Source organism: Andreprevotia sp. IGB-42 (assembly GCF_009848685.1).
Lineage (GTDB): Bacteria > Pseudomonadota > Gammaproteobacteria > Burkholderiales > Chitinibacteraceae > Andreprevotia.
Genome location: NZ_WXTX01000018.1, coordinates 1 through 56,239, shown reverse-complemented (window position 1 = coordinate 56,239; position 56,239 = coordinate 1). Strand labels below are relative to the sequence as shown.

Sequence of the window (56,239 nt, the reverse complement as noted above, 5' to 3'; positions counted from 1 at the left end):
TCAACAAAGTGCCCTTGGGGACGCCGGTAGAGCCTGATGTGTAAATGACGTAGGCAAGATGGTGCGGCTGGACCGGTATTGCCGGGCAAGATACTGCGCAGTTTTCGAACTGCGCCGCGTCCTCATCCAGATTGACCAGGGCAATGCCGTGACCGTGCAGTGCAGCGCGGCAGGTGGAGCGGGTAAGTACCAGCGCAGGCCGTGCATCAGCCAGCATATAAGCCAGCCGCTCGGGCGGGTAATCCGGGTCCAGCGGCAGGTAGGCACCGCCGGCCTTCAGCACCGCCAGGATGGCGACGATCAGCTCGAAAGAGCGTTCCAGCGAAATACCCACCAGCACATCCGGCCCCACGCCTTGCCCGCGCAGGTAATGCGCCAAGCGGTTGGCACGTGCATTCAGCTCGCCATAGCCGAGTTGCCGGTCTTCAAGCATCAGCGCGATCTGTGCCGGGGCATTGATGGCCTGCGCTTCAAAAGCCTGGTGGATGCTCGGGTGCGGCAAGCCCGTGGTCTGGGTGTTGTTCCACGTCACCAACATACGCTGCCGCGTGGTTTGATCAAACATGGGCAAGGTGGAAAGCGGCCGGGCACTGTCTTCGGTCAACGCGCCCAACATCACTTGCCATTGCTCGGCCATAGCCTGCACCTGCACGGGGTCAAGCACAGCCGCATCGTAACACCAGCGGCAGCAACTGCCATCCTGGGCAATCTGCATCAGTAGTGTGCCGTTCAATCTGACCAGCGACACGGCGCTGTCCTCGAACGCGCCAGCCTTGACGATTTCCACCAGCAATGGCCAGCGCTGGCCAATACTGGCGCGTAGCTCGGGGTAGCGCTGGACAATATCGCATACAGGTGTGCCGCGCTGCATGCGCTGTGCGAAACGACCGGCTACATCCGGCAGTACGCTGTCAAAGTGTTGCTGCAGATCCAAGTCGAAACGCAATGGCAGCACGGCGGCGAAAAAATCGCCGATGCGGCCCTTTTCAGGCTCACGCTGCGGCAAATAAGCAATATCGTATGCGGATAGCTGGCAAATACGTGCCAGATAGACGCCGTAGGCGGCCAGCAAGGTCATCGCCGTGTGCTCGCCGTGTTGCCAAGCAGCAGGCACAGTGAGATTCATGTGTTGCACATCAATCTGCTTGCCAGCAGATTGATGTGCATAGGGCAGGTGCGCGGGTGCCATTGCTTGCAGCTGCGCTACCCAGAACGCTTCATGCGGTACGGATTGTGTGTGCAGCTGTGTCAGGCGCCCGGCTTCATCCAGAGGGAGCGAAGGCAAGCACTGGCCGGCCATGCAACCGAGTGCACTGCTTGCGACCGGGATCCCCGTCAGCGTGGAGAACCCGCTGAGTCGAAGGTCGTTCGTGGCGGTTGCAACCGTGATGGACGTTTCAGATACGCTCACTACCGTGCCCGGCAATACTCCCGAACATGCGTCCAGTACATCGGCAGCAGCAACGGTGATCAGGCGATCAGCCAGCGCGATTTTTGCGGTGCACAAAGGGTTGCGGTAAGGGCCAAAATACAGGGCGCGAACCAGTGCCGATAAACCGGCGGCAGGTTGCATCCAGTTCAGGCATCCGCCGGCGGCGGGTCGACGGCCATTGGAGAAAAAGGTACGCGCGCCCGAGTCTTGCGGCCGGGGTGCGAGCGTGCCGTGAGCCAGACGGCTGATCAGTATTTCAAACGACTGTAGTGCAGCGGCATAGCATTTGGCATTCAGTGACAATGCGGTATCGTTCGGCGCGATATCGAACCAGGTTTGTTGCAACACATCGCCGGCATCGACCCGCTCGTGCATCAGATGCCAGGTGACGGCGTGGCGCACTTCACCATTGATCAGCGCCCAGGATGTGGCATGTGTGCCCGCGTAACGGGGTAGTGGCGCATCGTGATAATTGATTGCAAAGCCTTGGGGCGCCGCAATCAGCGAGGCCGGCAATATGGCCGGATTGACGATGCTGAAAAGATGATCGAACGGCTCCCCCGCCAGCAAGACAGGCAGGTCAGCCAGGGTGGTCGCAACGGGTAGCTGCCTTTCGGCCCCCCACGATCTCAATCGCTCCTCGCCTGAAACCAACGCAACAATGATATGACCATTTACCAACAGTTGCGCCGCACATGCTTCAAGCAGCGTGGTTTCGCCTATCAGCACGCAGCGTAGTGCGTTTTTCTTCGTTGTCATGTGGGCTTCCAGCATGGTTATAACCTGAGCGCAGGCAACCGTGCCGTGCATGCAGGGTTCGGCACGGCACGACAATCCGGTTTGGGCGATGCCTGTATGGCACGGCTGTCTTTGTAAAAGGAGGAATACGAGGGCAGCAAGAAACGCCCCGCCAGCACCGTTTCAGCGATGCGCTGCAGCGTAGCGACTATTGCACCGTTGAGCTCATGTCGCAGTATCGCGTCATTGCAAATTCATGAATGACAAAGCTTTGTGTAATTTTCTTTTTTGTTTCATGGGCTTGTAGGCAGGCATCGCCGCTACGACGTTCACAAACGACACGTCGGGAAAGGCTCCGAATCCGCGCGACAGGTGCCGACCACCGGTTTCGGCTTGGGCCGGGCGAAGGATTTTTGAGCGCTAGCCGAAGGAAGGGACCGCATCCGCGCTCTCCGCAGCCAGCCCTGCCGGGGCTATATTCCGCTCCTTGATATCTGCAGTTTCTGCGGATGACCCTGATAGCCAGAGAAATACCAGCTGCGGGCTTGCCCATAAAAGTGACTAGTCACATAATTTATCAGTACCAGCATCCAATGCCCGTTTAGGCCAACAATCCCATGAAGCACATTGCCGACAATCAGACAGTCGAGTTGCCAGGTATCCCGGCCATACCGGTAAAGCGTGGTCGCAAGGCGATCACTGGCGTGCCCATGACCGCAGCGCAGCGCAAGCGCCGCAGCCGGTTCAGGCAGATGCAAGCCGCACTCAAAACCGATGGTATTGCAAACAAAATACCGGTACAGCTCGGGTGCACGGTGGACGAATCCACCCGGCGCTGGCTCAAGGCACAGGCCCGACAGATGGGCTGCTCCGTGGGAGACATGGTCGACGTATTGGTCAGAGCCGCGCGGGACAAAACAGCCAGCAACGCTTGATCCATTACATATGGCGGTTACCCGGATGCCGGCTGGCCAGATGTCGGGCTAGCAGGTTGCATCGTTTCATCCAGCATGGCTTCAATATGCGGCCACCAGATGGCAATGCCCTGCTCATCAAGAACCAGCCCGTGCGCATCCCCGCTGAAATGGCCCGTGTTTACAAATTGAGCGCATTTACCGGCAGCGGAGTAAACCCGGTGCAGTTCCCTGGCAAAGTCGATACTCCAGAAGTGGTCGTTTTCCCCATAAAACCACAACGACGGCAGACAAGCGTAACGCCCCAGGTGGCGGAATGCGTGCAGCAGCGGATGCTGCCAGCCATCGCCATGCTCAGCACGCAGGCCGCCGGCGAAGTTGACCAGTGCACGTACGCCCTTGCGGGGTTTCATGCCATAGGCGAGGGTGCCTAACGCACCATAGGAATAGCCGGCTACAAAAATTTGCCCGCCATCAATCTGCGGGTGACGTACCAGGCCGCGAATGGCGGCATCGATATCCCGCGCGCAGAACAGTGCTGCGGAGAGCGGATTGCGCCAGTGGCCCAGATGCAACCCGCCCGAATCCGCAAAGCCCCGGCGGTTGGGTGCTGCAACGGCATAGCCTGCACGCACCAGTGTGCGGGCAAAGGCCAGTGGCTCGCAGCGCGGCTGCGATGCAGGCGCCCCGTAACCCTTGCCATGGTTGAAGACCCATAATGGAAAAGGCCCGCGGCCGCGTGGCAGATACAGCGTGGTGACGAGCTGCACCGGCGGCATGCCGGGTGCCGGCAACATCAGCACTTCACGGCGCCACGGCGATGGCGGCAGCACTGCGTGGGCAATGCCCCGCACGGAGCGGTTCAGCAGGCCCGGCTTGCCATATGCCGGCTGGTACATCAGGGTGCCAGCAGCAGCACGGCGGTCTGGCTCGGTTCGATACGCATGCCCGGCACATTGTTGTTGTTCTGCAGTGTCATGCTGGTGAGCCGCGTAGCCGGCTTGCCCTTGAGCAGTATCGTGAAGGCCCCGGTAACGTAACGCGATTGCGCCATGAAACGCTGCGAGATGATGCCGCCCAATGCGCCTTGCGTATCGCCGGTGGTAATAAAGGTGGTCGTGCCCATATTGTGCGCCGGCATGCCCTTTACCAGGACATGGTACGAGCCGGGGCGGGACATCTTTGCATCGGCCTGGTTCAGGTAGGGGATAGGCAGCATTTGTGGCGGTGTCTTGCAGATATCGGGAAACGCCAGGCATTTGCCTTTCTTCTGGGTATTCATGAACATGGTTTGCTCCCGGGGTCAGCCTATATGTACTTGCCTGGCCTTGGCCTTGATCAGCTTGCTGGCCGTCACTGCCGTGTACTTGCTGCGGATACGTACTCGCGCAGTGCCTTCGTAATCCAGCTGACCGGCACGCACCTGATCAATCTGCTCGATGCGCCGCAGGCTGACCTTGGCCAGCAAACTCAGGCGATCAACCATGGTTTCACATGCTTGCCCGATCAGCCGCAGCGTGCCGATAGCGCCCTGCAGCAGTACGCCGGTGTACCGCAATGTCTCCACGGTCACTTCGCCCTCGTCGGCCCGCAATGCAAAGATGCGACCATCAAGCGACAGCTTTTGCGCCGCCTGCAAGTGCAACGCACCGGTGCTGCCGATGATGGCATCACCATCCAGCTGCAGCCGGGCAGGGGTATTGCCTGCGCGCTCCAGTACGGCCAGCAGATATATGCCCGCACTGCCGGCGGCTGCCAGCAACACCTGGTCACCGGTTTCGGGCAAGAGCAGGCAACTGGCGGCACGGCGACAAGTCAGGCCTCGCCCGGCCTGTTCGACCAGAAAAGTGCCGTCACCCAGATCGGCGATCACGCTGGCCGGGCTGCTCTGCAGTGCGGCTTGAGTCACTATTGCCATGAAATACTCCTGTTGAATCATGAAAGTTGAGAGGCCAGTGCGGCAGCTTCTGCCCGCCACAGGGCATCGTCGCGCTCAACCACGCCGCTACGCGTGCTCCAACGCGCATCCAGCGTCAGGCTGCGATGCATGCGCGTGTTGTCAAACAGCGCATCGCGAAAATCAACGCCTGTGCAGTCGGCATAGGACAGTTCGGCGTGCTGCATGCGGGCCTGGTTGAAGCGCGCGCCATTGGCACGCGTGCGCATCAACACCGCCATTTCCAGCCCCGCTCCGGAAAAATCGGTTTCGGTCAGCAATGCGCCCTCCCAGATGCTGCAGGCAAACTCGCCCTGGCGGCAGTCGGCCTGGCTCAGATCGGCTTGCGGGAAGAGCACATGTCTGGCATCGACACCGATCAGGCTGGCCCCGATCAGGGTGGCGCCTTCGAATACCGTTTGCGTCAGTACTGCGCCACTCAGATCTGCCTGGTCCAGCCGGGCTTGCGCAAACTGGCATCCGGCCAGATGCAGGCCTGCGAGCCGTTGGCCGGATAGATCGGAACCGCTGAAAACCACCTGCTCGAACGATGCACCACTGAAATCGACCTGACGCAGGTCCAGCTCGAACAATGATGACTCCGTCACGTGGGCACTGCTCAGGTCGCAGTCGTTCAGATCGCATTCATTCACGGTCACTTCCTGCAGTAGCGCCCTTTGCATGGAAGTCTGGTGCAATACGCTTTCCAGCAGATCTACCTGTTGCAAAGCAGCCTCATCGAAAATCGCCCCGATCAGCTCGCAATGAATCAGTGCCACCTGGCTCAAAGCGGCAGCGCCGAAGTTGCATTGCGCCAGCGTGCACTGCAGCCATTGCACATCGTCGATGGCGGCCGAGGAAAAGTTGCAATTCGTGAGCGTGCAATCATTGAAAATGCAGCCATGCAGGCTGGCATTTGCCAGGTCGACATCCGTCAGCACGCACCGCAGGAATATGCCGCCCGCAATGACCTGGTCTGCCAGATGCAGGCCATGCAGTGTGCGTGCTTCAACGGGCTCACCGTTCCCGATCGCGGCAAGCAGCTCTTCTGCCGTCATCGTGCCTCCTCAATGCTGGCCCGCGGGTAGAGATTGACCCGTTCCGCGTGGATCTGATCCAGTACCGTTGCTGCATCCAGCAGTACCAATGCCAGGTCGGCTTCGAACAGGTGTGCACCACTCAGGTCTGCGCCACGCAGATCAGCACTGCGCAGCATGGCCTGCATCAGGTTGGCACCGGCAACGCGTGCACCGATCAAGTTGGCGCCGATCAACAGGCAACCTGGCGCCTGTACCCCGCCAAGATCCGCTCCATGCAGTTGCGCACCGGACAAGTCGCAGTCGTCCAGCGATGCACCGGTCATGCGTGCCTGTCCCAACATGGTGTCGCGCAAATTGCAGGATTTCAGTTTGGCATTGCGGAAGTCGGCAGCGCCCAGATTGCAGTCGAGCGCAGCGTAGCAGTCACTGAGTGAGGCATTGATGAAGGAAACGCCGATCGCATCAGTCTCTGCCATGCTGCAGCCATCAAGGATCGCCGAGTCGAATCCGGTTTTTTCCAGCCGGCACTCCAGCCAGTTGCAGCCGGCGAGAACGGCATCGTCAAACTGCACGTCAACAAGCGTGCAGGCGTGGAAATCGGCATCTTCCAGCTCCGCTCCGCCAAACTGGCAACGGTTGAATTCACTTTGCTGCAGACTCAATGCCGATATGCGGGCCTCGCTGAAATTGCAATCGTCAAATTGCGCCTCGCGCCAATCTGCCGAGCCGATCAATGCGCCGGCAAAGCTTGCTTGTCTTGCCACCACGTGCGAAAGATTGGCCGATGCCAGGTTGGCAGCGGTCAGTGAGCAATGGCTTAGCCGCGCGCGGGCGAGAATGGCCTCGCTCAGGTCTGCACCATCCAGCTTGCACCCTTCGAGATTGGCACTTTCCAGCAAGGCGCCAGCCAGCCGCGCTCCGGTCAGATCCATCCCGGACAAATCTGCACCCGTCAGGTCCACGTCAGCCAGATCCCGGTCTAATGCATAACGCTGCTGCACCTGCTCACGCATCCGCGCCGATGCCGCTGGCGCGAGCACTGGCGCCGCGCTGCAAAACGCGACCGAATGCAGATAGAGCTGGCGCAATTGTCGGGCCGCGTCTGCCATGCCAAGTCCGGTTGGCGGCATGGCCGAGGGTGATGCGGTCATCTCGCGCAATTGCGCCTGACGCCCGGCAAAGTCGAATGTCGTTGCGTGCCCGGGGTGTTCCAGTTGGGCCAGGAGTGTCTGCGCGGCCGTATCAGCGCCACGCTCGCGCAACGCCTCACGCAGCTTTTCCTGTTCGGCCTGCATCCTCGCGGTCATCTCTGCCTCGCGCAAGCGGAGCGCGGCGTCGAATTGCGGCAGTTCGGACAGCCGTTGCAGCCTGGGCATATCCTGGATGATATCGTCTGCGGGCAGCGAGATGCCTGCGGCCTTCATTTGCTCATCGCCTTGCTGCTGCGCCCGTTGCATGCGTGCATCCAGTCGCTGTTCCAACGGGCCAACAGGGGAATCGGCCAATAACTCGGTGTCGAACGCCTGCCCGATCAGCGCTGCGCTGATCAGCGCTGCCTCATCGAACACGTACAGGTCTCCATCGTCCGGATCGAGTCGCTGTGCGAGTGCCGCTTCATAGTGATCGAGAGACCTGGGTGCAGCCAGCTCTTCAAACGCTGGCATCAGATGCACCACATTGCTCGCCTCATCGTCGTCAACGGCCATGCTGCCGTGATAAAGCAGGATCGCGCACTCCTCATGCGGCACGAACCATGCTGTGGTCAGGCGCAACGGAAGTTCTTCGAAGGTCAGGGCGTCTCCATCGCCTTCCGGATTTCCGTCGTCTGCCTCTGTGGTGCCCTGATCAATGTGCTCACCACGCAGTGTCACGAAACAACGCGCGCGTGCCCGAGGAAGCTGACCGGCAAACACCGCAAATTCCGGGTGCATGTTCACAAAGCGGTAGTTCAACCCCGCAGGCAGGCGATCCTGCCCGCGCCACTGCTGATCGGGCGGCGCGAGGTTGAAGTAATGCCAATCAAACGAAGGGGGAAAACCGGGCGCATGATTTTGCAGCCATTGCTCATCGTATTGCCCCATCAGGGCCATGTGCGACGGCGCGCTGATGTCCACCCGGCCCAAGCCCGCCGGGGCTGTGCGCTGGCTGGGTGAGGTGAGTAGCTGATGCGCATGCTCTACATTGGGAATGCGCTGCACGTGCCGGCCTTCCAGCCATTCCACCGCATGACCCATGCCGGCGGGATTTTCCGCATATCCGATGCCGCCATAGGCGTGGCTGCGATCAAGCGGCATGACATCGAACGGTTGTGGCGTGCTCGCTGACCCGGCCAACCAGAACCGGTCGCCGAATACAGTCAGCCGCTTTTGCTTGTCGCCCACGCATGCCTCGATTGCGCATGCGGTTTTTTCCTGCTGGTGCCGCGTGGTGGCAATGCCGGAAACAAGATATTCAGCAGATGGTTTGGGCATGGCCAGATCGATCAAGCCGTCTTCACCCTGTTCTTCCTCAATCAGTTCCCATAACTCTTGCTCCGGCAGCAAGGCAGGATGCTCGCCACCAAGTGCAACCAGTGCCAGTACGACAACACAAAGATGCGGTTGTTGCTGATGGCGGAAAGGGCGGTGCAATACGCCCAACCGTAGTGGCTTGATGATTTCCATATTGCGTCAGCCTTCCGGATGTTGAAGCCGAACAAGGTCGATCATGACCGCCCCAGCCGGGGTGTCATCAACCCGCAGCGGTACCGGCAGGCCCGGCTGCACGCGCGGCAACGCTGTCAATGGCATGATCTGATCAAAAGATGCCTCGCGCTGTTCGCCGCTTTGTTGATAACGCACCGATATGCGTGCTACCGGCTTGTTATTGACCACCGTATCGGTTTGCTCGATGGCAATGACCTGGCCCTTGATGATTTTCCCCTGCTGTTGCAAACGCTCGTTGGTATCCTGCATGGTCTTTATGGGCGCCATGGTCTGCCAGACAGAGTAAGCGGCAAATGCAATGACGCTGCCAATGACCAGTGCCAGAACACCACCCCAGAATCGCGAACTGGTCAAATTGGCCTCCTGCTTCGAATTTGAAAGCGATGGCATTCCCGATGGCCTTCATTGGTTAAACTTGCGTTGCAAACCTTTGTGCCGTCCATTACGGTGCACCGCCACCGCCACCGCCACCGCCACCGCCACCGCCACCGCCACCGCCACCGCCACCGCCACCGCCACCGCCACCGCCACCGCCACTACGCCCCCGCGGTATCTTGGAGGGCAGGCTTTTGATCGAAGTCCAGGTATTGCTGGCCATCTTCTTCGCGCCTTTCGCGCCATCCTTCGCCAGCTGTCCGCCTGATCTGAATTCATTCCCCGCTTTATTGAGCGGCTTTTGGGGTTTCGGGTCTTGAGACTTTTTATCGAATGCCCCGCTGATGCCACCACCCATGAAATTGACGAGCTTGTATTTGTTGATATGGACTTTGCCTTGATCCTTGAAAGCACCGGAGTTCTTGTTTTCGATGATGGTATTTTCGGATTTGTAGAAGTTGAATTCCTTCTTGCCAATTTCATTGCGCTTCATTTCGAATACGTTGTAACCCATGCTCAAACCGGTGACGCCAGCCTTGAATACATCGGCACCCACGTTCAAGACCGTGCCCGCGGTCTTCATTCCGGTAAAATCAAAGGAAAACAGCGATGTAAACGTGAGCTTCGAGGTGCTGACCGAGAAGCCGCCACCCCCGGAAGAAGATCCGCCCGAGCCGGTACCACCGCCGCCGCCTCCGGTAGTCGAAATATCCACATCGCCAGCCACCAGCGTGTGTACGCCACCAGTCTGGTAACTTGCATCCTGAAACACGGTCACGGTGTGGCCTGATTCCACAGTGGTGGTACGGCTACCCACCACGGTTGTATCGTGATCCTCACCGATCGTGACGACATGCGAGCCGGTCACGTCATGGGTGTGATCTGCATTGACGGTATGCGCCAGCAGCTTGTGATTGGTACGGGTTTCTTCCGATTCGTAGGTCTTGTCGGCCACGCCCTTGACGAGGTGGCTGTAGGTGCTTTCATAGGTTTGATCGTGTGCGTCCTTGCGCAGCACCGTCGAGGCGCCGATCGACGTATGCGCCCAGGTATCGTGGTAGGTTTCGTCGGCTTTCTTGATCACCTTGCGGGTGCTTTCGCCGTCCACGCTGTGATCGTAGTTCTGCTCGATGCTGGTGAACTTGTTGCCTTTCACGGTTTGCGTGGAATGGCGGCCGATGGTTTCGGTGCGATCCTGGCCGATGTCGTGCAGCTTGTCCCGCTCTACCGTGGTGCGATGATCCAGCTCGGCATGGAACCATAACTCTTCGGCACCGGGTTTATCTTCAAAGCGGATGGCATTGGCATTGGCTGGCGAGCCCTTGAGCGAACGGCTCACGAAACCGCTTTGCGTGGCACTGGCCGGCAGGCCGAAGGGCGGCATCTGGTCGGCGTTATAGGTGCAGCCGATCACGATGGGGCGGTCCGGTTCACCCGCAATGAAATCGATGATCACTTCCTGGCCGACACGGGGAATGTAAATGCCACCAAAGGTAGAACCTGCCCAGCTGGACGACACCCGCACCCAGCACGAGCTGTTCTCGTCCATGGTGCCGTAACGGTCCCAGCGGAACTGCACCTTGATGCGGCCATACTGGTCAGTCCAGATTTCCTCGCCAGCCGGGCCAACCACCACCGCCGTCTGCGGGCCGTTGGTGCGCGGCTTGGGGGTTTTGCGGCCAGGGCGGAAGGGCAGGCTGGTGGGCTGGGTGACGAAATCGAATTCGTAATACGCCAGCTCTTCGCTGCTGGCATAGCCGGGCTCTTTCAAGCGGTAGGTCACGCTCACCAGCAGGTAATCGCGGTTGGCTTCCATGCGCGGGCAATTGCGCAAGGTGAAGGTATAGCCGGGTGCCAGCCCGCGGGCGGTGGCATGGCCATCATCACGCTCACGTGCGGCTTGCAGTTCTTCCAAGCGGATGCGGCTGTAATGATCGGATTCACCCTGATCGCTATAGCCACCCAGCCAGTCGTAGATCTCATACTGGCCATGCGGATGCTCGGCCGGGTTGCTGCGCTGGTTCTGCAGCTTGGTGCGTGGCTTGGTGAAGTTGTAGTCATCGGTCACATAGCTGCCGGGGGCAATTTCCTCCGCCACCTGGTAGGTATCGATGCATTCTTCCTGCGCCGCGACCACGCGGTCTGCGGTGAAGAAGGGCACGCTGGCATAACCGGGAAAGGGCTCGTGGGTGCCGATATCATCGGTCAGCACCAGCGTATGGCTACCCAGTTCATGCTTGAAGAAGTAATAGATGCCTTCGTGTTCCATCAAGCGGCTGACGAAATCGAAATCCGTTTCCTGGTACTGCACGCAATACACCCACTGCCGGTAACTGCCGGTGAGGCGCTGTTCGATGGCAAAGCCGTACTCACCCAGCACCGCCTGCAGGATGTCCGGTACGCTCTGGTTCTGGAAGATCTTGCAATCCTGCGTTTGCGTCAGCAGCCACAGCCACGGGCGTACTGTGGCGCGGTAACGGTATTGCCGGTCTACCGCATCTTCCCGCCCCAGCAGGATGCAGCGCGACACGATGCCATCCAGGTAGCGTGAACCGCCGTCGCCGGTTTCGATTTCCAGCGTCAGGGGCTGGCCCAGCAGTGCCTTGAGGTCCAGCGAGTGGCTGTCTGAAAGCAGTTCCACTTCGAACTCGAACAGTTGCGACAGTGCCTCGGTGCCGTGCATGGCCCTGAAGCGCAGTGCCTCTTCACCCAGCGGGGTGTGCGCTTTGACGACGCGTTTCATGCTTCATTCTCTTTATGTGGGGGAGCAGTTGTCGGGATGGACGTAGCGCGCGTCACACTTGCACCGCTTCTGCCTGAGCGGATTCCGTTGACGTTGCGCGCGTGCTGGCGGCGCCCTGATGGGTGTAGCGGTAGATGAATTCGCCCTCTGCTGCATCCAGCACCACGCTGCTCAGCGGTGCGCCTGCGGCACTCAGCAACAGTTCGCGGCTGATTTGCGGCAGCACGGTATGGGTCAGGATGGCGTCGACCATGCGCCCGCCCGATTCCACCTCGGTGCAGCGGGTGCTGACGAGTTGCACCGCAGCGGGCTCATAACCGAATTCGATGCCGTGGTTGTCATGCAGGCGTTTGGCGATACGGCTCAGCTGCAGGCCGACGATGCGCGCCAGCATGCTGTCCGACAGCGGGTAATACGGTACTACCGACAAGCGGCCCAGCAGCGCGGCGGGGAATACCTGGCGCAGTGGCTCGCGCAGTGCCAGCGCCAGCGCTTCCGGCGTGGGCAGCAGGTCCGGGTCCTGGCAAAGTTGCATCATGCGGTCACTGCCGACATTGGACGTGAGGATGATCACGGTGTTCTTGAAGTCGATATAGCGGCCTTCACCGTCTTCCATCCAGCCCTTGTCGAACACCTGGAAGAAAATCTCGTGCACGTCCGGGTGGGCTTTCTCGATTTCATCCAGCAACACCACGCTGTACGGGCGGCGGCGCACGGCCTCGGTCAGCACACCGCCTTCGCCGTAGCCCACATAGCCCGGTGGCGCGCCCTTGAGCGTGGAGACGGTATGCGCCTCCTGGAATTCGCTCATGTTGATGACGATCAGGTTCTGCTCGCCGCCGTACAGTGTTTCAGCCAGTGCCAGCGCAGTTTCGGTCTTGCCCACGCCGGATGGGCCGGCCAGCAGGAATACGCCAACCGGCTTGTTCGGGTCATCCAGCCGCGCGCGGGAGGTCTGCACCCGGCGCGCAATGGCTTCCAGCCCATGGCGCTGCCCGATCACGCGGGCATTGAGCGTATCGGCAAGGCCGAGGATCGCTTCGGCTTCGTCCTTCACCATGCGTCCGACGGGAATGCCGGTCCAATCGGCTACTACGGCGGCGATGGCGTGCGCATCCACGGCAGCGAGGATCAGCGGCGCTTCCTGTTGCTGCGCGGCCAGTTGCACCAGCACTTCATCCAGCTCGGCCAGGCATGCCTGCCGGTCAAACGGCTGGCTGTCGCCGGCGTCATCTTCGGTGGCGGGCACGCCCTTGCCCAGCAATTGCGCGCGCAATGCAATCACGCGGTTGGCCAGTGCCTGTTCGGCCTGCCAGCGTTCGTGCAGCAGCGCGTGGTTGGCGGTTTCCTCCAGCAGGCGGGTCGCCAGCACATCCAGCCGCGCCGGCTCGCCGGCATTCACCGCGCATTCACGCGTCACGATCTGCTGTTCCACCTGCAACGCTTCGATGCGGCGCTGGCAGTCTTCCAGCACCGGCGGCATCGCATGCTGGCTGACCGCCACGCGGGCGCAAGCGGTATCGAGCAGGCTGACTGCCTTGTCCGGCAACTGGCGTGCCGGAATATAGCGGTGCGACAGGCTGACCGCCGCGCGGATCGCATCGTCCAGCAGCAACACCTGGTGGTGGATCGACAGCTTGTCCGCGATGCCGCGCAGCATGGTCAGCGCACGCGCTTCGTCCGGTTCGTGGATCTGCACGACCTGGAAGCGCCGGGTCAGTGCCGGATCTTTCTCGATGTATTTCTTGTATTCCGCCCAGGTGGTTGCGCCGATGGTGCGCAGTTCGCCGCGCGCCAGCATGGGCTTGAGCAGGTTGGCGGCATCACCGGTACCCGCTGCACCGCCAGCACCGATCAGCGTATGGATTTCATCGATGAACAGCACGATGGGGCGCGGGCTTGCCTGTACTTCGTCGATCAGTTGGCGCAGGCGGCGCTCGAATTCGCCTTTCACGCTGGCACCAGCCTGCAGCAGGCCGATATCCAGCAGGTGCAGTGCCACATCGCGCAGCGGCGGCGGTACTTCGCCTGCGGCAATGCGCAGCGCCAGGCCTTCCACTACCGCGGTCTTGCCCACGCCGGCTTCGCCCGCCAATAGCGGGTTGTTCTGGCGGCGGCGCAGCAACACGTCGACGATCTGGCGGATTTCTTCATCGCGGCCTGTTACCGGGTCCAGCTCGCCAGCCTGCGCGCGTGCAGTCAGGTCAACGGCGTACTGCTGCAATGCGGTGCCACCGGCGGCATCGGGATTGCTGTTGCCAGCCGCCAGCGGCGGCGCGCTGGCTTCTTCGCTTGAATCCGCCACGATGATCGCCAGTTGGCCTTGCAGCACATCCGGCAGGATGCGCTCGAACTCGCGCGAGATGCCCAGCAGCACATGGCGCAGTGACACCGTTTTCAACAGGCCGATCAGCAAATGGGCGCCACGGATATGGCCGGCACCGAACTGCAGGCTGCCATATACCCATGCGCGCTCGACTGCTTCGTCGATATGGCCGGAAAGATCACTGACGGCACTGGCGCCGCGCGGCAATTTATCCAGCGAGGCCACCAGATCATGCTGCAGCCGTTCCGGGTTCAGCTTGAAGTGGCGCACCACATATTGCAGGTCACCATCCGGCCCTTGCCAGAGCTGGTGCAGCCAGTGGGCAAGTTCCACATACGGGTTGCCACGCAGCCGGCAATACGCGGTGGCGCTTTCCAGCGCTGCAAACAGCAACGGGTCCAGTTTGCCAAACAGGGCGGAACGGCTGATTTCAGACATGTGTTTTCCTTGAAGCGGGCTGCGTGCCTGCACGCAGCGTGTAATCGATGACAAGATCGCCGGCGTCCCGATCGGGTGCGCGCCGGCCCAGCCATGCGCCCAGGCCCAGCGGCTGCGGTGCGCTGAGCGCGCCGGCGGGCACCTCCGGGCCGGAGAGCAGCAGCTGCACGTCCCAGGCGAGCTCCAGACCCACGTAGTCGCGTACCCAGCGGTTGAGCGCCGCCACGTGATCGCCGCCGGGCAGAAAGCGGCGATACGTGCGCCAGGGCATCGGGCCCAGCACCAGCCGGAAGCGCGATTGCGCATCGCGCACGGCGATACCCAGCGTGCTGCCGGTGCCCAGCGCGGCCTGATCATGGTTGCCCAGCGCCAGGCATTCCTGCGGCGCCAGCATCACCCAGTGCGACACATGCTCGACCACCTGCACCCGCACGTCGAAATAGCGCTGCAAGATCTGCTGCAGCCCTTCCGGATTGCGGGTTTGCCGCGCCAGATGGCCCGCCTGGTAATAGCGTGCGTGCGTGCCGATGTCGTCTTCCGGCTGCGCACCCAGTGCCAGCAGGCTGCCGATATAGCGGTCAAAGCGCCCTTGGCCGGGGCGATCAAGGCTGGCGGTGGATTGCGCATCGGCCCAGGCACGATAGAACAGCAGGATCAGCCGGTGGTGGAACAGGTCGGCAAACGCGGCCAGCGTGGGGTCGTCCGCGATGCGTTCGCGTTCGCGTACGTATTCGGTCAGGTGCAATGGCAGCGGGCCATTGGGGCCGAACAGGCCGAAGCCGTAGATTGATAACCGTGGTGTTTGCGCGGCCGTTTCATCCAGCCCGGCCACCATCGACGGCGCGAAAGACATCGATGCGCGCTGCCCCAGCCGGATCGGCTCTTCCTGCGGGCGCGCGCCGCGCCCCAGCGGTTCTGGTGCACCGGCGCGGGCATCCAGCCAGCGCAGCACCTGGAACAGATCATGCGCGTATGGCGCATCGCGTAGCGCCTGCCAGGCCGGGTCTTGCAACCATGTCGCGGCAGCGGGGGCAGCCGTTATCGGGCTTGCCATCGGCGCGGCAGTCAATGGCGCGTTCATATCACCGGCCTTGCGCCCAGCCGCGGCGGCCATGCGGCAACCTGGCCGCGATGGGTAGTGTGCAGCGCCATTTCGGTGAACAGGTTGATTGCCACGTGCCGGGCAAAGAATTGCTCCAGTACCGCGCCAAACAGGTAGGGGCTGTCGCCGGAAAACGCCTGTTCATCCACGGTCAACGCCACGCGCACGCCGCGGCCATGCATGATGGGGCCTGCTTGCGGCAGGCGGCGGAATACCGGCGTGAACGCCACGCCGCGCACGCTTTCTATCTGCCGCTGCAGCCCGGCATCGGCAGCGCCCACATACAGGTTGAGCAAGTGGCGCAGCACTTCTGCACCCTTGTCCTCATCCAGCTCGGTCCAGCCCTGGTAATTGAGGCCCAGGTGGCTGATCAGATGCCAGCTCAACGCATCCTCTGCCAGTGGTGGATGGGGCCGGGTAGGGCCACGCAATACCTTGATGGTACCGACCGGAGCAGAAACGCCCAGCGTAAAGTCGGTTTCACCACCGAGCGGCAGTAGCAGCGACAGATCCCGGTTGGTGCACAGCGTATCGACTGCCAGATGGCGCAGCGTGCCGCTGAATGGCGAATCATGCCGGTCCACCAGCGAGATGAAGACCTCGCTGCCTACATAGGCGGTGCGGCTACCATGGCGCCGTGCCTGCTCGGAAACCAGCCGGGGCTCGCGCCGCAGCGCATAGTAGGCGCCGTAATCGCGGTCATCCGCGCCGAATGAGGCGTAAAACGGGCGGAACTCACGTTCGGCAACCTCGCCACCCGAGTGGCCGACAATGCGGCTGACCGTATGCACTTCGTAATCCAGCGGCTTGGTGCGGTCTACTACCAGATGAAACTCGTGCCGCTGCGGGGTCACCAGGACCCGGTCGGCGCGTTTGGGAAACAGGTTGACCACCGGCGTGCAATGCAGCGCCAGGTCTTCCGTATCCACCACGCGCTCCAGCGCCGCATCGTCCTGATCGAGCAGGATCACGATCTCGAATTGCGTGCCACTGAGGCCGCGCAATGCCTGCTGCAGCCCGTTGATGCTGAAGAACAGGAAGCGCCCCGGGCAGGCAAAGTACTCCTGCAGCAAGCGGTAGCCCTGGAAAGTCCGTCCGTCATTGGGCAGCAGTGCCTGGCCGGCTTCGAAGCCTTCGTGGCGTATCGCCTTGCTATCGAGCAGCCCGTCGCATTGGCCGTTGCCGGCCTGGCGGCACAGCACGGCAACGGTATGCCCGGCCAATAGCTCCAGCAGGCGCAGTGCGCGCTGTTCAGGGCCGGCCAGATACAGCTCCAGCCGGTCCAGCGGTAGCGTTTCGCAGCGTTGCCCTGCCGTCACCTGCAAGCGGATGCGCAATGCCGCACGGGCGCGACTACGGTATGCACCGGGTGGCAGATCAGCCGGCGGCGGGCCGAAACGCACGTTTTCCAGTTGCAGCGGCCATAGCGTTACCGGGTGGCCGGTACGGAATTCACAGGCGGTCTGTTCGCCGCGCGCCACATTGGCGCGCAGGGCGGTGTTCGCTGGCAGCGCAAAGCCGGCGGCCAGATTGCCTTCATTGAGGTTGGCCTGCAGTTGCACCACCGCCATGGCCGGCGTAGGCGCCAGGTAATTGGGGTATACCACCGCCAGCAGGCGTTGCGAGAAACGCGGAAACTCCGCGTCCATCTTCATCTGCACCCGCGCGGTCAGGAAGCTGAAGCCTTCCAGCAGCCGCTCCACGTAGGGATCGGCCACTTCGATGCCATGCATGCCCAGCCGGCCGGCCACCTTGGGATAGCGCTCGGCAAACTCGGCACCCAGTTCGCGCAGGTAGCCCAGCTCGCGGTTGTAGTAATCAAGCAGACGAGCGTCCATCAGCTGCCCACCAGATCGCTCAGTACCGCCTGGCCGGTTTCCAGGTCCAGGTTGGAGCGCACCAGGAATTCCAGCGGGTAGGGCACCGACCACAACAGCCCGCGGATTTCGAACGCCATTTCATTGCGCAGCGCCAGCGAATCGAGCGCAGTCACGCAAATCACCTCGACGCTGTCCGGCAGCAATCGCGGTTCGAATTGCAGGATGGCCATGCGCAGCCCGGTGGCCAGTTCCTGGCTGTCCAGTTCGGAAATCCGTTTGCCAGCCAGCGGCAATACGCCGAAATTGAGTACCGAACGCTGTGCGGCGGCAAACGGCGACAGGTCGACATCCGCCGCCATGCTGGTGGTATTGAGCAGCCACGACAGATCGCGCAGCACCGCAGCGCGCAATGCACCATGGCTGGTACCGGGAATATCGCTCTCGCTGCGCTGCAGCGGTGCGCTGTCGGTCAGACGATCCAGCAACGACGGCCGCAGCCGGTCGCGTGCGCCCTGGCGCTGCGGATCATCACGAACCGGGTTGCGCCGTTCAAGCATGCGCGGTGACCTCGGCCGTGGCCTGCAGTCCGGCCAGATCCAGCAATGCGTATTCATTCTGGTCGCTGGCCCACATACGCTGGCCGCGCCCCTGGTAATGGCCATCACCCCCCAGCGGCTCCCATTCGGTATAGCGCGACAGCAGGCATTCATCCTGCGGCAGCGCAGCCGGTTGCGCCGGCAGCGGATAGCGTACCGGCAGGATCACCGCGGTTTCGCTGCCATCGTGCAGTGTCAGCGCAGCATGCGCCCATACCAGGTCGCAACGGCTGATGGGGCGGGACAAACGCAGCCCGGCCACGCTCGACAAGGGCAGCCAGTGGTAACGCTCCCCGGCAAAAAACTCCAGTACCGGGCCGAAGCGGCTATCGCCATCGGCCAGCCACTGGTAGGGCTGCGGCCCGGCGCCGTCATGGCTCAGCAGGATGCCGGCTGCCACCGGCGCTAACGCCCAGGCTGCATCGCGCAGTACGCTGGCTTCGGCATGGCGGCCCTGCACGTCATGGTGCAGTGCCTCTACCAGCTGTGGCAGCCAGGCAGGCGGGTCATTGGGCAGTTGCGGAACGGCCTTGCCGGCAAATACGGCGGCGCGTACCAGTTCGGCTTTCAGCGCACTGCCATAGCCGCGCACCAGCGAGATTGCATCGGGGTTGAGGGTCAGGCACAACTGCAGTTGTGCCTGTGCGCGCTGCCAGTCGCCCAGCAGCGCAAGAATCTGGAAAAGATGGGCGCGCAGGTCCGCATCGTTCGGCTTCTGCCGGATACGCGCTTCGATCTGGCCGAGTTCTTCAGCCAGGCTCACGGGTTTTGCGGATGCATCGATCGTCATGTCGGTTTCCAGCTGCCTGCAATGCAAAAAATGGCGGGCTGGCCCGGGGGCTGCCCGCCCGTGCAATTACATCTCCTTGTTTTCCTTGATGTTCCAGGCGACGGTGATTTCAGCGCCCTGGCCACCACGTTCGCTCTGTTCCCAGTACTGCTTGCGCACGCGGGCGGCCTGGAAGCCGTAGTTCATCACCAGACGCTCGTGGGTATCACCCGGATCGGTGCCCTTGACCTGTGCCGACGTCACCAGCACTTCTTCCAGCGTGATCTTGGCAAATTCGATCTGGTCGCCGCCCGATTTGCAGGCCGACAGTTCGACCTTGTCCAGGTGCTTTCCGGTTGCACAATGCTTGATCAGCGCCGGTGTGGCCTTGTCCATGTACGCGGTCACGTACAGGTCGTTGAAGCTGGCCTTGCCGCTGCCACCGCCACCGCCGGAGGACATCGTGCCCGGCTGGCTTGCGCCCCACGAGAACGACTGGATATCGCTCCAGCCACTGTGCTTGCTGTCTTTCGATTCGCCCGAGGTGCCTTCCACCTTCATGAACATTGCTGCTGCCATTTGGAACTCCTTCAGTTGCTTCGGGATAAGAATGGGAACTGCCAGTGTTTAACCGTCGGTCTTTTTGAGTGACGGCAACTTCGAAACCAGTCGCAGGGATACGGTCAGGCCCTCGAGCTGGTAATGTGGGCGCAGGAAGAACTTGGCCGAGTAATAGCCCGGATTGTCTTCCTGCTCTTCGACCAGGACTTCGGCGGCGGCCAGCGGCTTGCGCGCCTTGGTATCCTGCGAGGAATTGGCCGGATCGCCATCGACGTAGCTCATGATCCAGGTGTTGAGCCAGCGTTCCATGTCGTCGCGCTCGCGGAACGAGCCCACCTTGTCGCGCACGATGCACTTGAGGTAATGCGCAAAGCGGCAGCACGCAAACAGGTAGGGCAGGCGGGCAGACAGCCGCGCATTGGCCGATGCATCCGGATCGGTGTATTCGGTGGGCTGCTGCAGCGATTGCGCGCCGATGAACGCGGCAAAATCCGAGTTCTTGCGATGGATCAGCGGCATGAAGCCGTTCTTGGCCAGCTCGGCTTCACGGCGGTCGCTGATGGCGATTTCGGTTGGGCACTTCATGTCCACGCCACCGTCGTCGGACGGGAAGGTGTGGCAGGGCAGGTTGCTGACCGCGCCGCCCGATTCCACGCCGCGGATCGACGAGCACCAGCCGTACAGCTTGAACGAACGGTTGATGTTCACGCCCATCGCATAGGCCGAGTTGGCCCAGGTGTAGTGATCGTGGCTGGCGCCATCGGTATCTTCTTCGAAATCGAATTCGTCCACCGGATTGGTGCGCGCGCCATACGGCAAGCGGGCCAGGAAGCGCGGCACGGTCAGCCCCAGATAGCGGGCGTCTTCCGATTCGCGCAGGCTGCGCCAGGCGGCGTATTCGGTATTCTGGAAAATCTTGGTCAGGTCGCGCGGGTTGGCCAGCTCCTGCCACGATTCCATCTGCATCACGGCCGGATCGGCTGCGGAAATGAACGGGCAGTGGGCGGCAGCGGCGATGCGTGCCAGTTCGCCCAGTGTTTCCACATCCGGCGGGCTGTGGTCGAACTGGAAATCACCGATCAGGCAACCAAACGGCTCGCCGCCGAACTGGCCGTATTCTTCTTCGTAAATCTTCTTGAACAGCGGGCCCTGATCCCAGCCTATGCCCTTGTGGCGCTTCAGATTGCGCGCCAGTTCTTTTTTCGAGATCGGCAGCACGCGGATCTTCAGCAGCTCATCCGTTTCGGTGTTGTTCACGAGGTAATGCAGGCCACGCCAAGCGCCTTCCAGTTGCTGGAAGTCCGGGTGGTGCAGTACCAGGTTCACCTGCTCGGACAGTTTGCGGTCGATCTCGGCAATGATGGACTGGATGGCGCCATACGCATCGGACGAGATGGTGGTGCTGTGCTCGAGCGCCTGTAGCGCCAGCGTGTGCACCGCGCTTTCCACCGCGCTGCGCGCCTGTTCGGTCTTGGGGCGGAATTCCTTCTGCAGCAGCGCGGCAAAATCGCTGTCGAGGTGTTCGGTACGCTGCGCCTCTGGCGCGAGCAGGGTATCGGCTGGGTTCATGTCACTCTCCGTATTTGCCGGATTCGGTCAGTTGCTTGAGCAGCGAGGGTGATTGCGGGCCATGGGCGGCCAGGGTCTTGAGCACGTCCGGTGTCTTGAGGATTTCCGCGATCAGCTCTTCTGCGCCGGTTTTGCCGTCCATGTAGGACAGCAGGTTGGCAAGCTCGGTGCGCGCGGCCAGCAGGTTGCCGAGTGAATCGATGTTGCGGGCCACTTGCGCTGGCGAAAAATCGTCCAGCCGCTCGAAGCGCATATCCACCTGCAACATGCCTTCGCCACTCAGGCTGTTGGGCACCTGGAACGCCACGCGGGGCTGCAGCGATTTCATGCGCTCGTCGAAATTGTCGATGTCCACTTCCAGGAACTTGCGGTCGGCAAGATCCGGCAGCGGATCGACCTGCTTGCCGGCGATGTCGGCCAGCACGCCCATCACGAAAGGCAACTGCACCTTGCTTTCCGAGCCGTAGATTTCAACGTCGTATTCGATCTGCACGCGGGGTGCGCGGTTACGGGCAACGAATTTCTGACCGCTGCCGGCGGTTCGGGTATCTGCCATGCTCATGGGCTCCTGGTAGTAATGAGAAACAATCAGCACCTGCGGCGCCGGATCTGGAACTGACAGCGCATGCCGCGAGATGCACGGCCGCGCCACACAAAGCGGGCTTGCCCGTCACAGCGGCTTGCCGATGAAGACGTCGACCTGCGGCAGGCTGTCCGGCGCGATGTCGCGCAGGATTTCGTAGAACCCCATCTGCATCAACCGCTGAGCGCGGCGCAGCAGGATGGGTGCCGGGTGGCTGGGCTCGTGGCGGTCGAGGTAGGTGCAGACCTTTTCCAGTACCAGATTGATGTCTTCACGGCTGCGTACTTCCAGCGCCCGCCAGTCGGCAACGGTCTGCGGGGTTTGCACGGCTGCAAGTGGCGTATCGTCGGCAGGTGCCTCTTCCACCGGCTCTGGCGCGACGGCGCTATTGCTGGCGGCCGCGTCGTACAGGCGGTTAAGCAGCTTTTCCAGCGCGCCGCTATCGGGGCGCCAGTCTTCGCCCAGTTTCATCTGCACCTGGGTAGTCATGTCGCTGAGCGCCTGTTTGGTTGCAGGCAGCGCGTTGAGCACCGGATCGCCGGCATCCCAGGCCCGCGAGAGCTCGGCACGCAGCCGGTCGCGCCCGCCCGGGTACTCCAGCCGCTCTGGCGTGATGCCGTCGAGCAACATGTCCACTTCACGCAAGGTCAGGCCACCGGCACCCTGCAGCGGTGTTGCGCGCAGCGCGCGCAGGCAGCCCTGGCTATCGAACAGCCTGGCCAGCGCGTTGTGGCGCGGCAGCGGATCGTGTTCGCCGTCATCCTCCAGCAGCGGGTAGAGGCCATCCCAGTGCTGTGCCAGCAGGCCAGCCACCAGTTGCAGCGCATCGCTGTAGCCAGCCAGCCCACGCTGTTCGGTCCACGCCTGGGCCAGCAGCACCGCGATACGCAAATCCTTGCTCTGCGTGAGCAACTGCTCGGCCAGTTGGGCTACTTCGCCCCAATCCGCCGGCTGCGCGGGGATGATGGTGTTGCCGTATTGCTGCTCGGCCTTGGGCTGCGCTGCCTTGGTCAACTGCAGGAATTCGCTGGCGTATTCAAGGTCTTCACCGCAGGGCTTGATGCCGCTGACCGGCGCCAGCAACGTGGTGATGCGAGGGGGGAACGCTGTGGTCATGAGGTTCTCATTCAAAGCTGTGCGCGATTTCGCCAGCGTTGCCGGGGGCAACAACCAGCTTGGTGCGGTAAGGCGACAGGTTGCCGTTGCGGACTTCGATCTCGTACGAGCCTGCTGGCAGCGAGAGGGTCTTCAAGGGCGGGCTCACGCCCCGCTTGGTGCCGTCTACGTAGATTTCGCCCCATGGCGAAATGCGCAGCTTCACCGGCAAGATCTTGCCAACCGTGGTGGGTGCCACAGTCGGTGTGGCAGCGCTAACCGGTGCGGCCGTGGTCAATGCCTTGTCGGCATCGCGCTGCACTGCTGCGGCCAGCAGCTTGCGCGCCTCGGCCTCGTGACTGCCGCCGATGTATTGCTGCAGATAGCGCTGGTAGCCATCCGCGCTGTCGCGCTTGCGTGCCAGCGCCCAATCCTGTGCCTCTACATCCGGCTGGGTGGGCAGCACACTGGGCGCGCTGCTTGCCGGCGCTGTGGCTGCTTCGCTTGCCGCCGCTGGCACTTCTGTTGCTGCGGCAGCGAGCGGCGCGATGGTGGCGACGGGTTCTGTGGCTGGAGTGGCCGGCTGCGATGCGGCAGCTTGTACATCCAGTTGCGGCGAGGTGTTGCCACGCAGCAGCAGGAACAGGCCAACGACAGCAACCACCGCGGTCGTCCCCAGCGTGATCAGCCAGGGGAAGCGCTTACGCGGTGCTGCGGTGGTAGCAACAGCTGGTTCGGGGGCTTGTGGTGGTGATGCCTTGCCTGCCTGTACTTCCGGCTCGGCCGCCCGTTGCGGCAGCGGCGTCTGTGCCGGCTCGTCCGTCGGCGCAAACAGCGGGCTGCTGTCATCGTTGAGCAAGTCCGAGATGGAGGCATCATCGCCCAGCAGATCCGGCGGCAGCACCGCCGGTTCGGTACCCGCTGGCGGTGCTGCCACCTGTGGAAGCGGCTCGGCGGCTTGCACTGCAGCCGCTGCCACGGGGGCTGCTACAGGCGGAGCGTGCTCATCCGCTGGCGCAGCTTGAGCAACCGGTGCAGCAGCTGGTTCGGCTAAGGTTCGGGCTGGCGCAGGTACGGCAGCTTGTGCCGGCTGGCTGACGGCTGCTGGCACAGGCTGTGTTGCTGGTGGTGCCGGCGGCACATATTCAGGCACGCTGTAATGGCCTGGCGCAGCAGATTGCAGGCCCAGCAGTACGGCGAATTCCGCTACCGATTGCGGCCGGTCTACCACGCGTAGTTGCAGCGCCTGGTCCGCGGCCTGCAGCAGGCGCGGGCTGTAGCTGAGTGCGCGGCGTGCCAGCGGCACGTAGTTATCCTGGATGCTGCGCACCACTGCAGGCGGCGGCAGATCGCCACACACCAGCACGTGGATCACCGCGCCGAGCGCATACAGATCGGTCCACGGCCCCTGGCGGAACGAGGGGTCATCGGTATATTGCTCGATCGGCGCATAGCCGGACTTGAGCATCACCGCGCTGTCATCCACCAGATCGCCGATCAGTTTGCGGGCGGCGCCAAAGTCGAGCAGCACCGGGCGGCCGTCCGGCTGGATCAGCACATTGTCGAGCGCGATATCGCGGTGAAAGCACTGCGCGCGGTGCAGGGTTTCCAGGGCGCCCAGCAACGCGGCCATCAGGCGCAGAATCTCGGCCTCGGCCAGCGCCCGGCCACCGGTCAGCCGTTGCTTGAGCGTCTGGCCCTCATAGAACGGTGTGGCCATGTAGGCGGTGCCGTGGCCTTCCCAGAAACGCAGCACCTTGATCAGGCCCGGGTGATCAAACTGTGCCAGCAACCGTGCCTCGTTGATGAAGCCTGCTTGCCCGGCCAGGAAGGTGGCGGAGAAACGCTCGCTGCGCAGTGCCACGGTCAGGTCGCCGCGCCGCACCGCCAGCATGCTGGGCATGTATTCCTTCACCGCCACCACGCGCTGCAGCGCGTGATCGAAGGCACGGTAGACGATGCCGAAACCGCCGATACCAAGTACGCCGGTCAGTTCCAGCTCACCCATGCGGTGGCCCATGGGCAGCGGTTGCGCGCTGGTGTTCTGCGATGTGGCAGGGTCAAGGACCGAATCTGGCGTCACGATGGATATCCTTGCTGGGGCCCGAACAGCCGGGCAAACAATGCGTTGGTCATTTCGCCGGTATGCGCATGCGTCTGCAGCGGCGAGCCGTCGCCCTGGTGGGTCCACCAGAAGCTGGTGACGCCGGCTGCCTCGAAGTAAACCGACAGATCGGGCCAGGCGATGGACTGGCTGCCCGCGGCACCGGGCTGCAGCACGGCCAGGATGTCGTTGCTGGCGATGCGGGCAGGCTGGGCGGCCCAGTACGCCGGCGCGGATTCGAGCATGTGGTCGAGCCGCTCCGGTGAATGGCCATGGCGGATGGCTGCGAGGATGGTTTCGCCCATCTGCCGGTAAAACTGCCCGGCCTGGTCGAGTCGGGCGGTATCGAACTCGGCCAACGGCACGGGCATGACCGCTGCCACCGGAAAATACCGGCCAACGCGGTCACAACTGGGGGCCAGCGCGCCCAATTGCACGCAATCGAAGCCCAGCCCGGCGGGCAGCAGGAAATTCCATACCGGCGCCACCGCGTAGTGGCGGGGCAGCATGTCCGGGCTGGCCTGCTGCAGGGCGGTCAGGCCGTTGAGCATCCAGCGCTCCCACGCACGCACCACCGGGTAGGACAGTTGCCGGGTGACGAAATCACCGGCGGACGGAATCTTGCCGTACCAGCCCACGGTGGGCACACCAGGCATGTGCTCGGCCATGTTCATGTGCGCCCCGGGCAGGAGAAGGATTCAAGTTGCGACAGGCGGAACGGGCTGCGCACGCTACTGGCAGTCACTTCGAACACCACCTTGTTGCCGCCGATATCGAAGGTGGCAATCATCTGCTCGGGCACCCGGCCCGGCGTGAGCACCGCGCGGTCGAACATGCGGTGCATCGCCCATGCGCCCTCGGTGACAAAGCCGCCGCTGTTGCCGTTGGCACCGGTGGTCTGCACGCGGATCTGGTTGCTGCCGCGTGTGCCGGGCCATTGCACCTGGGTGCCTACCTGCGGGCCATGCGCATAGCGCACCACCTGACCGTCGATATCCAGCACGATCTGCGTGATGCCGGCATCCATCTGGATCGGCTTGAGCTCCACGCGGATGGACGGCGTGCGCGAACCGCCAGAGAAATACACATCGCGGATTACCGCAGCGCGCTCGAACGCGGACAGGAAGTTGGCGCGCGTACCGGCCTCACCCTTGAAGCGCCACGGGCGGGCAGCGGTATCGACCTGGCTGGCCAGATGCTTCTGGAAGAATTCGTCCATCATGCCGGCTGGTGCAAACAACTGGGCAAAATCGCCCGGCGCCATGTCCCGCGAAGACGAACGTGCCAGCGGGTAACGGCCATCGACGGCCTGGCGGCAGAAATCGCCGATATTGGCAGAAGCATCCTGGCCGATCTGCTGCTGCACCACGTGCGCCACATTGCCGTCAGACGAAGTCGCCAGCTGCCCCAGCATGTTGCGGAATGGTTCGGGCAACCGGCCGGCATCCGCGCGGATCTTGCTCAGCACTTCGTCCGACGGTGGTGCATTGCCACCGCGCAACGCTGCATCGGTTGCGGTCAGGAAGGTGTACAGCTCGTTGAGCGTATCGCGTACCGCGGCAATCGGCGCGGGTGCACCTTTCTCGCCCGGCCGGGTGAACTGGCGCAGACCGGCAAAACGGTTGTCCACTACCAGTTCCGGCCGTTCTGCGGTTTTGCCGGCAGGCTGCGCATCAGCGGTTTCCGGCTGGCCGAAGATGTCCTCCAGCGAGGCGCGGGTGTTGCTGACCTTGTCACGCGCCTGATCGATCAGCGTGCGGTCGTCGTCGTCCTTGTCGCGCACCAGCGTGGTCTCGCGCGATGCGGCGGTCATGAAGCGCACCAGCGGCGAATCGGGCGCCGACAAGGTGCGGGCAATCTGGATGTTCTGCGCCAGATCCTTGCCGCTGCGCAGCCGCATATCGGCCAGATAGCTTTCCCACGTGCTGATGTAGTCGTCGAAGTAAAGCCGCTTCACCTCGCGTGACCAGTTGGCGATGGTTTCTGGGCTGGTGGCCTCGGGCTGGCGCAGCGCCAGTACCCAGGTTTCCTCGCTGCCACGCCGGGTGACGGCTTCCTCGACCCGCGGCGCGAACACTTCCCAATAACCACGATAGCTGAACAGCCCCGGCACGCCGGCATTCAGGCTGGCGCCGCTGGCGCGCTGGAATACCAGCGATGCCTGCGGACCGACCACTTCGGCGGCATTGAAATCCACCAGCCTGTCATCGCGGCGCAACACCCGCTTCATGCCACTGTAGATGCGCTCCGCCAGCGTGTGGGTACGCAGGCGTTCGCGCAGTTGTGTAACCAGTGCATCGTCACGGGCATAAGGTGAGCTGACCGCCCGGCCCTTGAACAACCGTGCCAGATGCTGGCGCAACACATCGCGCTGTGCACGGGTGATCTCGCGGCCCATGCTGCGTTCGATATCGAGCGACAGCCAGGCTTCGAGGAAATCCGCATCGTAATGGCTGGCGTCGTACAGCATCAGGTACGCTTTCAGCGTGCTGTACTCGTATTCGATATCGCCTTGCGGTGCGCGGCGCAGGCCATCTTCCAGCCTTCTTGCCAGCAGCGGCAGCAGCACGTCTTCCAGTGCGCGTGCATAGGCGCCATCGGCAGCGGCATGCAGTTTGTCACCCTGGTAAAGGCCGAAGCGGTAGCCCAGTGGCGGGTTTTCCACATCGAAACGCGCGCTGACCGGCAACGCGCGCAGTTGATCCAGTGTCGGCATCACTGCGGTGGCCTGGGCACGGTCGCCGATCTTCACGCTGGCGATTTGTGCAGCCACGCCCGGCAGCCGGCTGGCCACTTCGGCCACGTAGCGCTGGTTGTTGTGGTAGCTGTTGAACCAGCCCAGTGCCAGCAGCAGGCTGACCACACCAACCGTGGCATAACCGGCACGGCGCAACCAGGACTGGCGGCGTTGCCAGCGCTCGTTGCTGCCTGCAAGGCCTGCTTCCTTGAAGATCACGTCCTGCATCAGGCTGCGCAGGAAAAAGCTGCGGCCAGCCTCGCCCATGCGCGGCGGCCGGCTGCTGCCTTCCACCTGCAGGAAGCGCTTGATGCCGCCCATCACGCGATCGAATACCGTGCCTTCCTGGGTGCCGCTGGTGAAGTACACCCCGCGCAGCAGCGCGCTGGCTTCGAAACGGGATTCAACGAACACCTGCTCCAGGAACTGGCCCAGCAGTGCCTGGATGCCGGCAAACTCCTGCGGCAGCAGGTAGGCCAGCTCGCGCTGGCGCGGGTCCAGCTCGGCCAGCATCTGTTCCGGCAGGCTGGCGTACAGGCGACGTTGCAACTGCTCGAATTCGCTGGCAAAGGTCTGCTTGAGATCGAAGCCCGGCGCGCGCACTGCCGCCAGCGGAAACGTCATGCCCCAGACCTGGCCGCGCTCTTCGCGCCCAAGCTGGTTGAAATACTCGGTAAAGCCGGCCAGCAGATCAACCTTGGTGACCAGCACATACACCGGGAACTGGATGCCCAGTTGCGCACGCAGCTCTTGCAGACGCTTGCGCAAGGTCATGGCGTGCTGGGTACGTTCCTGTTCGCTGGCACCCAGCAGATCGGCGATGCTGACGGTCAGGATGGCGCCATTGATCGGCTGCCGGGCCCGGTATTTCTTCAGCAGCTCGACAAAGCCTTGCCATTCGCCCTGATCCTGCTCGCGGTTGCTCTCCTGCATGGTGTAACGGCCGGCGGTATCGATCAGCACCGCTTCGTTGGTAAACCACCAGTCGCAATTGCGCGTGCCACCCACGCCGCGTACAGCGGCCTTGCCAAATTGCTCGGCCAGCGGGAAATCCAGCCCGGCATTCACGAGGGCGGTGGTCTTGCCCGAACCCGGTGCACCGATGAACACATACCAGGGCAACTGGTACAGGTATTGCGGCGACAGACGATCCAGCCAGCGGGTACGGCCGTTGCTGTTCTGCGGCGAGAACTGCGCGGTTTTCAGGCGCTCGGCCGCTTCGTCGAAACGGGTGCGCAATTCTTCCAGATGCGGGTTGGTCACCACCTCTGCCGCGCCGGCGCGTGGTGCCGGTGTGCGGATCTGGTTGAGCAATTGCGCATTGAGCTGTGCGGCGCGCCAGGTGCGATACAGCACGCGGGCCAGCCAGATGACGAAAATCAGCCCGATCAGCACCATCCGCACGGTGGCGCTGTCTAGCGGCCGGAAGCGGCCCACCGCAATCAGCGGGCCCAGTACCCAGATCAGGCAGGCCAGTACGATCAGGCCCAGCAGCACCCACAGGTGGCGGCTGAAGATCAGACCGAATGCGCGGCCGAGGAATCCCATCAGGCGGTTCATGGCTTGGCCTCCGCACCGGCAGGATGGGTGGCCGGTGCCGCAGATTGCCCGGCGGCCGGACCAGCCGGTACCAGCAAGGTGATCTCTACCCGGCGGTTACGCGCGCGGTTGCCGGCGCTGTCATTGGGTGCCACCGGATCGGCCTGGCCGCGGCCTTCTGCGCGCACGCGCCCGGCGCTGGACAGCCGCGCCTGCACCTGCGCCTTGACGGTATCGGCACGCGCTTGCGATAGCTCCCAGTTGGATGCAAAGCGCAAGCCGCGCGTCGGTACATCGTCGGTATAACCGGTGACGACGATGGCGCCCTCGGCGGTATTGAGTGCATCGCCGATCCTGGCCAGCAGCGGCTGGTAGCGCTCGATCACCGTGGCAGCGCCCGAATCGAACACGCCATCGCCGCGTAACACGACCACGCTGCGATCAGCCTCGTCACGTACCGTCACCAGGTGATCGCGGATCTCCGGCTCCAGCAATTGCGCCAGGCGCGGCTTGCTGGCCGGCTTGGGCGCGATATCCGCAGTCAGCACGCGCGGCATGCGCAGTTGGTCGATGGCGGCGAACACGTCGTCGGATCGTCCGGCCAGCGACATCTGCAGCACGGCAAACAGGATCAGGCACAGCAGCGCGGCGGCGGCGGCAGCGACCCATACCGGCAGTGCGCGTTGCACCTTGGGTGCTGCCACGGCGGGGTCGTGCCAGTGCGGCGACAGTGCACGCGGGTATTCGCCACGCGTAGTATTGATCAGTTGCAGCAGGCGCTGCTTGAGTGCATCGAGCTGCGAGCGGCCCTGATCGAGCACGCGGTAGCGGCCTTCGAAGCCCAGCATCAGGCAAAAATACTGCAGCTCCAGCAGATCGACATGCTGCTGTGGCTGGTGCGACAAGCGCGCCAGCAACTGGAAAAATTTTTCGCCACCCCAGGTCTCGTTGTGAAACGTCACCAGCAGGCTGTGTGCGGACCAGATGCCACCGCCGCCCCAGGGGGTGAGCGTTGCCGCTTCATCCAGCGTGGTGCACAGGCAGTAGCGCGCGCCGATGATGGTCTCGGTGGGCACGCCGCTTTCGCGGGCGCGCAGCTCGAACTGGCGCAGTTCTTCCAGCAATTGCTCGCGCAGGCGGGCAGGATCGGGGTGATGCACGGTGGCGCGGATCTGCGGCACCAGGTTGAGCAGCGGGTTGGCTGCTGCAACCAGCGGGCTGCTGCCGCTGATGATACGTTGCGCAGGTGCCGCGGCGGGTTGCGGTGCGCTGGCATGGCCGCTGCCTCCGGGGTTGGGGGGGACGAAGCCGCCACCCGCCAGGTGATCGTGCGGGTCGAACAGGGTGCCGGTACCTGCGGTCATGCGCGTATCGCCCAGAATTCCATCATCAGGCCGGGAAAGTCACCAGCCACATGCAGCGCCAAGCCGCCCGATTTTTCCAGCTGTTTCCAGAACTCGCCGCCTTTTTCCAGCTCGAAATAGGTATATCCGGCGTGATACGGCAATTGGCGCGGTGCAACAGGCAGCAGGCGCAAGCCGATGCCCGGCAATTGCAGCAATACCAGATCGCGGATGCGCTCCACCGCGCCCATCTTGAGCTGGGCAGGGAAGCGGGTGCGCAACACCTCGGCCGGCATGTCGGCATTCACCGCCAGTACAAAGCCGGCTTGCTGGATCAATTCCAGCGATGGAATCTGCGCCACGCGCACGCCATTGCCGCGCTCCTGCAATTCGATCGCAATGGCGTTCTGCTCCAGCACGCTCGATAGCGAGCGGCGCAATTCGGCCATCAATGGCGCAAACGTGGTACGCAGTGCATCGTGCTGGTATTCGGGCAATACGGTGGGGCGGCGTTGCGCTGCGGTATAGGTGGCCAGATCGCAGGCAAGCTTGAGCCAGTCGCCGAACACCTGCATCGGGTGCAGTGACGCGGCCTGCTGCGCATGCCAGGTGACCGCGCTATAGCGGTTGACGAGCTCCAGCAGCAGAAAATCGGCCACTTCCGAAACACCGCCACGGCCCGGTGCGGAAAGGCGCTCTGCCAGCACGTCACCGCGTTGCTGCAGCAAGCCGTGCAGCTCCTGCAGGTAGCCACGCAGCACCGGGTGGCGGATGGCATTGAGCAGCGGCGGGATATACTCCTCGTCCAGCAACACCTGACCATCGTTGCGGCGTTCCAGCACGCGTACTGCGCCCAGCGCTTGCCAATCGCCGTTGAGGCTGGATTCAGGCATCAGGCGCAGGTCGAGCTTGCCCAACTGCAGTACCGCCGGGCCGAAGGCCACGCTGTTGGCATCTTCTATTTCGAAATCGCTGACCTCATAACGCGCCCAGTCGGCTGCGCCATCCCAGCCCATTTCATTGCTGCCGGCCCGCCATATCGGCAACGCCAGCACGATCACCTGATCCTTGACGGCCACGCCGATATCGAGCGGCGCCGGCATGTCGGCTTCGCCGAATGCGAACGGTGTGCCGTCAGGCATCAAACCGCCACCACCGGCGAGGGCCACCTTGCCCATGGCCAATGCCTGCCTGTCCACCGTCAACTGATGCCAGCCCCACTGGAAGCCCTGCATGGGCTGGCTGCGCGCCTGCACGTAATGCTCGAAGTAGCGCTCCATCTGCTGGAAGTGATGTGGCCGCAGAAACATGCCTTCACTCCACACAACACGCTGGTGCAAGGCAGTGGCAATGGTAGGAGTAGGGGAGAGGGATTTCATGCTTATTTGGCTGCCGGCAATATTTCAATACCGCCATTCTTGATGGCCACGCGCACTTTCAATTGATCGGGCGAGGTTTGCCAGAATTTGTACAGGTTCAATTGCTTGGGCGGCGGCAGCGGAATGACTTTGCGCCAGCGATTGACCTCCAGTGCGCGATATTCGGCAACTATACCGATGCTGCGCGCATCCAGATTGCCGGTACGGCTGATTGTCCGGCTTTCACCAGGGCGCAATATGGTGCGCTCTACGGCAATCAATTCCTGGCCCAGCGTCATTTCCGGTTTGTCTTGCAGGCTGAAGAAACTGCTGGCCTCGAAAGTGGCATCGGCGCGCAATTCGAATACGCGGACTACAATCGGCGAAGGCCTGTTCTTCAAATCAGGATTCACATTCGATTCTGCAATCAGCTCTACCTGATAGGGCACAGCCGCAGCACGTTCGGTTGATGCACAACCTTGCACAATCAATGCTGCAAGCAGCAGAACACCAGCTATCCTGATCTTGGCCGGGAAATACAGACGCAAATGACACCCCATCACGAAAGGACGTAAAAGCCGATTGCGGCAATTGAAACGCGATTGATGCAGCCTTGATCCGGGGATGTATCTCGGACAGCCCCCAAGCCGCAGTGCGATGAAGGCTATCCCCACTTCGTGACAAATTCAATACAGCAGATTTACAAACAGGAAAAAATGTGACTTTTCTCATTGAATGCACGGCGGTCACAAAAAATTAATATAAACAGACTAGATGCATCTGCTGAAAACCAATATTAAAGGCGGCTGACGGCAACTTGATATCGTCATCCAAATCCTACAGAGTGGCAGCAATCCTGTATTCGTATATACCTTTCCAATTCTATTTGTGAACAATCCGATATGAAAGTTAAATGTGCATTAATTGCGATATGGTCTGCTGGATTGGCATTCACGCTTACGGCTTGCCAGAGCCCGCAAACGGCACGCCAGGCTGAAGCAGCCCAGCCCGCGTATCAGCGGGTGGCACAGGCTGCCGTGGATGAGGGCACCAAGCAGTACGAGGCGGGCAATTTTGCGGGCGCAATCAAGGTGTTGAGCAGCACCAGCGAAATCAACCTCGCCAAGACAGAAACGCAGGTCAGGGCTCACAAACTGCTGGCATTCAGCTATTGCGCCAGTGGAAAACCCTCTTTTTGCCGTGCGGAGTTTGTAAAAATTCTATCGATAGATCCGAACTTCAAGCTGTCTGAATCGGAAAGGTCTCACCCTATCTGGGGACCGATTTATGAGTCTGCGCGCAAGTGAACGTGGCTGCATGTGTGTCAAAACCAGTGTGTCCGGCTGGCAAGCGCTGACCGGAACAGGAACGAATCTTCAATGCGATTGACCATCCTCGAGTACGGCGGGCTGCCGGTGAGCCCTTCGCAAAGTGTCGTGTTCAGCCCACCCGGTGCCACCATAGGCCGCAGCGCGGACAACCACATGGTGCTGGCGGATGAAACCCGCCAGATATCCCGCTTGCAAGCCGCAGTGAGGCTTGACGATAGCGGCTGCTACCTGAGAAACCTGAGCAGCGTCTGTGCAATAGAAGTAAACGAAGGGCCATTGCATGGCGATCAGGAGCACCGGCTGAACCCGGGTGACCGCATCAGCATCGGTGTTTACCAATTGCGTGTGGATGACCCGGCACAAACAGCATTGCCGCCAGTTGCCGAACCAATCGGCGTCGTTGTACCCCTTGTTGCCGAAACCGCATCGCCGGCCGTTACCGCGCAGCCAGCCAGCAGTGTGAATATTGCCCAGCAGGAAGCGCAGGGGCCGGCCCAATTTTCCGCCCAATTCGCGGCCCGATCCGAGTTACTCGATGCGTTTGCTGATGCCGGGCAAATCTACAGCCTGCCTGCAGGCGCTGCCGTGCTGCCGCCTGTTGCAGACGTTGCACCAATGCCGCCGCCAGCTAACGCTGCCGCGCAACTGCTCCAGCCAGCGCTCCAGTCAGAACCAGCCCAACCTGCAGCCGCAGAGCCATTCAACCTGGATGGCTTGTTTGGCGCAGGTACGCCTGCCTCCGCCACTGCGTTTGCCGGCTTTGATGTTGTTGCAGCATTGCCCGAGTTTGCGCCGGCATCCGCATCCCTACCCGCAGTTGCCCCTGCATCGCTGCCGCCGGCCGCTTTCTGGGATAGCCTGGTATCCGAATTCGCCCCGGTAGAGCAGCAAGCGCAGTTCGACCAGCCTGCAGCAATCGTCGCGCCGCTGGCGCCAGCCGTTGAAGCACCGCCCGTTGCGCCGCCCACCACGCATGCTCTGGCAGACATGCAGGCACTGCCGGTTGATCCGCTGGACCTGTTTGCGGCCATGCCCGGGGATGGTGCCAGCAGCCTGTTCGCCGATGGTGCTGGGGTGTTTGCCGAGGCCGCACCCAGCCCGCTGGGTCTGATTACAGCGGCGCAGCATCTGCCTGTGCAGACCGATAACGTGCCGGAAGTCGCCAGCCACTTCAGCCTGCCCGCCGTCGCGCCGGCGCAGCCTGCTGCCGCTGCGCCGGATGGCTATGCAGGTGGATATATAGCAGCAACGCCCGCCCCGGTTTCGATACCTGCACCCATAGCCGTTGCTGCGATGGTGGCACCTGCGGTAGCCCCTTTGCCGCCTGCCGGGGTGATAACGCAGGCCGTTACGCCCACGCCCGGCAACATACCGCGCGCTGCGGATACCGGTTTGCCAGCCGGGCCGAACGGAGCGGCTGCAGACTGGGCTCAGCAGGCGCCGCAACTGCTGGGGGCCTTCCTGGAAGGCGCGGGGCTGGCGGCAAGCCCTGCCACGCTGAACGAAGCACAATTTCGCCAGGCAGGCCGCATGCTGGCCGGCTTCATCGGTGGTGCCATGGATTTGCTTTCCAGCCGTACCATCATCAAACGCGAAGTGAAGGCCGATCTCACCATGATCCTCGATCGGGAAAATAACCCGCTCAAGTTGCTGCCGGATGCGCAAACCGTGCTCAAGCAGATGTTTGGCCCACCATTTCCGGGCTTCATGTCGCCCGAGCAGGCGATGGATGACGCTTTTCACGACTTGCATGCCCACCAGATCGGCATGCTGGCCGGCATGCGCGCGGCACTGAACCAGTTGCTGCACGATGTCAGCCCGGACCTGATCGCACAGAAAACGGTGGCCGGCAGCTGGTATGAACGCATGCTGCCGCCGGGCAAGGAAGGCCGCGCCTGGTTGCAGTACCGCGCGTTGCATCAATCCATGGTGAATGCGGTGGAGGAAGACTTCCAGTCCGTGTTCGGTAATGCATTCCTTGCCGCCTACGACGCCGAAGTAGAGCTCTACCGGCAACACAGCAAAGAGTCGGCACGATGCTGAAATTGACGACTGCGCAGTGCACATATGCCGGCAGCCGCGCCAGCAACGAAGATGCGCTGGGTTTGCGCATCCGAGATCAGGACGCGTGCTTCGTGCTCAGCGACGGGGTGGGTGGCGAGCGGGGTGGCGGGTATGCCGCCAGGCTCGCCGTCCATGGGGTGCTCAAGCAATTCGAGAACCGCCAGCAAACCCCGCTGGCAGAGCTGGCGCACAATAGCGTGGCCAGCGCGCAATCGCTGATCATTGCCGATCAGCAGCGCAATCCGGATCGCGCCACCATGGCCGCCACGCTGATCGGTCTGTTCATCGATCGCAGCCATGGCTTTGCGCAATGGGTGCATGCCGGTGATAGCCGCCTGTATCACTTCCGGCGCGGTGCGCTACTACAGCGCACGCAAGACCATAGCCTGGTTGCGCAACTGGCAGCCGCCGGCTTGCCGCATGATCGGGTCAATCCCAACCTGCTCAGCCAGGCGCTCGGGCGTGCCAACACCGTTGCCAGTACGCTGACCGTGCCGCAGCCACTGCAGGATGGCGATGCCTATCTGCTGTGCACGGATGGCTTCTGGCATGGGCTGCATGACCACGAGCTGGAAAGCCTGCTGCAACTGGCGGGCTCGGCGGAGGAGTGGATCACATTGCTGGCCGCCCAGGTGGGCCAACGCATGGCGCAGGATAATTACTCGGCCATTGCGGTATGGGTGGGCGATCCGCAATGCGTGACTTTGACACGGTTGGTGCAACCCGCTGCCCAGAGCATCTGACGCCTGTTGTGTGCGTCGTGCAGATGCAGGAGGGGCTAGCGAAAAGGGCCATGGCAATCGATGCCCCGAAAGTGCTGATCCGCTTCGGCAGCAATGATCTGGCGGCATGAAAAAGCACCGGCACGGAAAACCGTGCCGGTGCGGGTATTGCAACTGCAGTGGTGCGTATTACGGCAATGCGTTCAGCGCAGCACGGGCCGGTACCGAGAAGTTATAGCCGTCGTGCTTGTCCCAGTTGATTGACCAGGTCATCACGCCGCGATAAGTCGGGTAGGCCTGTTTCGGCTTCACCGTATCGCAACCTGTCAGCTGGGTCAGGCAAGTCAGCGCGTTTTTCACTGTCGCTGCGGTAACAAAACCACGCCCCGCAGACTGGTTGCCGCTCGGCACACCGAACGCGACCTGATCCGGGCGCAGCCCCTTGAACTCCCAGCCGGTGCCGTAGGCAGTCTTGAAGCCCTCGATCAGCATCAATGAACCACCCACCAGTCCATCCACCGTGCCTTCGTTCAGCGTACGGCCATCGGTGAAGGTAAAACCACCATTGTTGTAGTACTGCACGTGGATCACCGACAGGTCGTCACGCAGGCCGTCGATGATGGGCAGGTAAGACCCCCAGTTGCCGCCCAGCGCTACATAGCCACCCTGTACATATGGGTGTTCCGGTGCCATCGACAGATAGAAGCTGGGGCCAACCAGTGCCTTGAGCTGCTTGATCGCCGTCACCAGGTTACCCTGGATGGCCGCGCCTTGGCTCACGCCGCTTTCCAGATCAAGATCGATGCCATCGAGACCATACTTGGTGATGAGGCCGTTCAGGCTGCTGACGAAGTTGCCGACATCGGCTGCGGTGTTGAGCGTGATCGAACCATCTTGCCCACCCAGCGACAGCACCACCTTCTTGCCCTTGGCGCGTTTGGCGGCGATATCGGCGATGAATTGCGCTTCGCTGCCAGCGTTCTGGTCAAGATGGAAGGCCACGTTGCCATTGCCTGCATTTTCGCCGAACGAGAGCATGATCACGTCCCAGTCATCCGCGATCTGGCTGAGCGGGAAAGTGGGGCCCGATGCGTTCGGGAAGTTGTGCCAGTAGCCCACCAGCAGGTGCTTGGCCAAGGTTGTAGAGCCCAGCGGGGCAAACTGGCTGAGTATGCAATTGTTGCTGTTCTGGCTATCGCAAACCTGTACCTGGAAGCTGCTGGTTCCGCTGCCGAAAGCGGTGGTCAGATTGCCCGAGTAATAGGTTACCGACTGATTGGGCGAAGGAATGATCGTGCCCGAAGCGGTGACGGTCTTGCCCGTAGCGTCCAGCACGCGCCAGTAGCCGGGTGTCCAGCCGGGCAGCAACGCACCATTCAGCGTCCAGCCGATATTGTACTGGCTGTTGGCAGCAGGGGTGGCACTGAGCGAGCCGAAGTTGACCACGTCGCCGATCGGTACCGGCTTGCCGCACGGATAGGCCGGATCAGGCACCACCTTGTAGCCGGCCGGCGGCATTACTGGCGGGCAGATGGGTGGTGTTGGCGTAACCGTAGGCGTCGGCGTGCTGGTCGGCGTCGGTGTTACGGTAGGTGTGGTGGACGGGGTCGGCGTTACCGTCGGGTAGGGAGTAGGCAGGCCGCTGATGGTCACCTTGAAGTTGCGTTGCAGCGTGCTGACGGCACCCCTGGCATCCGTTGCAGTCACTACCATCTGGTGATTGCCGCTATACGGGCCCCAAAGTACCGAGAAAGACGCACCGTTTACCTGGGTAACCAGCGTGCCATCGATCGTTACCTTGATCGAGACGATCTGGCCGCCGGTTTCGCTGGCACTGCCACTCAACGTGATCGGGATCAGATAGTCGCCGTAGCTGAATGACTGGCCCTCTGTGGGGGTGGCAACTGCAATGACCGACACCGCGTTGCTGCTGCAGGCGCCCAGATCGTTCCAGGGTCTGCCATCGCCGACATTGGCGGACGGGATATTGCCTTGCGTCCACCATTTGGCCTGGTAGTTGCGGCCGTTATACGCAACATTGGCACCACCGGTATAGGCGGTGCCGGTGTTCCAGTCGGCGGCGCACAGGCCCGGTACCGGTGTGATCACACCCGGAGTCGGCGTAACGGTGATCGTCGGCGTCGGGGTGGAAGTCGGCGTGGGTGTCGGGCTTGGTGTGACGGTGACAACTGGCGTCGGGGTATAGAACGGAATCATCACACACAGGCCGGCGCCGCTGTCCTGCTGGATCCAGCTAGCTGTGCCCGGGCCATTGCTGCTGGTCGACAGATGCGCAACGGTCGCTGCATAGATATGCGTGCAGGTTTCGAAGCTGCTGCCATAGCGCGTGGTCACACAGCTGTTGACCGGATAATTCTGGCCCACGCTCCATTGCGGGCTGTTGAAAGTACATGCAACCGGTGTGGGTGTCGGGGTGATCGTTACGTATGGCGTGGGTGAAGGCGTGGGCGTGGATGTCGGCGGCGGTAACACCGGCCCCTGGTCTTGCCACAGCGTTGGCGTTGCAGACGGGTTCCAGTTGGCACCCACATAGGCGGTATGGGTGACCAGTGCCTTGTAGTCATGGCCGTTGTAGCTGACCACGCTACCGGCGGTATAAGTATTGCCTTCCTGCCAAGCCACCGCTGCCAGTGCCGCCGGCGCCCAGATGGCCGCCAGCAAACTCAACGTCACCAGCGCCGCGTTACTCTGGCGCAAGGCTGATTTGCGAAGTTTCATTACATCTCCTCGCATCCCCTGGTGCAGGGCGGGAGTCGCTCCGCAGTTCGGGATGTCTCAAGTTGTTTGAACTACTGTTTGAAGTACTGCCAATCGCAAAGCACTTCTTCAATCCAGCTTCACAACACACGGCAGCGTAGTGACTATTACATTGATGAGCCGAGCAGCGCAGCGCCTAGCCGCTGGCAATTCATGAACGGCAGGAAAAATGCATAATTACCTTTAATTTTCAATATCTTGCACTTTATTTATCTCGCGTCGTCATTCATGAACGACATGAAGTACGAGTTCAAAATGGAATACTTCACGCCAATATCCCTTGCGCGGCTGGCCAAGAACTGGCGAACCTTTGCTGCAACGTCAGCCGGCGAAATCATTTTTTCCAGCCTCAATGAAAAGACTCATTACGGACAATGAAGTGGGCGGCGGTGTGGACTGCAATGCCTGCAAAGCCTTGGGTGGCGGCGTGACCATTGAACCCGGCCCGAACGTCTCCTTGATGAGCGGTATGCAGAGGTGCAGGTAAATGCCGTGGCCAGCGAAGCCCCGGATAGTTACCCATCGGCAAAGATGCCTGCGGACTGGGGGCCGCGCAGCGTGTTTGAATGCCAGCGTTGCTTGCTGTGAAGGATGATGGAACGCCAAGGAGGAACAGGGAACCGATCAGCAGCCACAACCGAGAAGCTCGGGTTTACAGCTGAAAAACCCGGATAATGGTGACCAGATCATTTTGAGCACCAATCTGGAATTCTTGCATGGAAATCAAGGTAAATTTTCTCGACAAGCTTCGTCTCGAAGCCAAGTTCGATGATTTCACAGTCGTGGCCGACCAGCCCATCCGCTACAAGGGCGATGGCTCTGCACCGGGCCCGTTCGACTACTTTCTGGCTTCGTCGGCTTTGTGTGCGGCTTACTTCGTGAAGTTGTATTGCGTAACCCGCAATATCCCTACCGAAAACATCCGTCTGTCACAGAACAACATCGTTGATCCGGAAAACCGCTACCAGCAGATTTTCAAGATTCAGGTGGAGTTGCCGGCGGATATCTCCGCCAAGGACCGCCAGGGCATCCTGCGCTCCATCGACCGTTGCACGGTGAAGAAGGTGGTGCAAGCCGGGCCCGAGTTCGTGATTGAAGAAGTGGAAAACCTGGATGCCGATGCGCAGGCCTTGCTGACGCTGCAGCCGGCTTCTGCCGGAGCGGCTACGTATATCGTGGGCAAGGATCTGCCGCTGGAGCAGACCATTGCCAATATGTCGGGCGTGCTGGCGAACCTCGGCATCAAGATCGAGATCGCTTCGTGGCGCAACATCGTGCCCAATGTGTGGTCGCTGCATATCCGCGATGCACACTCGCCGATGTGTTTTACCAATGGCAAAGGTGCTAACAAGGAAAGCGCACTGGCTTCGGCGCTGGGCGAGTATATAGAGCGGCTCAACAACAACCATTTCTACGCCGGCGCGTTCTGGGGCGAAGAGATCGCCAACGCGGCATTCGTGCATTACCCGGATGAGCGCTGGTTCCAACCCGGCGCGGGCGATGCGTTGCCGGCTGAAATTCTCGATGAATACTGTCTGCAGATCTACAACCCCGATGGCGAACTGCGTGGCTCGCACCTGATCGATACCAATTCCGGTAATGCAGAGCGCGGCATCTGTTCGCTGCCCTTCATGCGCCATTCGGACGGCGAGGTGGTGTATTTCCCGTCCAACCTGGTTGAAAACCTCTACGTCAGCAATGGCATGAGCGCCGGCAATACGCTGGCCGAAGCACAGGTGCAATGCCTGTCGGAAATTTTCGAGCGGGCGGTAAAGCGCGAAATCCTGGAGGGCGAAATCGCGCTTCCCGATGTACCGCACGAGGTGCTGGCGAAATATCCCAGCATTCTGGCCGGCCTCCAGGGCCTGGAAGAGCAGGGCTTTCCGGTGCTGGTGAAGGATGCATCGCTGGGCGGTGTGTACCCGGTGATGTGCGTTACCCTGATGAACCCGCGTACCGGCGGCGTGTTTGCATCATTCGGCGCACACCCCAGCCTGGAAGTGGCGCTGGAGCGCAGCCTGACGGAATTGCTGCAAGGCCGCAGCTTCGAAGGCCTGAACGATCTGCCCCGGCCCACCTTTGAAAGCCATGCGGTGACGGAGCCGAATAATTTCGTTGAACACTTCATCGATTCCAGCGGCATCGTGTCGTGGCGTTTCTTCAGCGCCAAAGCGGATTTCAGCTTCGTCGAGTGGGATTTTTCCGGCCAGGGCGACAATTCCAACGCCGAGGAAGCCGCGACGCTGCTCGGCATACTCGAAGACATGGGCAAGGAAGTGTACATGGCCGTGCATGACCAGCTGGGCGCCACGGCCTGCCGCATTCTGGTACCCGATTATTCGGAAGTCTATCTGGTAGAAGATCTGGTCTGGGATAACACCAACAAGGCGCTGTTGTTCCGTGCCGATATCCTGAATCTGCATCGCCTGGACAATGCCAGCCTGGAAGCACTGCTTGAGCGCCTGGAAAACATCGAGGTAGATGATTACTCCGATATCGCCACGCTGATCGGCATCGAATTTGACGAGAATACCGCCTGGGGCCAACTGACCATACTGGAACTGAAGCTGTTGATCCATCTGGCCTTGCAGCAATTCGAGGAGGCGCTGGATCTGGTGGGCGCTTTCCTGCAGTACAACGACAACACGGTCGAGCGTGGTCTGTTTTACCAGGCGCTCAGTGCGGTGCTGGAAGTCATGCTCGATGACGAACTGGACCTGGCCGATTACGAAGTCAATTTCCGCCGCATGTTCGGCAACCCGCGGATGGATGCTGCACTTGGATCAGTGGATGGCAGCGTGCGCTTCTTCGGCCTCACCCCCACGAGCATGAAGCTGGAAGGGCTGGAGAGGCACCAGCGCCTGATCGATAGCTACAGGAAACTTCATGTGGCGCGAGCCAAAGCGGCGGCATCCATTTAGAAGGTCATATCCACCAAGCCCCGGCTCGACCGCTTCTTGCCAGCAATGAGTTTGGATTGAGCCGTGGCTGTTTCCGTGGCTGTTTGGTCAGAAGTACGGTCGTTGGCGTGCGTTGGGCACTGGGAACAACTTTAAGAAAAATAAGGAACAACTTTGTGCCCACAGTTAGTCAGCGTCGCTTTGCATAAAGTTGTTCCTGGAGCGCCAACGAAAATCCGCGGCTTCCCAAGGCGGCATCTACAACTTCATGTGAAGAACGTAAGCATAAAATTGTTCCCTACCTGAACGATAAGCATAAAATTGTACCTTTCTTGATTCTTTCGTCACATCTCATTTTCGCACGTACCCACCATTGAGCGGCTCCCCCACCGCTCAGTTGCTTTTTGGATTGTGAAAACTCCCATAAGACGATCAGAAGTGCTATGGCGCTCTTGGGGTGTGGCACGAACCATACATGCTCAACATGCTCTTGAGGAGAGCAGTATGACTGAACAGGTTGACGAAATGTCGTACAGGCGAGTGAATGGGAGAGAGGTTAACCTATCCCAGTGGCCTACACCGGACGAAGGAGCGTTTGTTGGCAAAAAACGAATCCAATATTTCTCCCGAAAGAAAGCCATTCTACTTTATCTATCTGGCGCTTCCGATTCCGAAATTAAGGAACAAACTGCTATCGGTGCTAAGCAGGTCTATCGCCTCATCCGAGAGCGTTGTCTTGAAACACATCCTGATGGTCTCGTCTATGGATGGCGAGCCTTGGTTCCTTTTCTTAGAGTTCATCCTTTTAAGCGAATCCAAAAGATCAAAGTTGATGCATTCGGCTATGGTGCAGCAGGAGCATTGCAGCTTGTTTTGGACCTTAATCCAGAGCTTCGAAAAAAGTTTGAAGCTCGCATCCTTCCTTCTAAATCTGGGGTAAAGCTCAGAGCAATAAAACGCTCAATTATGAACCATTGTATCTGGTTTAATAATGAACTGCGAGCACTTGGATACGAAGCTCGAAACGAATGGCCATTTAATACTCAAACTTTAGGCTATTCATCTATAAGTCGATATGTGAAAAACGTCCTCAATGCCAACCCGGCAGCATTGGCAGATAGCGTCGGCGGACCCGATTTAGTCAGGAAAATGAAATCGGGAGATGGGACGCAAAGACCCGTCACGAAATTTATGCAGCGGATCGAAATGGATGCTCATAAACTTGATGGCCGTTTTTGTGTGCTTATTCCTTTGATTGGCGGAGGCTATCAGGAAAAGATCGTCTACCGCCTGTGGGTTATAGTCGCGTTGGAAGTGATGTCGCGAGTTGTAGTGGGTTATTATTTTAGCATGAGACGTGAAGTATCCAAGGATGATGTCCTACGCGCTCTTAAACGAGGGCTTTCACGATGGGTTCCTCGAGAAGTAACATTTTCCGATACGCCTTATCAAAAAGGAGCTGGCCTTTTATCTGTGCTGGGCAGTGAATATGTTGGCTTGGCTTGGGACGAAACCAGCGTAGATGGTGCCTTGGCCGAAACATCTAAGCATGTCAGAGATATACTTATTGATGGGTTGGGCTCAATGCTACTCGATCCATCAACCTCTTTTTCCCAAAGAAGAACTAAAGATGATCGCCCTTTTATTGAGGCATTTTTTAGGAATCTAGCGGGAAATGGGTTTCAGGGTATGTCCAATACCACCGGGGCTAAACCTAAAGACAAAGCGGGTAGAAATCCGGAAGCGGTAGCTATAAATAGCCGCTTCCAATATGAATACGCAGAAGAGCTTATTGATGTCCTTATCGCAAATTATAACGCAACACCTCATCGAGGAATAGGAAATCGAACCCCTCTGGAATATGCATTTTGTGGGGTCGGCGAAGCCTTGTTCAATATGCCACTGCGCAAGCGCGGCCAACCGTTGCTTCAGCGTGTTGATTGCCAGCTTGTCGGCGTATTCAGCGAGGTATCGAGCGATGCTGTCACCCGTGGCGGGCAACAGGCCGCTCCATTCCACCTCAAAATGGCGTATGGCAGAAGCGTAGCTGCGTTGCGTGTTTTCGCGTGTGGCCGCAGCTAGATAAGTTTCCAGCTCAGTCATTGGCGCATCGTGATGCGTGTGATGTTGCTAGCCTAGCATGCTTCATTACTGTTACGACTGCAGGAAGGCTGATGGCAACGATCGGAAGGTTTGCAAAATCGCTTTTTGTCTTCATTCGAAGCGGAAGTAGCCCGTGTAATGGCCATGATCATTGCCGCAGCTAGATAGCTTTCCAACTCACTCATGGAATATTGTCGTTTCCGGGATGCTAGGCGCGCGTCAAGACGAAGACTGGCGCTCTTTGCCTACGATAGCGTAGTAGTTGGTCTATATCTGAGGTCTTTGCTGCGACTTCCTTCTGGGGCGCTGGAGTGTGCGGTGTGCTTGATGGCGATGACGACTTGGGCGATTCGCCGTTGAAGCGAAACGGTACCGTAGTGTAATCCTGCATGACCGGCGTGCTGGAATCCTCCCGATATCCAGCGTTTCATCCAGTGAAATCCGCGTACGGATGGTACGATTTACAACACCATCGGATGCCTAGCCCTTGCTCCAGCTTCCTGATTCAACGTGGCACGTAAAAATATTTCATCATTTCCCTAAACTCTCGCGAATTGACCCGGATACGTTGTGCATAGGCGTCAAGCCAAGCACACAACGATGGAATCTGCATTATGGTCGCGATTATTGGTGGAAATGGTCTGGGGTTGTCGGGTTCCTCGCGGGAACTGCTGGGTCAGAACGGCGTGGTCGGGTCCGCCGGCACCGGCAACGGTGCGGAAGCCGTCTACGTCAATGCCACTACCGGTAATCTCACGCTGCAGCAACACGATACCCTGTTGCTGGGCAGCGGCCTGCAACCGGATCTGCTGCGCACCTATAACAGCAATGGCGCTTGGGATGGCGACAACAACGACCAGTGGCGCATCGGCTTCTACAAGCGCATCTCCGGCCTGACCGGCACGGTCAATACCGCCGGCAGCACCATCAAGCGGGTGGATGGCGACGAATTCGAAGCGGTCTACACCTACGACACCGCACGGGGCGAATACGTCACCACCGTTGGCGCCGGTGCTTTCGACAGCCTGCGCTACAACGCTGGCACCCAGCAGTGGACCTGGAAAGACGGCGCCAGCGGCGGCACCGAACTCTACAAGACCGATGGCAGCGGCACTGCCTGGCGCTTGGCCACACAAACCAACGCCGCGGGTGACGAAATCCGCGTGCAGTACAACGCCGCTGGCCAGATCAACCGACTGGAATCATGGGGCGCAGGCGAAGCCACATATAACAGCGGCTTGGACCTGGTGTATTCCGGCACCCTGCTCACCGAAGTGGGCAACTTCGCCAAGAACAGCAGCAACCAGGATGTCAGCACCACGCGCGTCCGCTATGCCTACGACACGTCCAACCGCCTGATCAAGGTCACCGTCGACCTCAGCCCGGAAGACGGCAGCACTGCAGATGGCAAGGCCTACGTCACCAACTACACCTACGACGGCACCAGCAAGCGGCTAGCCAGCATCAGCCAGACCGATGGCAGCCGGCTGGAGTTTACCTACGACGGTAGCTTCCGCATCGCGACGGTGAAGGATGTGCGCGGTGCCGGTGATATCCGCACCACCACTTACACCTATAACACCAGCGCCAAAACCACTACCATCACTGACCCGCTCAACCAGAACACGGTCTTTACCTATGATGCAGCCGGGCAAGTCACGCAGATCCAGTACCCCACCGACGATTACGGCACCAACCGCACGCTGATCTCCTATGATGCATCCGGCAACGTGTCGGCAGTCATGGATGGGCGCAACTTCCAGACCCAATATGCGTACGACGCACGTGGCAATCTGGTATATGAACTAAGGCAGAACTCTTCTGCGGTACGTCGGGCTTACGATGCCGATGATCGCCTGACTTCCGTGACGGAATTCACTGGCCGAGATCCTGATGGTCTGGCTGGCAACGATGCCACCGGTGCCCTCAAAACCCGCTTCGTTTATGATACCGCAGGCAATCTGCGCTTCAAGATCACCCCGGAAGGCCGGGTCAGCGAATACCGCTACAATCTGCGTGGCCTGCGCACGCAGGAAATCAGCTATACCGGCGGCAATTATCTGGCCACCACTGCGACCTATAGCGACCTCAGCACTTGGACTGGTATTCAGGACCTCACCAAGACCGGCCGTACCGACATGGCCTACGATGTGCTGGGCCAGTTGCAATCGGTGACTACCAGCGAGGGCATGGATAGCAATGGCCAGCCCGTCCTGCCGATCAAGACCAGCTATATCTATGATGCCTTCGGTCGCCTGTTGCAGCGCATCGACGCGCGCGGTGTGTTGACGGCAGATGCCAACGATTACAGCACTGTCTATAGCTATGACGGCCTGGGCCGGGTCCTGACCGTCAGCCAGTACGATGCCAATGGCGTCGCCACCACCACGACCACCGTTTACGACGATACCGGCCGGCAAACCACGCAGACGCAGGCCAATGGCCTGATCGTCACGTCCACCTTCGACCAGGCAGGCCGCTTGCTGAGCAGTACCGAGCGTACCGGCGTGCCCATCTTGGGCACCGTGAGCTATGCCTACGACAAGCTGGATCGGCGCGTCCAGAAAACCGACGAAGTCGGCAACAAAACCTATTACCTGTACGACAAGAACTCACGCCAGGTCGGGGAAGTCGCCCCGGATGGTGCACTGACTGAAATCGTCTACAACAATGCCGGGCAGATACTGCAGCGGGTCAACTATGTAGCCCGTATCCCTGCCACTACGCTGGCAAGCTATGCCAGCAATCCGGCCGGATTGACCATTTCCGGCGTACGTTCTGCCGTTGGTAACACAGCCGGCCGTACTTATTATTTCTACGACAGCATTGGTCAATTGGGTTTTGAAGTCGCAGAGTACGGCGCAAATAGCTATTCCTCGGTAACGGAATACCGTTATGACGGTGCCGGGCGCCGGACGGACGTGATTCAGTATGCAAAACCGATTACGACCAGTAGTTTGACTTCCCTGTTTTATGCGGGCTACGAGCCCAGTGATGGCATTGCCAGAGGCCTGTCATCAACGTATAACGCAGACCCGGCCAATAACCGTTGGCAACGCGCGTTCTATTCTGATGATGGATTACTGCTGGCTGAGCTTGATGCTGTCGGTGCACTGACTGAATATTTCTATAATGTGGCCGGGCAACGTACGGCCACGCTACGCTATGCCAAGCTCACCACATCGACGTTGCAGCAAACGGGTACTTTGGCACAGGTCCGCCCGGTTACCGATGCAGCCGATCAGACGACCAACTACCTCTACAACGGCCGTGGTCAACTGGTTGGGGTGATTGATGCGGGCGGCGCATTGACAGAGTACCGCTACGATGTAACGGGCAACAAGCAAACAGAGCTTCATTACATGCATGTGGCCAGGGATCGCAATGCGACGCGATTGGTCGATGCCTTGCCGACCCCCGACAGCGAAGACCAGTTCACTATCTGGACATACGACCACTTCAACCGCGTGGTGCGTGAAGAGCGGCAACCGTTCAATACCGTGACCACCTACACCTACGACGTGGCTGGCAATCTCGCCAAGCAGGTCACTGCAGCAGGTAGCGCAGACGAGCGCACCAAGCAATGGCGTTACGATGCGCAAGGCAATCTGCTGGTTGAGCTGGGCGGTGAAGCATCCAACCGCATCAACGAAGCTGGTGCCGTGACCTATGGCTATGACGCGGCGGGCCGTCGCATCAGCAGCACCGATGGCAATGGCCGTAAAACGTATTTCTATTACGATGCTGTAGATCGGATCGTCCTGACCGTCAACGCAGATGGCGAGGCCGAAGAGCTTTACTATGCTGCTAACGGAGCGAACGTCACGGCCTCTTTGCGCTACGCGAACCGTCTTTCCAGCACGGTCTTGGCAACGCTGACCGGCGGGGTGGTGGGCACCGCGCTGCGGCAGCAGCTGACGTCGTTGGCCGATGCCAGTCGTGACCAAAAAACCGAGCGTTACCTCGATAACCAAGGGGTCTTGCGTCAAATTCGTGATGCGTTGGGCGTGGTCATCGCATACGTTTACAACCCCTTCGGTGAAATGGAGCGGGTGCAAACGGTAGGCGCCGACGGCAATACCTGGCTGAACGAAACCCGCGAATACGACCAGCGCGGTGCATTGCGCTTCAGCAGGAACCAGACCACTACCGTTACCGAACTCCGCTACGACACCTTTGGCCGCCTGATCGAACAGGTCGATCCGCTCGGCCGCATCAGCAAGACCAGTTACGATGCCGCTGGGCGCGTGATCAGTGTGACAGACCCCACCGGTGCCTCGCGCCTGACGGCCTATGATCCCCTTGGGCGGGTCTACAGCACCACCGATGCCAACGGCAATAGCACGCGTTATACCTACAACAGCAGCACCCGAGAAACCACGGTCACCACCCCCGAAGGGGTTAGCGTCACCACCAAGCGCAACGCGCAGAGTGAAGTGGTATCGGTGCGTAGCGGGGAAGGCCATGTCACCAGCTATCGGTACAACCTCGACGGTCAGTTGGTGCAAAAGGTAGAAGGGCTCAACGAGACCGATCTGGTCAGTTACAACGATTATGATCTGGCCGGCAATCTGATCGAGGTAAACGAACGCGGCATCGTCACCCGGTTGACCTATGATGCCAGCAATCGGGTGCTGACGAGACAGTCCGATCCGGGCGGCGTAAACTTGCAAACCGAGTACCGTTTTGATGGCGCCGGCCGCAAAATTTGGGAAAAACGCCCGGACGGCGTCTGGACCAAAACCGAATTCGATGCACGCGGCCGCGTCAAAGCCAGTGTGATCGATCCTGCGACCGGGCCGGACGGCGCAGCCAAGGCCGGCGCGCTTGCGCTGCGTACTGAATATACCTACGACTATCTTAATAATGTGGTGCGTCTGGTGGAAGCCGCAGGCACGGGTACGCAACGCGTCACCGCGTTTACCTACGACAGCTTCAATCGCCGCCTGACTGAAACGCTGGACCCGGATGGCCCGCTCAAGCTCACCACCCGCTATGAGTATGATCTGGCCGGCCAGGTTACCGCCCGTTTTGATGCGGCCAACAACGCCACGCGCTTTACCTACGATGCAGCCGGACGACCGCACTATACCGTTGATGCATTGGGTGGCATCAGCGAAATCCGTTATGACGCTGCTGGCAACCGTATTGCCGAAACGCGTTACAGCAAGGCCATCACCATCCCCGCCACGGTTACCGATGCCACGGTGCTGGCGACGCTTACGGTCCTTTGGCCAGGCCCGAATGGCACGCAAGGTATAGACTTCGCCGCCCGCACCACGCGCTACGCCTATGACAAGGATAGTCGGCTCACCCATACGGTCGATGCGCTGGGCAATGTCTCCGAACAGCGCTTTGATGGCGATAACAATGTCGTACAGCGGATTCAGTATGTAAACATCGTCACGACTGCCTGGCAAACACGCGCGGAGCTGATCGCTGCACTGCAACCCATTGTGGCAGATCATCGCGCTTATGCGGCCTACGATGCGCTGGATCGGCTGGTTTACAGTGTGGATGCCGAACGCTATGTCACCGCGCACCGCTATGAGCGCGGCAACCTTGCTTCAAGCACGCAATACGAGCAGCGCATCACACTGCCGGCCACCATCAATGCCGCATCGCTCGCCGTGGCCACCGTTGCCACCACAGGCAAGGACCGGACCAGCTATTTCACCTATGACGGCGCGAGCCGACAAAATGCCACTGTCGACGCCGAAGGCTACCTGACCGAATACCAGTTTGATCAATTGGGCCAGCGCACGGCGACATTCCGCTATGCCGCCAAGGCGCTTGCCAGTGGCTTCAGCCCCGTCAATGGCGCACCGATCAGTCTGGGACAGTTGCGCCCCAATACCGCAGGCGCCAATGATCTGATCAATCGTGCCAGTTACGATGCGGCCGGTCGCGTACTCACACAAACCGATGCTGCTGGCGTGCAAACCCGCTATGTCTACGATGCACGTGGCCTGGTCATGGACCGCATCCAGGCCGATGGCACCACTGATACCGTTACCACGCATTACGACTACGACACGGCAGGCCGGCTGATCCGCGAATCCAGCGCCTACGGCACTGCCGATGTGGGCGTGACCGAATACACGCTGGACGCCTTGGGCAACCGCGTGGCGATTCTGGATCCGCGCAATTACGCGCTGTTCACCTCGGACGCGCCTTGGGCTATTGCGGAACGTACAGCACGCGGTTTGCCGGCCAATGCCAATCAGATCGGCGGGTATGCACCCATCCGGGCTGCACTGAGCGTGACACAGCGCTTTGACAAACTGGGTCGCCTCACTGGTATCACCAATCAGCTCAGTAGCCAGACGCAGATCGATTACGACGCCTTCGGCAATGTAGTGCGGCTGGTCGATTTGAATGGCAAGGCAACGTATAAAAATTACGATGCCAAAGGTCAGCTTACGCAAAGCATTGATAGCAGCCGTTTCCTGACCACCTATAGCTATGATGCGTTTGGCAACATGGTGGGCAAGCGTGTTTACGTCAACGGCGTCATGGGTGCGTTGAATACCGGCGTCGCGGTACAGATTTACCCGGCAGGTGGCAATGGCACACTTGCCGCGGCCTATACCAGCGCCAATTCGGCCGATTTCGTGTTCGCGGATCAGTACGATGCGCGCAACCTGCGCGTTGCCAGCGCGGCCATAGACGTGATGCAGGCCGATGGCACCAAGCGCAACTTCACCGACACCATCAGCTACAACGCCTTTGGCCAACAGGCGACGGCCACCAACCGTGCCAACGGCACCAACACCTATCGTTACGACCGTAACGGCCAGTTGCTGGAAGAGGCGCTGCCCGTGTGGTCTGCTGGCCAGCAGGTCAAGAACCAGTATGAGTATGACGCCTTCGGCAATCGCATCCGCACCATCGAGGCAGCGGGCCTGCAGGAACAGCGTATTACCGAGTTCACGTACGACAAGGTCGGCCGGCAAGTCGCCAAGCTGGGTCAGGCGGCCAACGTCTATGTGTCTGGTGATGTGCAGATTGTGGCCCGCTCGCTGGAGCGCACCTTCTACGACAAACGTGGCAATGTCACTGAAACCCAGATCGGCCTGCAAGACGCGAATGCACCCGGGCAGATCGTCGATCCCAACCGCACGCTCAACTTCTACGATAAAGCCAACCGGGTCATCAGCCAGGTAACAGCCGAAGGTGTTGTCACCCAGCGGCATTACGCTGCGGGCGGCCAAGTGATCGACACCACCACCTACGCAACCCGGCTGGCCAGTCTGCCGGCGCAAGGCAGCACCGTGCCGCCGACAGTGACGGTGGACAGCAAGAACGACCGGGCATTGTTCTATACCTACGACGTAGTGGGCCGCATGGCCACGGAGCGCTCCACCTCGGTGGTGTATTCCTCGATGTCGGGCAGCACCTTCCAGCTCAACACCGGCGCGCTGCAAACCACCAAGTATTACGATGCAGTCGGCAATGTGATCGAGGAAATCGATCGCCGCGGCAACTCCATCCTGCATTTTTATGATGGAGAGGGGCGTCAGATCGGGGTAGTCGATCAAGAAGGCTACGTTACTACTTGGCAATATCTGCCCAATCGTACGGTGGAATATCGCTACGCGACCAAACTGGCTACCCGCCCGGGTCGCGGCTTGACCATGACGCTGCCAATATCGAGTGCGGATGACCGGGCCACCGTCTCCGAGCTGGATAGCCTGGGCCGCGTGATCAGCAAGACCGTGCGCAACGTGAAGTACGGTGAACTGGTGGGCGAATCCCTGCCTTCCGTCACCGACTCCGCAACGGACGTGATCAGTACCTTTGTGTACGACGGTCTGGGCAACGTCATCCGCCAGCTGGATGCGGATGGCTACGCCACCGAGATGAGCTATGACGCACTCGGCCGCATGACCGAGCAGCGCGTCTACATGTACAAGGCTGCCCTCAACGACGATAGGGGCACCAAAACCCGCTTCGAATACGACGGGTTGGGCTCACTGGTCAAGCAAACCCAGGTTGGTTCGAGCCCGATCTATGATCGAGTCAAAACGCAAGCGTGGGAAAACGGCAAGCTGACCAGCAGTACTGACGCTGGCAACTACATCACGCGTTACATGTACGACCGGTTTGGCAATCTGGCCTATGCCGCCACAGAGTTTGCCAGTACATCTGCAATGAACGGCACGGCCTTCACCGATGCATCAATCGTCACCTACGACCGCATGGGGCGCGAAACCAGCCGCCAGGCCGTACGCAAGGGCGCTACCGTTACCCTTGGCGATACATCGCAAACCAGTTATAACGCCTTCGGCGAAGTGACGCAGCGTGGCATCAACGGTGGCAACCAGGAATGGGCGCAATACGACCAACTGGGCCGCATGGTGATGAGCAACACCAATGCTGGCGTGGTCACCCGCTACATCTACGATGCCAACGGTAACGCCACACTCAGCTTCCAGGCTGGCGCCAACAATGAAGATGTCACCACGGCAACCGCCGCGCAATACAACAGCTACGCCAAGACCATTACCGAGTTCGATAAAAAGAACCAGTCGATCCGCACCTACCAGCCGGACTTCACGGTCGAGGATATCCTGGCGCGGATTGATACCGCCAACCTGTCGGTCAGCCAAGGCTTCACCCCGACCAACCCGGTGACCATTTCGGTTACCAAGACCGCGCCGCCTGTTACGCCGCCAGTACCGGAAGTGGGGCAGATCAGCCTGTTCACGCCGCCCACCCCGATTCAGGCCATGTTCCATGGTATGGTTTATCGTGATCGCCAGGCGGGTGAATCAGTCGAAATGGGTTACCCGTTCCAGAGCGGCAATCTCACCCTTTCCCTGCCGCAATTCCCCGCTGGCTATGGCAGCGGTGATTACCTGATCGAATACATCAACGCGGGAGTGACCACCACCTTTACCGCCGCAGCCAATGCCAGCACCGCCACGCTGGCATTACCACGGCTGCAGGGCAAGTACGAAATCTACGTGTGGAAGAAGCTGGACGGCCAAACACGTGAGCTCGTGGGCAGCGGCACCTTTGCTGCACCCATTGCCAAATCCAAGACCGATATGCCACAGTTCTCGGTCACGCTGGAGCAGAACCGGCTCAAAACGCCCACCAAGGCCATCTATATCACCGGTCAACCGGCCAATACCAACAATGTGCAGGTGTGGGTGCGGCCGCTGGGCAGCACCGACGGATGGGGCACCAGCAACACCGCGCGCATCGCCAAGCAAAAGATCGACTTTGACGGCAAGCCGGTCAGTGGCTGGTATATCGTCGATGTGTCCGACTTGGCAGCTGGTGAATACGAATTCATGAGCAAGACCTTCGACGCCAGCGGCAATGTGCTGAGCGCGGGAGAGGGCACGTTCAAGCCACAGGATAATAGCCTCAAGAAACGCCTGCCCACGCTGCCTGCTGGCCTGGAAAGCAGCAGCCCGTCCAGCAAGCCGGGCATCACCGTGCCCAACCCGGGGGTGACCTATGCCACCGGCCTGCCTGCCGGCCAGGCGCTGCCGATCACCATTACCGCAACCAGCCAATATCAGCAGTCTTACTCCGGCGGTCCGCTCGACACCATTGTTTCCTATATGGTGAACAATATTACCGTCCCCATTCCGCAAGGCCTGTATGGCTTGGGCGATGGCTACGAACTGAACGTCATCGATCAAAAAACCGGCCAGACCTACAAGGCGTTTGAGGGCGGGGCCGCGAACAGCATCACCTTGCCGCTCAGCCTGTCGCTGTTCAAGGTCAAGGTCGAGCTGTACCAACTGAGCGGCAACACCCGCAAGCTGGTGGCGGCCTCCGCGCAGATGCTTGCCGGCGAAAGCATCGGTGGCGCGCCGATTCCGCATCAGCACGCCGGGGAATCGGACATCCCGGCGCAACAGGTATCGATCACCTACAGCATGCCGGCGCAAGCGGTTGAAGCACGCTATATCGTGCGCGGCATGCAGAGCGACGTGGATACGCTGCTGTTCAACTATCGCGAATCCGGCAGCACGGGTGCCTATCAGCAAGCCACCCTGGTGAAGGACGAAACGCTCTCCAACACCTTCTATCTCAAGGACGCCGCCACGCTGCTGCAGTACGGCAAAACCTACGAGTTCAACTACTTCGGATTGGGACAACCTCCGGGTGCCAACGGGCCGGTGGTGCTGGTCCGCCAGAGCGGCACGCTGTATCACGCCCAGACCGGCGCCACCTTCAACGTCGCCAGCACCGCGCCCAAACTGGGCGGGGATGGCTTCTCTTACGTCGGTGCGGATGGCCTGCTCAACCTCGTTGACCAAGGCCGTACCGACCTGACCACCATGCCGACCACCTACAGTCAGCTTCAGGTGCGCGCGGTACGCAAAGTCATCGTCAATGGCCAGGTGCAGCGTTACCCGGCCAATACCTGGATCACCGTGGGGGATACCGGGCCACGCGGGAGACTGGCAGCGCCGCTGCCGATCAATGCCCTGAAAGCCAAGGTCATCGACGGCGTCACCATTCCGGGGTGGTTCACCGTTGATTCAACCCTGGTGATGGATGCCAATCTGATCAATATGGGCTGGGGCACGCAAAACACCGACCCGGTCTGGTACCACCCGTACAACGATGGCCAGGACATTGAGCTCGATTTCCAGCTGGTCAGCTACTACACCCTGCCCAGCACCGACGAGGACGCGCCACCGCCCAGAGTCACCACCAATGATGTATCGGTGCGGCTGGACATGCCCACCTATCGGCTCAGCAATGGGGGTCAGGCGCAATTTACCGGTAGCGGCAAGCTCAACCTGGTCAATCCGGCGTTGTCCAATACTGCCCTTGCCCTGCAGCCAAGCAACACGGTGCTGTATATGCGGGCCGTGGGGCAAACCAACTGGAGCACCGTCTCGTTGACTCAGGTGTATGTCAGGGGGGCAACCGGGGCCAGCGAACTGGTAAAGGGCATGTTTGAAGCAAACCGCGCTGATTTCCCGGTTGGCTCGGGTAGCTATGAAGTCGCGTTGACCAGTTACAGCGGCAGCACGATCATCAGCCAGGTGACGGGCGTCATTGATACCGGCAACAGCGTGATGGCCAATCGCAAGATACAGGCCTACCTGCCCACCGTTGATTACCAAAACAGTACGCAGTTGTTCCCGTCCCAGCTCAATCTGAGTGGCTTCTTTGGCAATGGGGCAGAGATTCCCAACCGGATGCGGGTGACCTTTACTGCCCGATCGGACGGCAACAGCTATTCAGGCATCACGCGCACCTACGATGTGACCGCACAAGGGCCGTATCCGCTGACCGCGGATCGCCCGGTGAGCTTCCTGATGGACATGTCTTACCTGATCCCGGACCCGACGCAGAACTGGCTATACGACGTCAAATTCGAATCCATCAGCAGTGGCAACTGGGTGATGGCGACCGGCAACGCCACCGTATACGTTGGCGCGCAGGCACAAGTGGTGACTACCGCCACCATGGAGCGTGCCCCCTCGCAGGTCACCTTCCAGGCCAATGATGTCAACGCCAAATCAGCCAAGCTGTATTACCGCCTCAAAAGCTCGGAAGATGCCAGCCATGTGGCAACCGACCAGGACCTGAACGCCGCACAGCCATTCGCCCAGGTCGGGGTGCTGGTTGATGCCAACGGCTACTTCACGCTGGATGCCACCAAGCTGGTGCCCGGCAGCGGCTGGCGTGTGTACGAATACTTCTATGACCTGTTCGATGCCAATGGCGCCTTGCTCAGCCGCCGCAGCGATACCTTCACGCTGGGTACCGGCGTGCCGGCGAGCAATACCGAAGAGCGCTGGAGCTATTCGATCTCCGCCACGCGCAACCTCACTATCACGCGCTCGCAAACCTACAACGCATTTGGCCAGATCGCCAGCGAGACCGATGGCCTGGGCCGCGTGCGCAGCCTGAGCTACAACACGCTGGGCCTGCTGACCGAACGGCGCGATGCGGCGGTGGATTACACCAATGCACAAGGGGTCGTGGTCACCGGCACCACCCCGACCAGCAAATACGTGTACAGCAAGGCGGGCCGACTGGTGGCCACGGTAGATGCCGCGGGCAAGGTCACTGGCTACAAAACACTGGGCATCCGTGATGCCCAGGGCCAGGCGCTAGTCGAAAAAGAACTGCATGCCGATGGTGGCTCGATCAGCATGAGCTACGACGAGTTTGGCCAAGTACGCCAGCGCGTGGAAACGATTGAAGCGGGCAAGAACAGCACCATCAATTACACCTATGACAAGCGCGGCCTGCTGACTTGGGTAACGCGGGACGCCCGCAATGGCGCGACGCCTACCGAGTATTACGAATACGATGCCGCCGGCCGCCGTACCAAGGCCACCGATGCCAACGGGATTTCGTCCTATACCTTCTTCGACTTTGCCGGCCGCGTAGTCCGCACCAGCAATGGCGCCGGGGTGACCACCGATTACCAGTACACCTACGACAACACCATCGTTGGCCTGAATGGCGCCGTGGTGGGGGGCTACCGCAAGTACACCGTCACCGGCATGGGCACGGCGGATGCCCGT

32 protein-coding genes are annotated in these 56,239 nt (G+C 60.7%); 8 read left to right on the top strand and 24 right to left on the bottom strand.

What is annotated here, in order from left to right; translation table 11 throughout:
- A partial coding sequence (locus IGB42_RS20035) for an AMP-binding protein (RefSeq protein ID WP_159675065.1) occupies positions 1–2,191 on the bottom strand: 2,191 nt, incomplete at its 3' end.
- Between the two features lie 596 nt (positions 2,192–2,787).
- On the opposite strand from IGB42_RS20035, the gene IGB42_RS20030 reads away from it, so the two are divergent.
- On the top strand, positions 2,788–3,105 hold the full coding sequence (locus IGB42_RS20030; protein ID WP_159675063.1) for a hypothetical protein: 318 nt from the start codon (positions 2,788–2,790) through the stop codon (positions 3,103–3,105).
- 17 nt (positions 3,106–3,122) lie between these two features.
- On the opposite strand, the gene IGB42_RS20025 is transcribed toward IGB42_RS20030, so the two are convergent.
- The 22 genes from IGB42_RS20025 to tssJ all read right to left on the bottom strand — a co-directional run bounded on the left by IGB42_RS20025 (position 3,123) and on the right by tssJ (position 32,371).
- Positions 3,123–3,983: a dienelactone hydrolase family protein gene (locus IGB42_RS20025; protein WP_159675061.1), complete on the bottom strand. Its 861-nt coding sequence runs from the start codon at positions 3,981–3,983 to the stop codon at positions 3,123–3,125.
- Entirely contained in the window at positions 3,983–4,372 is a 390-nt protein-coding gene (locus IGB42_RS20020; protein ID WP_159675059.1) for a DUF4150 domain-containing protein, read from the bottom strand. Before IGB42_RS20020 ends, IGB42_RS20025 begins: the two co-directional genes overlap by 1 nt.
- 15 nt (positions 4,373–4,387) lie before the next feature.
- Positions 4,388–5,002, bottom strand: a complete 615-nt coding sequence (locus IGB42_RS20015; protein ID WP_159675057.1) for a DUF3540 domain-containing protein — start codon at positions 5,000–5,002, stop codon at positions 4,388–4,390.
- Positions 5,003–5,019: 17 nt separating this feature from the next.
- The gene (locus tag IGB42_RS20010) at positions 5,020–6,078 is read right to left on the bottom strand and encodes a pentapeptide repeat-containing protein (RefSeq protein ID WP_201800026.1); all 1,059 of its coding nucleotides are present in this window, start codon (positions 6,076–6,078) and stop codon (positions 5,020–5,022) included.
- Entirely contained in the window at positions 6,075–8,723 is a 2,649-nt protein-coding gene (locus IGB42_RS20005; protein WP_159675055.1) for a DUF2169 domain-containing protein, read from the bottom strand. The genes IGB42_RS20010 and IGB42_RS20005 overlap by 4 nt, the downstream gene beginning before the upstream one ends.
- A gap of 6 nt (positions 8,724–8,729) precedes the next feature.
- Positions 8,730–9,119 (bottom strand): hypothetical protein, encoded by a 390-nt coding sequence (locus IGB42_RS20000; RefSeq protein WP_159675053.1) that lies wholly within the window; start codon positions 9,117–9,119, stop codon positions 8,730–8,732.
- 88 nt (positions 9,120–9,207) lie between these two features.
- On the bottom strand, positions 9,208–11,883 hold the full coding sequence (locus tag IGB42_RS22590; RefSeq protein WP_201800025.1) for a type VI secretion system Vgr family protein: 2,676 nt from the start codon (positions 11,881–11,883) through the stop codon (positions 9,208–9,210).
- A gap of 52 nt (positions 11,884–11,935) precedes the next feature.
- Positions 11,936–14,647: a type VI secretion system ATPase TssH gene (gene tssH / locus IGB42_RS19990; RefSeq protein ID WP_159675051.1), complete on the bottom strand. Its 2,712-nt coding sequence runs from the start codon at positions 14,645–14,647 to the stop codon at positions 11,936–11,938.
- A complete protein-coding gene (gene tssG / locus IGB42_RS19985) occupies positions 14,640–15,728 on the bottom strand; it encodes a type VI secretion system baseplate subunit TssG (RefSeq protein WP_201800024.1) in 1,089 nt (362 codons plus the stop codon). The genes tssH and tssG overlap by 8 nt, the downstream gene beginning before the upstream one ends.
- Positions 15,725–17,587, bottom strand: a complete 1,863-nt coding sequence (gene tssF / locus IGB42_RS19980) for a type VI secretion system baseplate subunit TssF (RefSeq protein ID WP_159675049.1) — start codon at positions 17,585–17,587, stop codon at positions 15,725–15,727. Before tssF ends, tssG begins: the two co-directional genes overlap by 4 nt.
- Positions 17,587–18,126 (bottom strand): type VI secretion system baseplate subunit TssE, encoded by a 540-nt coding sequence (gene tssE / locus IGB42_RS19975; RefSeq protein ID WP_159675047.1) that lies wholly within the window; start codon positions 18,124–18,126, stop codon positions 17,587–17,589. Before tssE ends, tssF begins: the two co-directional genes overlap by 1 nt.
- Positions 18,119–18,955 (bottom strand): type VI secretion system accessory protein TagJ, encoded by an 837-nt coding sequence (locus tag IGB42_RS19970; protein ID WP_159675045.1) that lies wholly within the window; start codon positions 18,953–18,955, stop codon positions 18,119–18,121. Before IGB42_RS19970 ends, tssE begins: the two co-directional genes overlap by 8 nt.
- A 66-nt stretch (positions 18,956–19,021) precedes the next feature.
- On the bottom strand, positions 19,022–19,513 hold the full coding sequence (locus IGB42_RS19965; protein WP_159675043.1) for a type VI secretion system tube protein Hcp: 492 nt from the start codon (positions 19,511–19,513) through the stop codon (positions 19,022–19,024).
- 48 nt (positions 19,514–19,561) lie between these two features.
- Positions 19,562–21,064, bottom strand: coding sequence for a type VI secretion system contractile sheath large subunit (gene tssC / locus IGB42_RS19960; RefSeq protein ID WP_159675041.1), 1,503 nt, complete (start codon positions 21,062–21,064; stop codon positions 19,562–19,564).
- 1 nt (position 21,065) lies between these two features.
- Positions 21,066–21,620 carry a type VI secretion system contractile sheath small subunit gene (gene tssB / locus IGB42_RS19955; RefSeq protein WP_159675039.1) on the bottom strand — a complete coding sequence of 185 codons (555 nt, stop codon included), beginning with the start codon at positions 21,618–21,620 and terminating at the stop codon, positions 21,066–21,068.
- Between the two features lie 114 nt (positions 21,621–21,734).
- Positions 21,735–22,763: a type VI secretion system protein TssA gene (gene tssA, locus IGB42_RS19950; RefSeq protein WP_159675037.1), complete on the bottom strand. Its 1,029-nt coding sequence runs from the start codon at positions 22,761–22,763 to the stop codon at positions 21,735–21,737.
- A 7-nt stretch (positions 22,764–22,770) separates the two neighbouring features.
- Positions 22,771–24,825: a serine/threonine-protein kinase gene (locus tag IGB42_RS19945; protein ID WP_201800023.1), complete on the bottom strand. Its 2,055-nt coding sequence runs from the start codon at positions 24,823–24,825 to the stop codon at positions 22,771–22,773.
- A complete protein-coding gene (tagF, locus tag IGB42_RS19940) occupies positions 24,822–25,520 on the bottom strand; it encodes a type VI secretion system-associated protein TagF (RefSeq protein ID WP_159675036.1) in 699 nt (232 codons plus the stop codon). The genes IGB42_RS19945 and tagF overlap by 4 nt, the downstream gene beginning before the upstream one ends.
- Positions 25,517–29,143, bottom strand: a complete 3,627-nt coding sequence (gene tssM / locus IGB42_RS19935) for a type VI secretion system membrane subunit TssM (RefSeq protein WP_159675034.1) — start codon at positions 29,141–29,143, stop codon at positions 25,517–25,519. The genes tagF and tssM overlap by 4 nt, the downstream gene beginning before the upstream one ends.
- Complete coding sequence (locus IGB42_RS19930; RefSeq protein WP_159675032.1) at positions 29,140–30,486, bottom strand: DotU family type VI secretion system protein; 1,347 nt, start codon at positions 30,484–30,486, stop codon at positions 29,140–29,142. The genes tssM and IGB42_RS19930 overlap by 4 nt, the downstream gene beginning before the upstream one ends.
- Complete coding sequence (gene tssK, locus IGB42_RS19925) at positions 30,483–31,844, bottom strand: type VI secretion system baseplate subunit TssK (protein ID WP_159675030.1); 1,362 nt, start codon at positions 31,842–31,844, stop codon at positions 30,483–30,485. Before tssK ends, IGB42_RS19930 begins: the two co-directional genes overlap by 4 nt.
- Positions 31,845–31,846: 2 nt before the next feature.
- Complete coding sequence (gene tssJ, locus IGB42_RS19920; protein ID WP_201800021.1) at positions 31,847–32,371, bottom strand: type VI secretion system lipoprotein TssJ; 525 nt, start codon at positions 32,369–32,371, stop codon at positions 31,847–31,849.
- Positions 32,372–32,767: 396 nt separating this feature from the next.
- Here tssJ and IGB42_RS19915 point away from each other — a divergent pair, with 396 nt between their 5' ends.
- The 3 genes from IGB42_RS19915 to IGB42_RS19905 all read left to right on the top strand — a co-directional run bounded on the left by IGB42_RS19915 (position 32,768) and on the right by IGB42_RS19905 (position 35,961).
- Positions 32,768–33,130, top strand: coding sequence for a TssQ family T6SS-associated lipoprotein (locus tag IGB42_RS19915; protein WP_159675028.1), 363 nt, complete (start codon positions 32,768–32,770; stop codon positions 33,128–33,130).
- A 72-nt stretch (positions 33,131–33,202) separates the two neighbouring features.
- Positions 33,203–35,197, top strand: a complete 1,995-nt coding sequence (gene tagH, locus IGB42_RS19910; protein WP_159675026.1) for a type VI secretion system-associated FHA domain protein TagH — start codon at positions 33,203–33,205, stop codon at positions 35,195–35,197.
- Positions 35,191–35,961 (top strand): PP2C family serine/threonine-protein phosphatase, encoded by a 771-nt coding sequence (locus tag IGB42_RS19905; protein WP_159675024.1) that lies wholly within the window; start codon positions 35,191–35,193, stop codon positions 35,959–35,961. The genes tagH and IGB42_RS19905 overlap by 7 nt, the downstream gene beginning before the upstream one ends.
- Before the next feature lie 168 nt (positions 35,962–36,129).
- Here the strand turns inward: IGB42_RS19905 and IGB42_RS19900 are convergent, their stop codons facing one another.
- Positions 36,130–38,679, bottom strand: coding sequence for a carbohydrate-binding protein (locus IGB42_RS19900; RefSeq protein ID WP_159675022.1), 2,550 nt, complete (start codon positions 38,677–38,679; stop codon positions 36,130–36,132).
- Positions 38,680–38,973: 294 nt separating this feature from the next.
- Here IGB42_RS19900 and IGB42_RS22470 point away from each other — a divergent pair, with 294 nt between their 5' ends.
- The 4 genes from IGB42_RS22470 to IGB42_RS19885 form a co-directional block, all read left to right on the top strand.
- A complete protein-coding gene (locus IGB42_RS22470; RefSeq protein ID WP_255461542.1) occupies positions 38,974–39,096 on the top strand; it encodes a hypothetical protein in 123 nt (40 codons plus the stop codon).
- 338 nt (positions 39,097–39,434) lie between these two features.
- Positions 39,435–41,639 carry an OsmC domain/YcaO domain-containing protein gene (locus IGB42_RS19895; protein ID WP_159675021.1) on the top strand — a complete coding sequence of 735 codons (2,205 nt, stop codon included), beginning with the start codon at positions 39,435–39,437 and terminating at the stop codon, positions 41,637–41,639.
- 483 nt (positions 41,640–42,122) lie between these two features.
- Positions 42,123–43,700, top strand: coding sequence for a hypothetical protein (locus tag IGB42_RS19890; protein WP_159675019.1), 1,578 nt, complete (start codon positions 42,123–42,125; stop codon positions 43,698–43,700).
- 635 nt (positions 43,701–44,335) lie between these two features.
- Positions 44,336–56,239, top strand: an 11,904-nt coding sequence (locus IGB42_RS19885) for a hypothetical protein (protein WP_159675017.1), incomplete at its 3' end; no start/stop codon positions are given.

Bases quoted from the DNA above. Each gene is read 5' to 3' on its own strand.
- IGB42_RS20030 (WP_159675063.1), top strand. From the start codon at position 2,788: ATGAAGCACATTGCCGACAATCAGACAGTCGAGTTGCCAGGTATCCCG.
- IGB42_RS20025 (WP_159675061.1), bottom strand. From the start codon at position 3,983: ATGTACCAGCCGGCATATGGCAAGCCGGGCCTGCTGAACCGCTCCGTG.
- IGB42_RS20020 (WP_159675059.1), bottom strand. From the start codon at position 4,372: ATGTTCATGAATACCCAGAAGAAAGGCAAATGCCTGGCGTTTCCCGAT.
- IGB42_RS20015 (WP_159675057.1), bottom strand. From the start codon at position 5,002: ATGGCAATAGTGACTCAAGCCGCACTGCAGAGCAGCCCGGCCAGCGTG.
- IGB42_RS20010 (WP_201800026.1), bottom strand. From the start codon at position 6,078: ATGACGGCAGAAGAGCTGCTTGCCGCGATCGGGAACGGTGAGCCCGTT.
- IGB42_RS20005 (WP_159675055.1), bottom strand. From the start codon at position 8,723: ATGGAAATCATCAAGCCACTACGGTTGGGCGTATTGCACCGCCCTTTC.
- IGB42_RS22590 (WP_201800025.1), bottom strand. From the start codon at position 11,883: ATGAAACGCGTCGTCAAAGCGCACACCCCGCTGGGTGAAGAGGCACTG.
- tssH (WP_159675051.1), bottom strand. From the start codon at position 14,647: ATGTCTGAAATCAGCCGTTCCGCCCTGTTTGGCAAACTGGACCCGTTG.
- tssG (WP_201800024.1), bottom strand. From the start codon at position 15,728: ATGAACGCGCCATTGACTGCCGCGCCGATGGCAAGCCCGATAACGGCT.
- tssF (WP_159675049.1), bottom strand. From the start codon at position 17,587: ATGGACGCTCGTCTGCTTGATTACTACAACCGCGAGCTGGGCTACCTG.
- tssE (WP_159675047.1), bottom strand. From the start codon at position 18,126: ATGCTTGAACGGCGCAACCCGGTTCGTGATGATCCGCAGCGCCAGGGC.
- IGB42_RS19970 (WP_159675045.1), bottom strand. From the start codon at position 18,955: ATGACGATCGATGCATCCGCAAAACCCGTGAGCCTGGCTGAAGAACTC.
- IGB42_RS19965 (WP_159675043.1), bottom strand. From the start codon at position 19,513: ATGGCAGCAGCAATGTTCATGAAGGTGGAAGGCACCTCGGGCGAATCG.
- tssC (WP_159675041.1), bottom strand. From the start codon at position 21,064: ATGAACCCAGCCGATACCCTGCTCGCGCCAGAGGCGCAGCGTACCGAA.
- tssB (WP_159675039.1), bottom strand. From the start codon at position 21,620: ATGGCAGATACCCGAACCGCCGGCAGCGGTCAGAAATTCGTTGCCCGT.
- tssA (WP_159675037.1), bottom strand. From the start codon at position 22,763: ATGACCACAGCGTTCCCCCCTCGCATCACCACGTTGCTGGCGCCGGTC.
- tagF (WP_159675036.1), bottom strand. From the start codon at position 25,520: ATGAACATGGCCGAGCACATGCCTGGTGTGCCCACCGTGGGCTGGTAC.
- tssM (WP_159675034.1), bottom strand. From the start codon at position 29,143: ATGAACCGCCTGATGGGATTCCTCGGCCGCGCATTCGGTCTGATCTTC.
- IGB42_RS19930 (WP_159675032.1), bottom strand. From the start codon at position 30,486: ATGACCGCAGGTACCGGCACCCTGTTCGACCCGCACGATCACCTGGCG.
- tssK (WP_159675030.1), bottom strand. From the start codon at position 31,844: ATGAAATCCCTCTCCCCTACTCCTACCATTGCCACTGCCTTGCACCAG.
- tagH (WP_159675026.1), top strand. From the start codon at position 33,203: ATGCGATTGACCATCCTCGAGTACGGCGGGCTGCCGGTGAGCCCTTCG.
- IGB42_RS19905 (WP_159675024.1), top strand. From the start codon at position 35,191: ATGCTGAAATTGACGACTGCGCAGTGCACATATGCCGGCAGCCGCGCC.
- IGB42_RS19900 (WP_159675022.1), bottom strand. From the start codon at position 38,679: ATGAAACTTCGCAAATCAGCCTTGCGCCAGAGTAACGCGGCGCTGGTG.
- IGB42_RS22470 (WP_255461542.1), top strand. From the start codon at position 38,974: ATGGAATACTTCACGCCAATATCCCTTGCGCGGCTGGCCAAGAACTGG.
- IGB42_RS19895 (WP_159675021.1), top strand. From the start codon at position 39,435: ATGGAAATCAAGGTAAATTTTCTCGACAAGCTTCGTCTCGAAGCCAAG.
- IGB42_RS19890 (WP_159675019.1), top strand. From the start codon at position 42,123: ATGACTGAACAGGTTGACGAAATGTCGTACAGGCGAGTGAATGGGAGA.